At 72.5% G+C, this 57,117-nt stretch carries 46 protein-coding genes and 1 pseudogene (1 of these 47 only partly in view); 10 read left to right on the forward strand and 37 right to left on the reverse strand.

Features of this window, described 5'->3' with window-relative positions; genetic code table 11:
* From ABZ354_RS21930 to ABZ354_RS21940, 3 genes and pseudogenes are all read right to left on the reverse strand, one after another.
* A pseudogene (locus ABZ354_RS21930) lies at positions 1 to 188 on the reverse strand (methylmalonyl-CoA carboxyltransferase); the annotation flags it as partial.
* A 356-nt stretch (positions 189 to 544) separates the two neighbouring features.
* Positions 545 to 1,867: a hypothetical protein gene (locus ABZ354_RS21935; RefSeq protein ID WP_358659189.1), complete on the reverse strand. Its 1,323-nt coding sequence runs from the start codon at positions 1,865 to 1,867 to the stop codon at positions 545 to 547.
* Between the two features lie 93 nt (positions 1,868 to 1,960).
* On the reverse strand, positions 1,961 to 4,984 hold the full coding sequence (locus tag ABZ354_RS21940) for a glycoside hydrolase family 3 N-terminal domain-containing protein (protein WP_358659191.1): 3,024 nt from the start codon (positions 4,982 to 4,984) through the stop codon (positions 1,961 to 1,963).
* A gap of 247 nt (positions 4,985 to 5,231) precedes the next feature.
* Here ABZ354_RS21940 and ABZ354_RS21945 point away from each other — a divergent pair, with 247 nt between their 5' ends.
* Positions 5,232 to 7,121 (forward strand): ricin-type beta-trefoil lectin domain protein, encoded by a 1,890-nt coding sequence (locus tag ABZ354_RS21945; RefSeq protein WP_358659193.1) that lies wholly within the window; start codon positions 5,232 to 5,234, stop codon positions 7,119 to 7,121.
* 59 nt (positions 7,122 to 7,180) lie between these two features.
* Here ABZ354_RS21945 and cimA read toward each other — a convergent pair whose 3' ends face one another.
* From cimA to ABZ354_RS21965, 4 genes are all read right to left on the reverse strand, one after another.
* On the reverse strand, positions 7,181 to 8,785 hold the full coding sequence (cimA, locus tag ABZ354_RS21950) for a citramalate synthase (RefSeq protein WP_358659195.1): 1,605 nt from the start codon (positions 8,783 to 8,785) through the stop codon (positions 7,181 to 7,183).
* A gap of 308 nt (positions 8,786 to 9,093) precedes the next feature.
* Complete coding sequence (locus ABZ354_RS21955) at positions 9,094 to 9,234, reverse strand: hypothetical protein (RefSeq protein WP_358659196.1); 141 nt, start codon at positions 9,232 to 9,234, stop codon at positions 9,094 to 9,096.
* A gap of 179 nt (positions 9,235 to 9,413) precedes the next feature.
* Complete coding sequence (locus ABZ354_RS21960) at positions 9,414 to 10,502, reverse strand: branched-chain amino acid aminotransferase (RefSeq protein ID WP_358659198.1); 1,089 nt, start codon at positions 10,500 to 10,502, stop codon at positions 9,414 to 9,416.
* Between the two features lie 410 nt (positions 10,503 to 10,912).
* Positions 10,913 to 11,956 (reverse strand): 3-isopropylmalate dehydrogenase, encoded by a 1,044-nt coding sequence (locus tag ABZ354_RS21965; RefSeq protein WP_358659200.1) that lies wholly within the window; start codon positions 11,954 to 11,956, stop codon positions 10,913 to 10,915.
* A gap of 144 nt (positions 11,957 to 12,100) precedes the next feature.
* Between ABZ354_RS21965 and ABZ354_RS21970 the strand changes: the two genes are divergently transcribed.
* Positions 12,101 to 13,669 (forward strand): metallophosphoesterase family protein, encoded by a 1,569-nt coding sequence (locus ABZ354_RS21970; RefSeq protein WP_358659202.1) that lies wholly within the window; start codon positions 12,101 to 12,103, stop codon positions 13,667 to 13,669.
* Between the two features lie 58 nt (positions 13,670 to 13,727).
* Here ABZ354_RS21970 and ABZ354_RS21975 read toward each other — a convergent pair whose 3' ends face one another.
* The 3 genes from ABZ354_RS21975 to ABZ354_RS21985 form a co-directional block, all read right to left on the reverse strand.
* Positions 13,728 to 13,859, reverse strand: a complete 132-nt coding sequence (locus tag ABZ354_RS21975; RefSeq protein WP_010048656.1) for a hypothetical protein — start codon at positions 13,857 to 13,859, stop codon at positions 13,728 to 13,730.
* 400 nt (positions 13,860 to 14,259) lie between these two features.
* Positions 14,260 to 15,891 carry an L-glutamate gamma-semialdehyde dehydrogenase gene (gene pruA / locus ABZ354_RS21980; RefSeq protein ID WP_358659204.1) on the reverse strand — a complete coding sequence of 544 codons (1,632 nt, stop codon included), beginning with the start codon at positions 15,889 to 15,891 and terminating at the stop codon, positions 14,260 to 14,262.
* A 47-nt stretch (positions 15,892 to 15,938) separates the two neighbouring features.
* On the reverse strand, positions 15,939 to 16,865 hold the full coding sequence (locus ABZ354_RS21985) for a proline dehydrogenase family protein (RefSeq protein WP_358659206.1): 927 nt from the start codon (positions 16,863 to 16,865) through the stop codon (positions 15,939 to 15,941).
* Between the two features lie 160 nt (positions 16,866 to 17,025).
* Between ABZ354_RS21985 and ABZ354_RS21990 the strand changes: the two genes are divergently transcribed.
* The gene (locus ABZ354_RS21990) at positions 17,026 to 18,240 is read left to right on the forward strand and encodes a helix-turn-helix domain-containing protein (protein ID WP_358659208.1); all 1,215 of its coding nucleotides are present in this window, start codon (positions 17,026 to 17,028) and stop codon (positions 18,238 to 18,240) included.
* Positions 18,241 to 18,297: 57 nt separating this feature from the next.
* Here the strand turns inward: ABZ354_RS21990 and ABZ354_RS21995 are convergent, their stop codons facing one another.
* Entirely contained in the window at positions 18,298 to 18,879 is a 582-nt protein-coding gene (locus ABZ354_RS21995; RefSeq protein ID WP_358659210.1) for a TetR/AcrR family transcriptional regulator, read from the reverse strand.
* Positions 18,880 to 18,974: 95 nt separating this feature from the next.
* Here ABZ354_RS21995 and ABZ354_RS22000 point away from each other — a divergent pair, with 95 nt between their 5' ends.
* Positions 18,975 to 20,480, forward strand: coding sequence for an MFS transporter (locus ABZ354_RS22000; protein WP_358659211.1), 1,506 nt, complete (start codon positions 18,975 to 18,977; stop codon positions 20,478 to 20,480).
* Between the two features lie 91 nt (positions 20,481 to 20,571).
* On the opposite strand, the gene serA is transcribed toward ABZ354_RS22000, so the two are convergent.
* The 6 genes from serA to ABZ354_RS22030 form a co-directional block, all read right to left on the reverse strand.
* Positions 20,572 to 22,161, reverse strand: a complete 1,590-nt coding sequence (gene serA, locus ABZ354_RS22005) for a phosphoglycerate dehydrogenase (protein WP_358659213.1) — start codon at positions 22,159 to 22,161, stop codon at positions 20,572 to 20,574.
* 262 nt (positions 22,162 to 22,423) lie between these two features.
* Positions 22,424 to 23,422: a ketol-acid reductoisomerase gene (gene ilvC, locus ABZ354_RS22010; RefSeq protein ID WP_358659215.1), complete on the reverse strand. Its 999-nt coding sequence runs from the start codon at positions 23,420 to 23,422 to the stop codon at positions 22,424 to 22,426.
* A 116-nt stretch (positions 23,423 to 23,538) separates the two neighbouring features.
* A complete protein-coding gene (gene ilvN, locus ABZ354_RS22015; RefSeq protein WP_358659217.1) occupies positions 23,539 to 24,066 on the reverse strand; it encodes an acetolactate synthase small subunit in 528 nt (175 codons plus the stop codon).
* 20 nt (positions 24,067 to 24,086) lie between these two features.
* Positions 24,087 to 25,943, reverse strand: coding sequence for an acetolactate synthase large subunit (locus tag ABZ354_RS22020; RefSeq protein ID WP_358659219.1), 1,857 nt, complete (start codon positions 25,941 to 25,943; stop codon positions 24,087 to 24,089).
* A gap of 237 nt (positions 25,944 to 26,180) precedes the next feature.
* On the reverse strand, positions 26,181 to 29,117 hold the full coding sequence (locus tag ABZ354_RS22025; protein ID WP_358659314.1) for an EAL domain-containing protein: 2,937 nt from the start codon (positions 29,115 to 29,117) through the stop codon (positions 26,181 to 26,183).
* 452 nt (positions 29,118 to 29,569) lie between these two features.
* Entirely contained in the window at positions 29,570 to 30,520 is a 951-nt protein-coding gene (locus ABZ354_RS22030) for a 2-hydroxyacid dehydrogenase (protein ID WP_358659220.1), read from the reverse strand.
* 76 nt (positions 30,521 to 30,596) lie between these two features.
* Here ABZ354_RS22030 and ABZ354_RS22035 point away from each other — a divergent pair, with 76 nt between their 5' ends.
* Complete coding sequence (locus tag ABZ354_RS22035; protein ID WP_358659316.1) at positions 30,597 to 31,595, forward strand: aldo/keto reductase; 999 nt, start codon at positions 30,597 to 30,599, stop codon at positions 31,593 to 31,595.
* 67 nt (positions 31,596 to 31,662) lie between these two features.
* A complete protein-coding gene (locus tag ABZ354_RS22040; RefSeq protein ID WP_358659222.1) occupies positions 31,663 to 32,871 on the forward strand; it encodes a PQQ-dependent sugar dehydrogenase in 1,209 nt (402 codons plus the stop codon).
* Here ABZ354_RS22040 and ABZ354_RS22045 read toward each other — a convergent pair.
* From ABZ354_RS22045 to ABZ354_RS22110, 14 genes are all read right to left on the reverse strand, one after another.
* Positions 32,864 to 35,923 (reverse strand): AAA family ATPase, encoded by a 3,060-nt coding sequence (locus ABZ354_RS22045; protein ID WP_358659224.1) that lies wholly within the window; start codon positions 35,921 to 35,923, stop codon positions 32,864 to 32,866. The genes ABZ354_RS22040 and ABZ354_RS22045 overlap by 8 nt on opposite strands.
* A 122-nt stretch (positions 35,924 to 36,045) precedes the next feature.
* The gene (locus ABZ354_RS22050; protein ID WP_358659226.1) at positions 36,046 to 36,255 is read right to left on the reverse strand and encodes a hypothetical protein; all 210 of its coding nucleotides are present in this window, start codon (positions 36,253 to 36,255) and stop codon (positions 36,046 to 36,048) included.
* Between the two features lie 199 nt (positions 36,256 to 36,454).
* Positions 36,455 to 37,066 carry a hypothetical protein gene (locus tag ABZ354_RS22055; protein ID WP_358659228.1) on the reverse strand — a complete coding sequence of 204 codons (612 nt, stop codon included), beginning with the start codon at positions 37,064 to 37,066 and terminating at the stop codon, positions 36,455 to 36,457.
* Positions 37,067 to 37,101: 35 nt separating this feature from the next.
* The gene (locus ABZ354_RS22060) at positions 37,102 to 37,716 is read right to left on the reverse strand and encodes a GNAT family protein (protein WP_358659230.1); all 615 of its coding nucleotides are present in this window, start codon (positions 37,714 to 37,716) and stop codon (positions 37,102 to 37,104) included.
* Between the two features lie 187 nt (positions 37,717 to 37,903).
* Entirely contained in the window at positions 37,904 to 39,415 is a 1,512-nt protein-coding gene (gene gatB, locus ABZ354_RS22065; RefSeq protein ID WP_358659232.1) for an Asp-tRNA(Asn)/Glu-tRNA(Gln) amidotransferase subunit GatB, read from the reverse strand.
* A 15-nt stretch (positions 39,416 to 39,430) separates the two neighbouring features.
* On the reverse strand, positions 39,431 to 39,610 hold the full coding sequence (locus ABZ354_RS22070) for a hypothetical protein (protein WP_358659318.1): 180 nt from the start codon (positions 39,608 to 39,610) through the stop codon (positions 39,431 to 39,433).
* A 56-nt stretch (positions 39,611 to 39,666) separates the two neighbouring features.
* A complete protein-coding gene (gene gatA / locus ABZ354_RS22075) occupies positions 39,667 to 41,169 on the reverse strand; it encodes an Asp-tRNA(Asn)/Glu-tRNA(Gln) amidotransferase subunit GatA (RefSeq protein WP_358659234.1) in 1,503 nt (500 codons plus the stop codon).
* A 6-nt stretch (positions 41,170 to 41,175) separates the two neighbouring features.
* Positions 41,176 to 41,472: an Asp-tRNA(Asn)/Glu-tRNA(Gln) amidotransferase subunit GatC gene (gatC, locus tag ABZ354_RS22080; protein ID WP_031117542.1), complete on the reverse strand. Its 297-nt coding sequence runs from the start codon at positions 41,470 to 41,472 to the stop codon at positions 41,176 to 41,178.
* Between the two features lie 456 nt (positions 41,473 to 41,928).
* Positions 41,929 to 44,433, reverse strand: coding sequence for a bifunctional diguanylate cyclase/phosphodiesterase (locus ABZ354_RS22085; RefSeq protein WP_358659236.1), 2,505 nt, complete (start codon positions 44,431 to 44,433; stop codon positions 41,929 to 41,931).
* Positions 44,434 to 44,691: 258 nt separating this feature from the next.
* Positions 44,692 to 46,887, reverse strand: coding sequence for an NAD-dependent DNA ligase LigA (gene ligA, locus ABZ354_RS22090; RefSeq protein ID WP_358659238.1), 2,196 nt, complete (start codon positions 46,885 to 46,887; stop codon positions 44,692 to 44,694).
* 14 nt (positions 46,888 to 46,901) lie between these two features.
* On the reverse strand, positions 46,902 to 47,903 hold the full coding sequence (locus ABZ354_RS22095) for a methionine synthase (RefSeq protein WP_358659320.1): 1,002 nt from the start codon (positions 47,901 to 47,903) through the stop codon (positions 46,902 to 46,904).
* Between the two features lie 192 nt (positions 47,904 to 48,095).
* Positions 48,096 to 48,785, reverse strand: a complete 690-nt coding sequence (locus ABZ354_RS22100; protein ID WP_358659240.1) for an SDR family oxidoreductase — start codon at positions 48,783 to 48,785, stop codon at positions 48,096 to 48,098.
* Positions 48,786 to 48,811: 26 nt separating this feature from the next.
* Positions 48,812 to 49,351, reverse strand: coding sequence for a TIGR00730 family Rossman fold protein (locus ABZ354_RS22105; RefSeq protein ID WP_358659242.1), 540 nt, complete (start codon positions 49,349 to 49,351; stop codon positions 48,812 to 48,814).
* Positions 49,348 to 50,157, reverse strand: a complete 810-nt coding sequence (locus ABZ354_RS22110) for a class I SAM-dependent methyltransferase (protein WP_358659243.1) — start codon at positions 50,155 to 50,157, stop codon at positions 49,348 to 49,350. The genes ABZ354_RS22105 and ABZ354_RS22110 overlap by 4 nt, the downstream gene beginning before the upstream one ends.
* Positions 50,158 to 50,243: 86 nt before the next feature.
* On the opposite strand from ABZ354_RS22110, the gene ABZ354_RS22115 reads away from it, so the two are divergent.
* Together ABZ354_RS22115 and ABZ354_RS22120 are read left to right on the forward strand one after the other, a co-directional pair.
* Positions 50,244 to 50,567 carry a DUF427 domain-containing protein gene (locus ABZ354_RS22115; RefSeq protein WP_358659245.1) on the forward strand — a complete coding sequence of 108 codons (324 nt, stop codon included), beginning with the start codon at positions 50,244 to 50,246 and terminating at the stop codon, positions 50,565 to 50,567.
* A 54-nt stretch (positions 50,568 to 50,621) separates the two neighbouring features.
* Entirely contained in the window at positions 50,622 to 51,401 is a 780-nt protein-coding gene (locus tag ABZ354_RS22120) for an alpha/beta hydrolase (protein WP_358659247.1), read from the forward strand.
* 109 nt (positions 51,402 to 51,510) lie between these two features.
* On the opposite strand, the gene mnmA is transcribed toward ABZ354_RS22120, so the two are convergent.
* On the reverse strand, positions 51,511 to 52,656 hold the full coding sequence (gene mnmA, locus ABZ354_RS22125) for a tRNA 2-thiouridine(34) synthase MnmA (RefSeq protein ID WP_358659249.1): 1,146 nt from the start codon (positions 52,654 to 52,656) through the stop codon (positions 51,511 to 51,513).
* A 60-nt stretch (positions 52,657 to 52,716) separates the two neighbouring features.
* Here mnmA and ABZ354_RS22130 point away from each other — a divergent pair, with 60 nt between their 5' ends.
* Positions 52,717 to 53,382: an N-acetylmuramoyl-L-alanine amidase gene (locus ABZ354_RS22130; RefSeq protein ID WP_358659251.1), complete on the forward strand. Its 666-nt coding sequence runs from the start codon at positions 52,717 to 52,719 to the stop codon at positions 53,380 to 53,382.
* A gap of 52 nt (positions 53,383 to 53,434) precedes the next feature.
* Here the strand turns inward: ABZ354_RS22130 and ABZ354_RS22135 are convergent, their stop codons facing one another.
* The 3 genes from ABZ354_RS22135 to ABZ354_RS22145 form a co-directional block, all read right to left on the reverse strand.
* Positions 53,435 to 54,598, reverse strand: coding sequence for a cysteine desulfurase family protein (locus ABZ354_RS22135; protein ID WP_358659253.1), 1,164 nt, complete (start codon positions 54,596 to 54,598; stop codon positions 53,435 to 53,437).
* Between the two features lie 119 nt (positions 54,599 to 54,717).
* Positions 54,718 to 54,984: a DUF4190 domain-containing protein gene (locus ABZ354_RS22140; RefSeq protein WP_358659255.1), complete on the reverse strand. Its 267-nt coding sequence runs from the start codon at positions 54,982 to 54,984 to the stop codon at positions 54,718 to 54,720.
* A gap of 134 nt (positions 54,985 to 55,118) precedes the next feature.
* Entirely contained in the window at positions 55,119 to 55,286 is a 168-nt protein-coding gene (locus ABZ354_RS22145) for a hypothetical protein (protein WP_358659257.1), read from the reverse strand.
* Positions 55,287 to 55,400: 114 nt separating this feature from the next.
* On the opposite strand from ABZ354_RS22145, the gene ABZ354_RS22150 reads away from it, so the two are divergent.
* Complete coding sequence (locus ABZ354_RS22150) at positions 55,401 to 56,021, forward strand: TetR family transcriptional regulator (protein ID WP_358659259.1); 621 nt, start codon at positions 55,401 to 55,403, stop codon at positions 56,019 to 56,021.
* Between the two features lie 114 nt (positions 56,022 to 56,135).
* Here the strand turns inward: ABZ354_RS22150 and ABZ354_RS22155 are convergent, their stop codons facing one another.
* Together ABZ354_RS22155 and ABZ354_RS22160 are read right to left on the reverse strand one after the other, a co-directional pair.
* Positions 56,136 to 56,981, reverse strand: a complete 846-nt coding sequence (locus tag ABZ354_RS22155; RefSeq protein WP_358659261.1) for a thioesterase family protein — start codon at positions 56,979 to 56,981, stop codon at positions 56,136 to 56,138.
* Between the two features lie 69 nt (positions 56,982 to 57,050).
* Positions 57,051 to 57,117 carry the final stretch of a trimeric intracellular cation channel family protein gene (locus tag ABZ354_RS22160; RefSeq protein WP_358659263.1) on the reverse strand. It continues 614 nt past the right edge of the window, so 67 of the gene's 681 nt are visible here — the last part of the coding sequence; its start codon lies beyond the right edge, outside the window; its stop codon occupies positions 57,051 to 57,053.

A 57,117-nucleotide genomic window follows, 5' to 3' on the forward strand; every position in this document is an offset into this window, starting at 1 on the left:
TCACGGAACGAACCCGGATCAAGAAGAAGCTCCACACGCTCCCGAGCCGTCAGCTTCCCCTTGGCACGCTGCGCCTCGGTCGCCTTCTCACTCGGCCCGGCCAGTGCCGCCGCACGGATGGTGTGCAGTTCGGCGACCCGCCCGCGCGCGTCCGTCGGCTCACCCGACGCCTCTTCCAAAACGGTCATGTAGTGACCATACGAAGCCGGGCAAGAAAAGCGAGCCGTCGACTCCGTACAGTCTCGGGACCGTTTTCCTGGTAGCCCTGAACAGAACCGCAGCCCTATGCAGCCGTTCTGACTGCTCAGAGGGTGTGGCGGTTGTAGGTCTCGCACAAACGAGGCGGCCTGGGAGACGTCTCACATCGTGAGCCCCGGATGGCCCCCTCGGGTGACGCGGGGCGTCGGCCGCGCCTCTCCCCAGCGTAACGGTGAGGGCCCATCGGCCATGGATGTCAAGCATGGAACGGAATACGTCTACCGCCCGACGGAGGGTCGGCTGCGAGGGCAAGGCCGGGATTCTGCGCCCGGAGAGGAGCCCGACCTCAGAAGCCTCCGCCGAAGTCCCCGCCGCCGTCACCACCGCCGAAGCCGCCGCCGAAGCCACCGCCGAAGTCGCCCGGGTCGAAGTCGGCGCCGGACACGTCACCGCCCTCGGAGCCGTCGAAGTCGCCGTATCCGGCGCCGTAGGCAGGGCCGGTCATCATGCTGCCGAGCATGGTGCCGACGAGCAGGCCGGGGAGAATGCCGCCGCCGAAGTAGCCGCCCGCCCAGGGGCCGTACGCCGGGCCCGCGTCCCAGTACGGGCGGCGGCCGTCGGCGGTGTCGACCTCCCGGACCATCGGGTCGCGGCCGTCGGCCAGTCGGGCCCGGTCCGCCGCGCAGACCGGCACCTCGCGGGTCGCCCCGCCCGGCGGTGTCCAGGTCGCGTCGGCCACCGACGGGCCGTGCCGCGGGTCGAAGAAGCACGGCGGGCGGCGTTCCGGCAGGGGGCGGCCCTCGCGGCGTGCCGTAAGCCGGGCCAGCGCGAAGCGGCCGTCCTCCAGCGACTGGGTCACGCCGCGCACCTCGTCGGGGTGCCGTGCGGCGGCCATCAGGGACTTGGCCCGGTCGTAGGCGTCCAGGGCGTGTGCGTAGTCGGCGCGCATCGCGTCGTCCGCGCCGGGCTCGGAGGGGTGGAAGTCCAGCCGGTCGAGTTCCTCGCCGAAGGCGGTGATGTCCTCGTCCACGACCACGCGCAGCTTCTCCAGCGCGGCCCGCCGCTCCTCCTCGCGCCGGCGCCGGTTGCGCCGGGCGAGGGCGTACGCGCCGACGCCGCCTGCCGCCAGGACCGCGCCCGCGGTGACCAGCGCACCCGTCGGCACACCGCCGCCGCCCTCGTTCCACGAGTTCGGCGCGGAGCCGTCCACGCCGCGCAGCGCGTCGTCGACGAAGTCGTTCAGCTGGGCCTTGGCGTCGTCCGTGCCCCGCACGGCGGTGACGAGGTTGCGCACGCCGTCGTTGCTGAGCACGCTGCTGTCGGCGCGTGCGTCGAAGCGGTCGCCGAGGCGGATGCCGTACAGGCCGGTCACGCCCGTCTCGGTGCGCAGGTTCTGGAAGAGGTCGGCCGTGGGGTAGCCGTCCGGGAGGACCGCGACGAAGACGGGCTTGTCCGCGTCCTGGATCTTGTCGGCCAGTGCCTCGGCGTCCGACTCGGACAGCAGGTCGGTGGCGGCGGGGTCCACGTAGACGGGGTTTTCGCGCAGCGCGGCAGCGATCCGGGAGACGTCGGTGGCCGCGTGCGCCCCGGGGGCACCGGCCGTCAGCAGCGCCAGGACTGCGGCGATCGGCACGATCAGCAGGCGTACGAGGGTCCTTGCACCCTTCATACTGTCGAAAGTACCTGAATTAGGCCAAAAGCGGGCGCCGAGTCCGGTGGGTTCTTCCCTGCCGGACCCGGCGCCTGCCACCACCCCACCGGCTCACGCGGCCCGGTAGGCCTCGGTCAGTTTCCCGACGGCCGCGCCGTACCGGCCCGTGAGCAGCAGGTGGTCGGCCTCGGCGAAGGGCTTGGCCACCCTCGCCGTCAGGTGCCCGTCGGCCCTGGCCTGGACGATCAGCCGTGCCTTGGTGACCAGTGCGCGGGCCGCGGACTCGGCGCCCGTACGCTCCAGCGCCGTCGCCGCCACTCGAAGCGCCTGCAGCGTCGCCGCCCCGCCGTGCGGGGTCTTGCTGCCCGTGGTCAGGCCCCAGCCGTACGGGAACTGCGGGTCGTACGCCGTGTCGCCGACGTTGATCGGGAGCTGCGCCTGCGACTTCGGCCAGGTGACGGGGAGCTGCCCGGTGAAGGGGCGGCGGCCGTAGAGGACGTCGGCGACGCCGTCGCCCTCGGTGCCCGGCAGCCAGGACGCGACCAGGGCGTCGATGTCGCCGAGCCGGTCCCCGATCAGCTGGGGGCGGCCGGAGACGACCAGCACCACACACTTCATGGCGCCGCACACCGTGTCGACGGCGGCCTTGTCGGCATCCGACAGCTCCAGGTCGTGGCCGTTGCCGACGTCACCGACGCCCTCCGCGTACGGGGTCTCGCCGACGACGACCACGCCGACGTCGTGGCCGGTGAGCGGGGCGGAGGCGTCCTTGGACCAGGTCAGGTCCGGGGTGCTCTCGCGCATCGCTTCCAGGACGGTCGTGCCGGGCGTGATGTCGCCGGACCGGCCCTGCCAGGTGATGGTCCAGCCGCCGGACTGGTTGCCGATGTCGTCGGCGTTGGACCCGGCGACGTACACCTTCTGGTTCTTCCTCAGCGGCAGCAGGCCGCCCGCGTTCTTCAGCAGCACCTGGGACGCGGCGGCGGCCTCGCGGGCGACGGCCCGGTGTGCGGCGGAGCCGATGCGGTCGGCGCCGCTCGTGTCGGCGTACGGCTGCTCGAAGAGGCCGAGGCGGAACTTCTGCGTGAGGATGCGCGACACGGCGTCGTCCACGCGCCGCTCGCCGACGCGGCCGGCCTTCACCTCGTCGACGAGCGTGGTGCGGAAGTCCCGGTAGGCGTACGGGACCATGATCATGTCGAGGCCCGCGTTGACCGAGGTCCGCACGTCGGAGGCGTAGTCGCCGGGGAGCTGGTCGATGGCCTGCCAGTCGCTGATGACGAAGCCCTCGAAGCCCATGCGGTCCTTCAGGACGCCGTTCAGCATGTCGGCGCGGGCGTGCATCTTGACCGGGCCCCTGCCGTCGCCGATCAGGTCGAGGGAGGAGTACGACGGCATGACCGTGCCCACGCCGCGCCTCACCGCGTCGTCGTACGGCGCGAGGTGGACGGCCTCCAGCTCCTGGCGGGTGACCTTGGTGACGCCCTGGTCGACGGTGTAGGTGCCGGTGGTGGAGGAGCCGTACGCGGTGCCGCCGTCGCCCACGAAGTGCTTGGCCGTGGCGAGCACCTTGTCGGCGCGGTCCAGGTCGCGTCCGTCGGCATGGCCCTGGAGACCCTGGACGACGGTCTCCATCGCCTCGACCAGCGCCGGGTCCTCGCCGAAGGCCTCGTAGGAGCGGCCCCAGCGTTCGTCGCGGGTGACGCACAGGCAGGGCGCGAAGTCCCATGGGACGCCGGTGGCGCGGACCTCGGCGGCGGTCACCGCGCCGGTGCGCCCGGCGAGCTCCGGGTCGCGGGTGGCGCCGATGCCGATGTTGTGCGGCATGATCGTCGCGCCGACCAGGTTGTTGTGGCCGTGCACCGCGTCCACGCCGTAGATCAGCGGGATCTGATACCGGGTGGCCCGGGCCCGCAACTGGAAGCCGTCGATCATCTTCGCCCAGGCTTCGGCCGTGTTGGGCGTGGGCGTGGAACCGCCGCCGGACAGCAGTGAGCCGAGGTCGTACGCCGCGATGTCGCCGGGGGCGGTGAGCGCGCCGCGCTCGGCCTGCGTCATCTGCCCGGCCTTCTCCTCCAGGGACAGGCGGGAGACGAGGTCCGCGACGCGCTTCCGCACCGGCAGCCGGGTGTCGAGGTACGGCAGTCCGTGCGCGTCCACGACGACCTGCGGCGTCTCGGCCGGGGCCCTGGCGCCCGTCACGGTCAGCTTCAGCGGGATCGTCTCGGCGGACTCGGCCGACCGGTCCTTCAGGGTCGGTACCTCGACCGTGCGGGCCGTGCCGGAGGGGGTGCCCGCCGGGAAGGTGAGCGTGCCGGTGACCGGGGTGTAGTCCTTGCCGGGCTCCGCGCCGCCGGTCGCGGCGGTCTCGTAGGTGACGGTGACCGGCTCGTCGAGCGCGGCCGCGCCGGTCGTGGCCACCGTGATGTCCACGTCGGCGGTGCCGCCCTCGGCGACCGGGTACACGGCCGCGCCCGTGGTGACGGAGGCTCGCCGCGCCTGGTCGGCCGTGCCGTACAGCTCGACGGCGTCCATCGCGAAGTCGCTCTTGAGGCCCGTCGGGAGGGTGAGCGCGTAGCCCCACATCTCGGTCAGGCCGAGGACCTGGTCGATGCCGCCGACCGGCTGGTAGTCCGTGCGATAGGTGAAGTCGGAGAAGGGGAACTCCAGCTGTTTCCAGCCGGTGAAGTCGTCGGTGAAGGAGGTCGTCCACAGCTCGGAGGCCTCGCCGTGCGCGCCGCCGTCCTTCAGCTCGAAGGCGATCTTCTCGCCGGTGCCCCGGCCTTCCCACCACAGGCGGACGCCGCGGTGCGCGGACCAGTCGTGGGCGGGCCCGTCCGCGGCGTAGTCGTGGGTGAAGCCGCCGTAGCCGCTGATGTCGTAGGTGCCGGTGAGCACCTTGCCGCCCTCGGGTGCGTCGTCGCGGGCGGTCAGCCGCAGCGCGGGCGGGTCGTCGGTGTCGCCGCCCCAGGTGAACAGGCCCTCCGCCGGCTGGCTCGCGAAGGGCACCTCGCCCTCGAAGCGGTCGACCGGGACGGGGTCCGGGTCGGCGGCGCCGACGGCCGGGGCCGCGGCGGTGAGCGGGAGCAGCGTGGTGAGCAGCGCCGCGGAGGCGAGCAGGGCGGTTCTTCGCATGGACCTTCCTCGGCTTTCGGGGTCGTGCCCCCAGTCATCTCATGACTTAGATCAGGGCGTGAGTTAACTGGCGCGGCGTGTTGCCGTCAAGACGTCACGCCGTAACCGGTACAACCGCAAGGCGCGGCGCAATCGGGTGGGTTGCCCCTTCAGAAGATGAACGCGCGCCCTCTTGACGGCCGGTCAAAGCCGTCATTTACTCACGGCTCGCACGCCCCCACTCCCCCACCCAGAAGGGCGGCGCTCCATGCGGAGATCCACCAGACCACTCCCCCGGACGCTCGGACTGCTCCTGGCCGGGCTGCTCACCACGGCCGGTGTCAGCGCGGCCGGCGTCACGAACGCGACACCCGCCCGCGCGGCCGGCGAGCAGGTCACCCCCTGGCTCACCACGACGGACGACAGCGGCGGGCGGCACGTGGTGCGGGGCCTTCAGGCGCAGGCCCCGGTCGCGTTCCAGTCCGGTTCGGGCAGCGGTGGCGAGAACATCACCGTCGACGAGAACACCCGCTATCAGAGCTTCACCGGGGGCGGCGCGTCCTTCACGGACACCGCGGCCTGGCTGATGGACGGCAGCGGCGCGCTGTCGCAGGCCACCCGTGACGCGACGATGCGCAAGCTGTTCTCGCCGACGGACGGCATCGGCCTGTCGTTCCTGCGCAACCCGATGGGCGGCTCGGACCTCGCGCGGTTCGGCTACACGTACGACGACATGCCGGCCGGGCAGACCGACGCGGACCTCTCCGAATTCACGATCGCACACGATCTGGAAGACGTCGTGCCGCTGACGAAGCAGGCACGGCAGCTGAACCCGGGCCTGACCGTGATGGCCTCGCCGTGGACCGCCCCGGCCTGGATGAAGGACAACGGGCAGCTCAACGGCGGCTGGCTGAAGGCCGAGCACTACGGCACGTACGCGCAGTACTTCGTGAAGTACCTCCAGGCCTACCGGGACCAGGGCGTCCCGGTCGCGTACGTCACGGCGCAGAACGAGCCGACGTGCTGCTCGGGCTATCCCTCGATGAGCTGGAACGGCTCCGGGCTCGCCTACTTCACCAAGAACGAGCTGCTGCCGAAACTCCAGGCGGCCGGCCTGTCCACGAAGGTGCTGGCGCACGACTGGAACTGGGACACCTACGACGCGTACGCGGCGCAGACCGTGGACGACGCGGCGGTGCGCTCGCACCCGAACTTCGGCGGGATCGCCTGGCACGGCTACGGCGGCGACATCGCCAAGCAGACGACCGTGCACAACCAGTACCCGCAGCTGGACGCGTTCGGCACCGAGCACTCGGGCGGCACGTGGATCGCGAACCAGCAGCGCGAGGACATGATGAACATCATCGACTACACCCGCAACTGGGCGAAGTCGGTGACCAAGTGGTCCCTCGCGGTGGACCAGAACCGCGGTCCGCACAACGGCGGCTGCGGCACCTGCGACGGTCTGATCACCGTGCACAACGGCGACAGCCGGCACGGCCAGGTCGACTTCACCGTCGAGTACTACACGATGGGCCACCTGACGAAGTTCGTGAAGCCGGGCGCGCAGCGCATCGCCTCCACGGCCTCGTCGTCGGTGCCGAACGTGGCGTGGCGCAACCCGGACGGCTCCAAGGCGCTGATCGCGTACAACGACGCCTCCGGCGCCAAGACCGTCACGATCAACTGGGGCGGCCAGCACGCCACGTACTCCCTGCCGGGCAAGACGTCGGCGACGTTCACCTGGTCGGGCACGCAGTCCGGCGGCGGGGCCCGCACGGGCGCCTTCGTCGGCCTGGCCGGCAAGTGCCTGGACGTGGCCGGGGGTTCGTCCGCGAACAACACGGCCGTGCAGCTCTACGACTGCAACAGCTCGGCGGCCCAGCAGTGGACCGTCCAGGCGGACGGCTCGGTCCAGTCCCTCGGCAAGTGCCTGGACGTGACGGACGGCTCCACGGCGGACGGCGCGAAGGTACAGCTCTACGACTGCAACGGCTCGGGCGCCCAGCGGTGGTCGTACAACTCGGCGACCGGTGACGTGGTGAACCTCGCCGCGGACAAGTGCCTGGACGTCACCGACAACTCGTCGGCGAACGGCGCCCGCGCGCAGATCTGGAGCTGCACGGGAGCCGCCAACCAGAAGTGGCACCTGCAGTAGAACCCCCGCGGTGAGGGACGTGGAGCCGGTCGCGTCACGCGGCCGGCTCCGCACGTGCCCTACGCGGCGGGCTCCACGCCCGCCCGCAGCAGGCCGTACGTGTAGGCGTCCTCCAGGGCCTGCCAGCTCGCGGCGATGACGTTCTCCGCGACGCCCACCGTGGACCACTCTCCCGTGCCGTCGGTCGTGGAGATCAGCACGCGGGTGGTGGAGTGGGTGCCGTGCTTGCCCTCCAGGATGCGGACCTTGTAGTCGACCAGCTCCAGCCTGGCGAGCTGCGGGTAGATCTTCTCCAGGGCGACGCGCAGCGCCCGGTCCAGGGCGTTGACCGGGCCGTTGCCCTCGGCGGTGGCGACGATCCGCTCGCCCTTGGCGAAGAGCTTCACGGTGGCCTCGTTGGCGTGGCTGCCGTCGGGCCGGTCCTCGGCGATCGCGCGCCAGGACTCGACCTGGAAGTACGTCAGCGGCCTGCCCTCGGCCTCGGTGCGCAGCAGCAGCTCGAAACTCGCGTCGGCGGCCTCGTAGGTGTAGCCCTTCAGCTCGCGTTCCTTGACGCGCTCCACGACCCGGCCGACGAGTTCGCGGTCGTCGCCGAGGTCGACGCCGAGTTCCTTGCCCTTGAGCTCGATGGAGGCTCGGCCCGCCATGTCGGAGACCAGCATCCGCATGGTGTTGCCGACCTGCTCGGGGTCGATGTGCTGGTACAGGTCCGGGTCGACCTTGATGGCGGAGGCGTGCAGTCCGGCCTTGTGCGCGAAGGCCGAGAGGCCGACGTAGGGCTGGTGGGTGGAGGGGGTGAGGTTCACGACCTCGGCGATCGCGTGCGAGATGCGGGTCGTCTCGCGCAGCCGGCCCTCGGGCAGGACCCGCTTGCCGTACTTGAGCTCCAGGGCCGCGACGACGGGGAAGAGGTTGGCGTTGCCGACGCGCTCACCGTAGCCGTTGGCCGTGCACTGCACATGGGTGGCGCCCGCGTCCACGGCGGCCAGGGTGTTGGCGACGGCGCAGCCGGTGTCGTCCTGGGCGTGGATGCCGAGCCGTGCGCCGGTGTCGGCGAGGACGGTGGAGACGACGGCCTGGATCTGGGCGGGGAGCATGCCGCCGTTGGTGTCGCACAGGACGGCGACGTCGGCGCCGGCCTCGGAGGCGGCGCGGACGACGGCCTTGGCGTACTCGGGGTTGGCGCGGTAGCCGTCGAAGAAGTGCTCGCAGTCGACGAACACGCGGCGGCCCTGTTCGCGCAGGTGGGAGACGGTGTCCCGGACCATGGCGAGGTTCTCGTCCAGGGTGGTGCGCAGCGCGAGCTCGACGTGCCGGTCGTGCGACTTGGCGACCAGCGTGATCACCTCGGCGCCGGACTCCAGGAGCGCCCTGACCTGCGGGTCTGCGCTCGCCCTGCCGCCGGGGCGGCGGGTGGCTCCGAACGCGACCAGCTTGGCGTGCCGGAACTCGATCTCCTGCCGGGCGCGGGCGAAGAACTCGGTGTCGCGCGGGTTGGCGCCGGGCCAGCCGCCCTCGATGAAGCCCACGCCGAAGTCGTCCAGGTGCCGGGCGATGGCCAGCTTGTCCGCGACGGTGAGGTGGATGCCCTCACGCTGCGCGCCGTCGCGCAGCGTGGTGTCGAAGACGTGGAAGGAATCGTCGAGCTCGCTGGGTGCGGTCATGATCGTCAAGGCTCCTGAGGATGGGATCTCGGTCGTACCGGAATGACCGGCTCCACCGCCCTCACATGGTCCCTCACGCTCTCGCCTCCGGGTGCGGGTGGGCCGGAAAAGCGAAAAACCCCTCGCGGGTGCGAGAGGTCTGCGCGCGGGTCGAGGACGACGGTGTCCGCCCGTACCTGGTCGTACGTGGCGGTCACTGCGGACCGGCGCGCCTGCTGCCAATAATCATGGCGAACGAGAGCACGGGGGCAGTCTGGCACAGAAGGGACTGTGGCCCTCCGCTGTCTCAGGATGCGGGCCGCGCAGGCTCACGGGTGCGTGTCCGGGTTCTCCGCCGGGAACCCGCGGACATGCCCGAGGACCTGCTCCCGGCCGGTGCCGCCGAGCTCGATGGCGCCGTGGACGGAGGGCGCGGAGGTGTACGTCCGTGCGCCGGCAACGACGTCCACGCCGTCGAGAATGCCGGGGCTCCCCGCCCGCCCGATCGCGCAGATCCGGCCCTTTCCCGGTGCCGCTCCCGCTGTCGCCCCGGGTCGTCGTCGCCCTCGGGCTCGGGGACCCGGAACCCGAGGGCGACGCCGGCCGGCCGGTCCGGGGTGTGAGACGCGGCGTTGTGGCGGGTGCCGGCTCAGCCCAGCCTGTGCATCCAGCCGTGGGTGTCCTCGGCCGTGCCGCGCTGGATGTCGAGCAGGGTCCGGCGCAGGCGCTGCGTGACCGGGCCGGACTCGCCGCCGCTCTGCTGCCACTCGGCGCCGGCCCGCTTGACCGTGCCGATCGGGGTGATGACGGCGGCCGTGCCGCAGGCGAAGACCTCGGTGAGGGTGCCGTTCTCCGTGTCGCGCTGCCACTGCTCGACGCAGACGCGCTCCTCCACGGCCTCGTAGCCGAGGTCGCGGGCGACGGTGAGCAGGGAGTCGCGGGTGACGCCCTCCAGGATGGAGCCGCTGAGGGTCGGGGTGACGATCTTGTCGCCGTACACGAAGTACAGGTTCATCCCGCCCAGCTCCTCGACCCACTGGTGCTCCACGGCGTCGAGGTAGCAGACCTGGTCGCAGCCCTTGCGGGCCGCCTCGGCCTGGGCGAGCAGGGACGCCGCGTAGTTGCCGCCGGTCTTGGCGTCGCCCATGCCTCCCGGGACGGCCCGGACGCGGTCCTCGGAAACCCAGATGGAGACCGGCTTGAGTCCGCCGGGGAAGTAGGCGCCGGCCGGCGAGGCGATCACGAGGAACAGGTACTCGCTCGCGGGCTTCACCCCGAGGCCGACCTCGGTGGCGATCATGAACGGACGCAGGTAGAGGGACTCCTCGCCGCCGTGCGCCGGGACCCACGCCTTGTCCTGCTGGACGAGGGCGTCGCACGCGGCGAGGAACGTCTCCACCGGCAGCTCGGGCATGGCCAGACGCCGCGCGGAACGCTGGAAACGCTCGGCGTTCTTCTCGGGGCGGAAGGTGGCGACCGACCCGTCGGGCCGGCGGTAGGCCTTCAGGCCTTCGAAGATCTCCTGCGCGTAGTGCAGCACCGTGGTGGCGGGATCGAGGGAGATCGGCGCGTACGGGACGAGCTGCGCGTCGTGCCAGCCACGGCCCTCGGTCCACTTGATCGTCACCATGTGGTCGGTGAAGTGGCGGCCGAAGCCGGGGCTGGCGAGGATCGCCTCGCGCTCGGCGTCGGCCAGTGGGCTGGCGGAGGGCTTGAGCTCGATCGTGGGCGTCGTCATGGGTTGATGTCCTTCACCGGTTGTAGTGACGGGCCGCGCTCACGCCTGCACTGCCAGTGGCCCGTGCCAGGGTGTCGGTGACACATGCCCGCGGGGTCACGGTGCGGGGCGCGCACGCTCGCGGCGCTGCCGGAACACCCGAGTGGCTCTGCCACCAGGGCGCTTCGGCACCTTGCGATCGCACGCACCAGACACCGCTCCTTCTCCCACGCTCATGTGCCGGACACCCCCTGGAGCGTCCGAGCTTTCCCTCATTCCGCGGCTCCGCGTCCGATTATCGCAAGCGGATACCGAGGAAGAAATTGGCGTGAATGCGGCCCAGGGGTCGATGTTCCCACCCGGCGGCGAACATGCGAAAGCCGCCGGGTACGGGTGACCCGGCGGCTTCGAGGTGATCGAGTGCGGCGGGGTCAGCCGGCTACTCGTACGGCGAGCGCGTCGCCGATCTCCGAAGTGCTGCGGGCGGGCTGCCCGACACGTGCGGAGAGGTCGGTGGCGACGGCGTCCTCGATGCGGGTCGCCTCGGCGTCCAGGCCGAGGTGGCGCAGCAGCAGGGCGACCGAGAGCACCGTGGCGGTGGGGTCGGCCTTGCCCTGGCCCGCGATGTCCGGGGCCGAGCCGTGGACGGGCTCGAACATGGACGGGAAGTCGCGGCTCGGGTTGATGTTCCCGCTGGCCGCGACGCCGATGCCGCCGGAGACGGCCGCGGCGAGGTCGGTGACGATGTCGCCGAAGAGGTTGTCGGTGACGATCACGTCGAACCGCTCGGGCTGGGTGACCAGGAAGATCGTCGCCGCGTCCACGTGCATGTACTCGGTGGTGACGTCGGGGAACTCCTCGGCCACCGTGTTGAAGATGTTCGTCCACAGGTGGCCCGCGAAGGTCAGCACGTTGTTCTTGTGGATCAGCGCCAGCTTCTTGCGCGGGCGGGCCTGGGCTCGTGCGAAGGCGTCGCGGACGACGCGCTCGACACCGTAGGCCGTGTTGACGGAGACCTCGGTGGCGACCTCGTGCTCGGTGCCCTTGCGGATGGTGCCGCCGTTGCCGGTGTAGGGGCCCTCGGTTCCCTCGCGCACGACGACGAAGTCGATGGCGGGCTCGCCCTTGAGGGGGGTGTCCACGCCGGGCAGCAGCTTCGACGGCCGCAGGTTGACGTGGTGGTCGAAGGCGAATCGGAGCCTGAGGAGGAAACCGCGCTCCAGGACGCCGGACGGCACGGACGGGTCGCCGATCGCGCCGAGCAGGATGGCGTCGTGCTGCTTCAGGGCGTCGAGGTCGGCGTCGGTGAGGGTCTCACCGGTGGCGTGGTAGCGCCGGGCGCCGAAGTCGTACTCCTTGGTCTCCAGCTTCACTTCCTGCGGAAGGACGGCCGAAAGGACCTTCAGGCCTTCGGTCACGACCTCCTGGCCGATGCCGTCACCGGGAATCACTGCGAGATTGATGCTGCGAGACATGCGGGCACCCTACGCCTCGTCCCATGGAATGACATGGGGCGTCCGCGATGCGGACACGTCCGTTCGGGTGACATCTCCGGGAGGTCGCGCGCCGTTCACCCCGGCGCGGGGCCGGGGCCGGGCAGGGCTGCGAAGCTCACGGCCATGGACATTCCGGATTTCGGCATCCCGCCCACGCTCGCCGCCCGCATGAGCATGGCGGAGCAGCACGAGTATCTGCGCCTGCGCCTGTCCCGGCGCCGCACGCTGGTGACGGCGGGCGCGGTGGCGGGCGGGCTGCTGACGGGCGGCTGCGCCGGCGGACGATCGACGAAGGACGACGCGAGCCCCTCGCACTCCGCGATGTCGGGGGTGTCCGGATCGGCGGTCGCGCCCTTCGGCCGGCACCTCGCCTTCGGCGCCGACCCGACGTCGCAGATGCGGATCTCCTGGCAGGTGCCGTTCGCGGTGCGCCGGCCGTACGTCCGGGTGGGCCTGCGCCCCGACGATCTGGACCGGCGGATTCCGGCGGAGGTCCGCGACCTGCGCACCCCGGAGCTGGCGGGGGTGCGCCCGCCGGCCGAGCAGTACTACCCGCACGCGGCCCTGGACGGGCTGCGACCCGGCACGACGTACTACTACGGCGTCGGCCACGACGGCTTCGACCCGGCCGCGCACGGCCTCCGCCCGACGGTCGCGTCCTTCCGCACCGCTCCCGCGACCCCGCCGGAGAGCTTCGTGTTCACCGCGTTCGGGGACCAGGGCGTCGGCGACGGGGCCGCGGCCAACGACCGGCTGCTGCTGCGCCAGAACCCCGCCTTCCATCTGCACGCGGGCGACATCTGCTACGCCGACGACACGGGCAGGGGACGGAAGTCCGACCTGTTCGACGCCTCCGAGTGGGACCGGTACCTGCGGCAGACCGAGCCGGTCGCGCGGTCCGTGCCGTGGATGGTGACGACCGGCAACCACGACATGGAGGCGTGGTACTCGCCGGACGGCTACGGCGGCCAGCTCGCCCGGTTCTCCCTGCCCGACAGCGGCTTCGACCCGCGCGGCACACCGGGGGCGTACACGTTCCGGTACGGCGGTGTCGGCGTCGTGGCACTGGACGCGAACGACGTGTCGTACGAGCTGCCGGCCAACCTCGGGCACTCGGACGGCCGGCAGACGGCCTGGCTGGAGCGCACGCTCAAGGAACTGCGGGCGGCGCGGGACATCGACTTCGTGGTCGTCTTCTTCCACCACTGCGCCCACTCGACGTCGACACACGCCTCCGACGGCGGGGTACGCGCCGCATGGCTGCCGCTGTTCGCCACGCACCAGGTGGACCTGGTGATCAACGGCCACAACCACGTGTACGAGCGGACCGACGCGATCCGGGACGGCGAGGCCGTCAGGGCGGTGCCCGTCGGCGGGTCGACCGATCCGGCGCGGGACGGGACCGTGTACGTCACGGCGGGCGGCGGCGGCCGGGACCTGTACGGCTTCCCGGACGGCGTGAAGGAGAGCTACGAGGGCAACGTCGCCCCGCACGAGCCGGTCGACACCTTCCGCTGGACGACGTCGGGCGGAAGGAAGCCGGAGACCGTCGGGTGGTCGCGGGTGCGCTACCGCGGCTTCTCCCTGCTCCGGGTGGAGGTGCGGGCCGGGGCGAGGCCGCGGCTGCTGGTGTCGGCGCTGACGCCGGGCGGCGAGCGCGTCGACCACTTCGAGGTGCGGCGCGGCGGCTGAGACCGCGCCCGCGCCGCACCCCCCGGGGACCCTGCCCGGGCGCGAGGCCCGGCCGGGCTCAGTGCCCGGTGGAGCCGCCGTTGTCCCTGCGGTCGAGGGCGCGCTGGAGGGCGGCGGCGGCGTTCTTGCGGTCGGACTCACTCGTGCGGGACACGTGGCGGACTCGGCGGCGGACGGTCGTCTCGGCCATGCGGAATCGACTCCTTCGAGATCAACGGAGCGCTCAGAGGCGCTGAAGGGATGACGAGACGCCGGGTGGGGCGGGGAGCCGTGCCGCAGGGGTGGCCTGCACGGGGCGCGCTCACGACCGCCATTCGCTTGATCGAGCGAGACGTTCGGCTCCTACAAAAGTAGGTGAGGACCGCGCCGCTGTCTCCACAACTAGTGGGACTTCCTACTATCTGAGACGGCCACCCTCCGAAATCACTCAATCCGGTGAATATCGCCGCCACCGTGCCACCGCGCCGCCACCGCGCCGCAGCATCACCGCGCCCCGGCGGCGCAGGGGGCGCAGAGAAACGCCCCCGGCCCCTGGCTGCGGCCAGGAACCGGGGGCTGGGAAGGGCGACCCGGAAGGTCGAGCGGGGGTGTCAGCCCATGTGCGGGTACGGGTAGTCGGTCGGCGGGACCAGCGTCTCCTTGATGGCGCGGGTCAGGGTCCAGCGCATCAGGTTCTGCGGGGCCCCGGCCTTGTCGTTGGTGCCGGAGGCCCGGCCGCCGCCGAAGGGCTGCTGGCCGACGACGGCGCCGGTCGACTTGTCGTTGATGTAGAAGTTGCCGGCCGCGTAGCGCAGCTTCTCCATCGTGTACGCGGCGGCGGCGCGGTCGTTCGCGATGACCGAGCCGGTCAGCGCGTAGTCCGACACCGACTCCATCTGGGTCAGCATCTCGTCGTACTTCTCGTCGTCGTAGACGTGCACGGCGAGGATCGGGCCGAAGTACTCGGTGCGGAACACCTCGTTCTCCGGGTCGCTGCACTCGATGACGGTCGGGCGGACGAACCAGCCCACCGAGTCGTCGTAGGAGCCGCCCGCGACGATCGTGCAGGCCGGGTCCTCCTCGGCGCGGTCGATGGCGGCCTTGTTCTTGGCGAAGGAGCGGTCGTCGATGACGGCGCCCATGAAGTTCGACAGGTCGGTGACGTCGCCGATCGTGATGCCGTCGACCTCGGCGGCGAACTCCTCCTTGAACCCGGAGTTCCAGAGGGAGGCGGGCACGTAGGCGCGGGAGGTCGCGCTGCACTTCTGGCCCTGGTACTCGAAGGCACCGCGGGTCAGCGCCGTCTTCAGCACCGCGCGGTCGGCGGACGGGTGCGCGACGAGGAAGTCCTTGCCGCCGGTCTCCCCCACCATGCGCGGATAGGTGCGGTACTTCTCGATGTTGCTGCCGACGGTCTTCCACAGGTACTGGAAGGTCTTGGTCGATCCCGTGAAGTGGATGCCCGCGAGGTCGCGGTGCTCGAGCGCGACCTTGGAGACCTCGATGCCGTCACCGGTGACGAGGTTGATGACGCCCTTCGGCAGACCGGCCTCCTCCAGCAGCTGCATGAGCAGCACGGCGGCGAGGGTCTGCGTCGGGGACGGCTTCCACACCACGACGTTGCCCATCAGCGCGGGCGCGGTCGGCAGGTTGGCCGCGATCGCCGAGAAGTTGAACGGCGTGATCGCGTAGACGAAGCCCTCCAGCGGGCGGTGGTCGAGACGGTTCCACACACCCGGGGAGTTGGCCGGGGGCTGCTCGGCGAGGATCCCGCGCGCGTAGTGGACGTTGAAGCGCCAGAAGTCGACCAGCTCGCAGGGCGAGTCGATCTCGGCCTGCTGGACGGTCTTGGACTGGCCGAGCATGGTGGCGGCGGCGATGGTCTCGCGCCACGGGCCGGCGAGCAGCTCGGCGGCGCGCAGGATGATCGCCGCACGGTCGTCGAAGGCCATCGCGCGCCAGGCGGGAGCGGCGGCCAGGGCGGCGTCGATCGCGTCCTGGGCGTCCGCCTGCGTGGCGTGGCGGAAGGTGCCGAGGACGGCCTCGTGGTGGTGCGGCTGGACGACCTGGAAGGCCTCGCCGCCGCCCATCCGCCGCTCGCCGCCGATGGTGCAGGGCAGGTCGACCGGGTTCTCGGCCAGTTCCTTGAGCCTGGCCTCCAGCCGGGCCCGCTCGGGCGAGCCGGGGGCGTAGCCGTGCACCGGCTCGTTGACGGGGGTGGGGACCTGGGTCACAGCGTCCATAAGTTCCGTAACTCCTTGTTGAGCGGGTGGGAGCGGGTGGATGAGGCTCAGCCCTTGCTGACCATCGAACGGAGGAAGAACCGCAGGTTCGCGGGCTTCTCCGCAAGCCTTCGCATGAAATAGCCGTACCAGTCGGTGCCGTAGGCGGTGTAGACGCGCATGCGGTGGCCCTCGGCGGCCAGCCGCAGGTGCTCGTCGCTGCGGATGCCGTAGAGCATCTGGAACTCGTACTCGTCCAGTGTGCGCCCTGCGGACCGGGCGAGGTCCTGGGCGACGGCGATGAGGCGCGGGTCGTGCGATCCGATCATCGGATACCCGTCGCCCGTCATCAGCGTCCGGAGGATACGGACGTACGCCTTGTCGATCTCGTGCCTGTCCTGGTACGCGACCTCGGCGGGCTCCTTGTACGCGCCCTTCACGAGCCGGACCCGGCTGCCGCTCGCGGCGAGTCGGCGGGCGTCGGCCTCGGTGCGGAAGAGGTACGCCTGGATGACGCAGCCGGTCTGCGGGAAGTCCTTCCGCAGCTCCTCGTGGATCGCGAACATCGAGTCGAGGGTGGTGTGGTCCTCGGCGTCCAGGGTGACCGTGGTGCCGATGTCCGCGGCGGCCTCGACGACCGGGCGGACGTTCTCGAGGGCCAGTTCGTGCCCGCCGTCCAGCGCCTGCCCGAACATCGACAGCTTCACGGACATCTCCGCGCGCGGGCCGAGCTCCAGCGGCTTCAGCCGGTCGATCAGCTCCAGGTAGGCCTCGCGGGCCGCGCCTGCCTGCGCGGGGGTGGTGATGTCCTCGCCGACGACGTCCATCGTCAGCTCCAGGCCGTTGCCCGCGAGGTCCTCGATCACCGGCAGGATCGCGCCGACGGTCTCGCCGGGGATGAAACGGTTCACGACCTGTTTGGTCACGGGGGCCGCCGAGACCAGGCGTCGCATCCGGTCACTGCGCGACGCGGCGAGAATCACGGGACCCAGCACGGGGCACCTCCACAGACATCGGGACGGCCGCGGCCCGACGATCCGGGAACGGCACGGAGAACCACCGTGAAACCTAAGGATCCCTCCGATCGTGGGCCATCGACAGCTGTCACGCATCCGTCCCACAGATCTCAGACAGATGTCTGAATACCGGGGGGCGATGCGGCACAATGCCCGGGTGACGTCCGAACACAGGAGTGACTACCAGGAGCTGGTGGACGAGATCTCCGAGCTGCTCGGCGCCCCGGCGACGCTGGAGAACCGCGACTTCGAGCTCATCGCCTTCGGCACGTACGACGACGAGGGGGACCTCGATCCGTCCGCCCTGGACCCGGTCCGCACCCGCTCGATCCTGACCCGCCGCTCCACGGCCGCGGTCCGCGCCTGGTTCGAGGGCTTCGGCATCACGCGGGCGACGGGCCCGGTCCGCATCCCGCCGGGCACCGAAGCCGGCGTCTACCGGGGCCGCATCTGCCTGCCGGTACGCCACCGGGGCGTCGTCCTCGGCTACGTCTGGCTGCTGGACGGCGATCCCGGCCCCGGCGAGCCGCAGCTCACGGCGGCCATGCGGGTGGCGGCCCGGATCGGGGCACTGCTCGCGGACGAGGCCCAGCACGGCGCCGACCTGACCCGCGAACTGCGCGCGGTGCTGACCGCCGAGCGCGACTGGCAGCGCGACATGGCGGTCGCCGAGCTGCGCGCCGTGCTCGGCGCCCGCGCCGACGCCCTGCACACGGTGGTCTGCGTGGCCCCCTGGCCGTCGGCCGACCCCGACGACGCCCCCTCGGTCCGTACGGTCCAGGGCGCGACGGCGCTGTGCACGGTGCCGTGGGGCGCGACGGAGGTCTGCCTCGCGCTGCTGGTCCGGCTGCGCTCGGCGGACGTCACCGCCCCGGCGACCGCGGCGGCCGTACGGCTGCTGGAGCGGGCGCGCGCGGCCACCGGGACCGGGGGCGCCGCACGCGTCGCGGCCGCCGGCACCGGTGCGGCCCGCTCGGGGCTCGGGGACCTGAACGCGGCCTGGCGGGAGGCGTCGGCCGCGGCCCGCGCCGCGCTCGCCGAACCCCGGCTCGGCCCGGTCGCCGACTGGGCGTCGATCGGCCCGTTCCGCCTGCTCACGGCCCTTCCCCGGGGCTCCGCCCAGGACCCCTCGGTGCGCCCGCTCCTCGCCCCCGCCCACCGCGAGCTGGCCCGCACCGCCGAGGTCTACCTCGACCGGGCGGGCCAGGCCGGGCGCACCGCCGCCGAACTGGGCATCCACCGGCAGACCCTGTACTACCGCCTGTCCCGCGTCGAGAAGCTCACGGGCCTGGACCTGGACGACGGCGAGGACCGCCTGCTGCTGCACATGGCGCTGAAGTCGCGGCGGCTGTGAGGACGACGGCGCGGGCGGGCTCCGGCCGCCGGCGCGCCGCCCGGAGCGGGACGACCTTCAGCCCCGGCCCGCCGCCTCGATCACGCGGCGCAGGCCCTCGGTGAGCTGCGGCCCGCCGGGCGCGCTGTCCGGGTCGAAGGTCCACTGCGCGATGAGCCCGGTCATCAGGGTCACGTAGAACATGCCGAGGGTGTCCGCGCTCTCGTCGGACACGTCCTCCTCGCGCCCGCCCATGAGCAGGGGGACCAGCCCGCGCCCGGCCTCCCGCTGCGCCACGGCCAGATGGGCGCGCACCTCGGGCAGCCGGTCGCCGACGGCGAGGACTTCCATGCTCAGGCGCCAGACCGAGCCGGGCCCCTGCATGGTGGCGACGATGTTCGACCACACCTGCTCGAACCTCTCCAGCGACCCGGGCTCGGTGCCCTCCACGTTCCCGCCGCCCTCGAACGCGTCGCCCACCTCCGCGATCAGCGCCACATAGGCCTGCGCGAGCAGCGCGTCCTTGGACCCGTAGTGGTATCCGATGGACGCCAGGTTGGTGCCCGACTCCTTGACGACGTCGCGGGCGGTCGTGCCCAGGAAGCCCTTGGCCAGCAGGCAGCGCTTCGCGCCCTCGAGCAGATCCTCACGGTGTCCCATGAGGTCACCCTACCCAGGCTTGTACAGGCGTCCCAGACAAGCGACTTACACAACTGTCCTAGACATGCGTTTTATACGCGCGTACATTCGCGGTCATGACGAACTCGACGACACACCCGCCGGGCCCCACCGCCCGCGCGGGCCGCCGCGAATGGACGGCTCTGGCCGTGCTGATGCTGCCGCTGCTGCTGGTCTCCATGGACGTCTCCGTCCTCTACTTCGCGATCCCGGCGATCAGCGCCGACCTGGCCCCGACCGGCACCCAGCAACTGTGGATCTTCGACGTCTACGGCTTCGTCCTGGCCGGTCTGCTGATGACGATGGGCTCGCTCGGCGACCGCTTCGGCCGCCGCCGGCTGCTGCTGACCGGCGCCGCCGCCTTCGGCGCGGCCTCCGTCCTCGCGGCGTACGCGCAGAGCGCCGAGACACTGATCGCGGCCCGCGCCGTACTGGGCCTCGGCGGCGCGACCCTGATGCCGACGACGATGGCGCTGGTCCGCACCATGTTCACCGACCCCGCGCAGCGCGCGAAGGCCATCGGCCTGTGGTCCGGGGTGATGACGGCGGGCATCGCGCTCGGCTCGGTGATGAGCGGCGTCCTCGTCGAGCGCTTCTGGTGGGGCTCGGTGTTCCTGGTCAACCTGCCCGCGATGATGCTGCTCCTGCTGCTCGGGCCGGTGTTGCTGCCGGAGTCCCGCGACCCCGCGCCGGGCCGCTTCGACGTGCTCAGCGTGCCCCTCTCGCTGGCCGCCGTCCTGCCCGTCGTCTACGGCCTCAAGGAGATCCCGTCCGAGGGCTGGAACGTGCGGTACGTGCTGGCCGTGACCCTCGGCCTGCTGTTCGCCGCGCTGTTCGTGCACCGGCAGCGCACGGCCGCGCACCCGCTGATCCCGCCGGACCTGTTCCGCGCCCCCGGCTTCACCCCGGCGGTCGTCCTCAACACGGTCGCCGCGTTCGGGATGATGGGCTCGGCGTACTTCACGACCCAGTACATCCAGTCGGTGCTGGGCAAGGGCCCGCTGGAGGCCGCGCTGTGGAGTCTGCTGCCGTCGGTGTTCATCGGCTTCGCCGGCCCGTTCACGGCATGGCTCGTGCAGCGGGGCGCGGCCCGGGCCCATGTCGTCGCGGGCGGCTTCGCGACCACGGCGAGCGGCTACGCCCTGCTGTCGCTGACCGGCACGGACTCCCTGTGGCTGCTGCTGACCGCGTGCGGCGTGCTGGCCTCCGGGGTCGTGGCCGTCATGTCGCAGCTGGCCGACCTGGCCCTGAGCGCGGCCCCGGTGGAGAAGGCGGGCGCGGCCTCGTCACTGCTGGAGACCGGCACGGAGTTCGGCGGCGCGCTGAGCATGGCGTTCCTCGGTTCCGTCGGTACGGCCGTCTACCGCCACGAGATGCCGGCGGCAGCACCGCGGACGGCCCGCGAGACGCTGGGCGGCGCACTGGCCACGGCCGGCGACCTGCCGGGGCGCGCGGGAGACGCCCTGGCGACGGCGGCCCGGGAGGCGTTCACCTCCGGCATGCACGCGGCGGCCGTCGCGGGGGTGGTGGTACTGGTGGGCGCGGCGTCGCTGGGGGCGAACGCACTGCGCCGGACGGGCTGAGACCAGGGATCCCAGCCCGTCCGGCATGCGAGGACGAGACCGCCGGCGAGCGGTCCCCGGGGGGCCGGGGCGCCCCGGGGACCGCGCTGTCTCAGACCAGGTTGACCGAGCGGGCCGACCTCGCGCCGATCTCCGCCGCGACCTCGGCCAGCACCGGCGCGTCCACCGTGTCGTCCACCGTCAGCACCGCCAGCGCCTCGCCGCCCACCGCGGCGCGGGCGACCTGCATGCCGGCGATGTTGATGCCCGACTCGCCGAGGATGCGGCCGACCGTGCCGACGACACCGGGACGGTCCTCGTACCGCAGGACCACCATGTGGTCGGCGAGCGCGAGGTCGACGTCGTACTCCCCGATGGCGACGACCTTCTGCAGGTTCTTCGGGCCGGACAGCGTGCCGGAGACCGACACCTCCTCGCCGTCCGCGAGGGTGCCGCGCACGGTGACGACGTTGCGGTGCTCCGGGGACTCCGAGCTGGTCGTCAGCCGCACCTCGACGCCCCGCTCCTGAGCGAACAGCGGGGCGTTGACGTACGACACCGTCTCGGCGACGACGTCCTCGAAGACACCCTTGAGGGCGGACAGCTCCAGCACCTTCACATCGTGCTGGGTGATCTCGCCGTACACCTCGACGTCGAGGCGGACCGCGACCTCGCCGGCGAGCGCGGTGAAGATGCGGCCGAGGCGCTCGGCGAGCGGCAGGCCCGGCTTGACGTCCTCGGCGATGACGCCGCCCTGGACGTTCACCGCGTCCGGGACCAGCTCACCGGCGAGCGCGAGGCGCACCGACCTGGCGACGGCGATGCCGGCCTTCTCCTGCGCCTCGTCGGTGGAGGCGCCGAGGTGCGGGGTGGCGACGACCTGGTCGAACTCGAACAGCGGCGAGTCCGTGCACGGCTCCTTGGCGTAGACGTCGAGACCGGCGCCGGCGACGCGGCCCTCCTTGAGCGCCGAGTACAGCGCCTCCTCGTCGACGATGCCGCCGCGGGCGGCGTTCACGATGCGGACGCTCGGCTTGACCTTGCGCAGCGCCTCGTCGCCGATCAGGCCGAGGGTCTCGGGAGTCTTGGGCAGGTGGACGGTGATGAAGTCGGAGACCTCGAGCAGCTCGTCGAGGGAGACCACCTTGACGCCCATCTGCGCGGCCCGCGCGGGCTGCACGTAGGGGTCGTAGGCGACGACCTTCATGCCGAAGGCGGACATGCGCTGCGCGACGAGCGCGCCGATGCGGCCCAGGCCGACGACGCCGAGCGTCTTCTCCGCCAGCTCCACGCCCGTGTACTTGCTGCGCTTCCACTCGCCGTTCTTCAGCGCGGCATTGGCCTGCGGGATGTTGCGGGCGGTGGCGACGAGCAGGCCGCAGGCCAGCTCGGCCGCGGTGACGATGTTGGAGGTGGGGGCGTTGACGACCATCACACCGGCCTTGGTGGCGGCGGAGACGTCGACGTTGTCGAGGCCGACGCCGGCCCGTGCGACGACCTTCAGCTTGCGCGCCGCGGTGATCGCCTCGGCGTCGACCTTGGTGGCCGAGCGGACCAGGATCGCGTCCACGTCGGCGATGGCCGGGAGCAGCTCGCCCCGGTCGGCGCCGTTGCAGTGGCGGATCTCGAAGTCCGGCCCGAGCGCGTCCACGGTGGCGGGCGACAGCTCTTCGGCGATGAGTACGACGGGTTTCGAGCTCACGTGTGTCCTCACAAGTCCAGTGCGGACGGCCGTCCCGACGGCCGCAGGCGGTGAAGAAGTGCTAGCCGCGTGGAAGACGCACGACGCTGTGGGCCTAACGCGTATGGAGCAGCAGTGTAGTGGCGCCGAGGGCGTCCCACGCCGCTTCGGAAGATCACCCGCCCATGCTCCGGGCGGGTGGGACAACGCCTTTTCGCCGACGTTACCCGAGGTTCGCCGTGCGGGCCGGAACGCTCGGTTCCGGCCCGCACGGGCAGGCGGCCTACGCCTCCTCGTCGACCCAGCTCATGAGCTTGCGCAGCTCCTTGCCGGTGGTCTCCAGCAGGTGCTCGGAGTCCTGCGTCTTGTACTCGTTGTACTTCTTCAGACCGCCGTGGTACTCGTCCATCCAGGCCTGGGCGAACGTGCCGTCCTGGATCTCGGCGAGGACCTTCTTCATCTCGGCCTTGGTGGCGTCCGTGATGATGCGCGGGCCGGTGACGTAGTCGCCCCACTCGGCGGTCTCGGAGATCGACCAGCGCATCTTCTCCAGGCCGCCCTCGTACATGAGGTCCACGATCAGCTTCAGCTCGTGCAGGCACTCGAAGTAGGCGATCTCCGGCTGGTAGCCCGCCTCGGTCAGCGTCTCGAAGCCCGCCTTGACCAGCGCGGCGGTGCCGCCGCACAGCACGGCCTGCTCACCGAAGAGGTCGGTCTCGGTCTCCTCGGTGAAGGTCGTCTTGATGACGCCGGCGCGGGTGCCGCCGATGCCCTTCGCGTACGACAGGGCCAGCGCGAAGGCGCTGCCCGTGGAGTCCTGCTCGACGGCGGCGATGCAGGGCACGCCGCGGCCCTCCTCGTACTGGCGGCGGACCAGGTGGCCCGGGCCCTTCGGGGCGACCATGCAGACGTCCACGCCGGCCGGGGGCTTGATGAAGCCGAAGCGGATGTTCAGGCCGTGGCCGAAGAACAGGGCGTCGCCGTCGGACAGGTTCGGGGCGATGTGCTCCTCGTAGACCTGGGCCTGGATGGGGTCCGGGACGAGGATCATGATGACGTCGGCCTCGGCGGCGGCCTCGGACGGGCTCACCACGCGCAGCCCCTGCTCCTCGGCCTTCGCCTTCGACTTGGAGCCCTCGTGCAGACCGACGCGCACGTCGACGCCCGAGTCACGGAGCGACAGCGCGTGGGCGTGGCCCTGACTGCCGTAACCGATGACCGCGACCTTGCGGCCCTGGATGATGGACAGGTCGGCGTCGGCGTCGTAGAACAGCTCGGCCACTGTGGGTTCTCTCCTTGTGTGCAGGTGTTGCGGCCCACCGTATGACGGTGGGGGGAGGGGAGGTTTCGGAGTCTCGGAATACGGGCGGGCGTGTCGCCGGCCGCCCGTATCCTTCGTTATGCCGACCGGTCGAGAGCGCGCAGCGAGCGGTCCGTGATCGAACGGGCACCGCGGCCGATCGCGATCGTGCCGGACTGGACCAGTTCCTTGATGCCGTACGGCTCCAGCATCTTGAGCATGGCCTCCAGCTTGTCGCTGGATCCGGTGGCCTCGATGGTCACGGCCTCCGGGGAGACGTCCACGGTCTTGGCGCGGAACAGCTGGACGATCTCCACGATCTGGGAGCGCGTCTCGTTGTCGGCGCGCACCTTCACCAGCACGAGTTCGCGCTGCACGGCGTGGGCCGGCTCGAGTTCCACGATCTTCAGGACGTTGACGAGCTTGTTGAGCTGCTTGGTGACCTGTTCGAGCGGCAGGGCCTCGATCACGTTCACCACGATGGTGATGCGGGAGATGTCGGCGTGCTCGGTGACACCCACCGCGAGGGAGTCGATGTTGAAGCCGCGCCGGGAGAACAGGGCGGCGATGCGGGCGAGGATGCCCGGAGTGTTCTCCACCAGGACGGAGAGCGTGTGCTTGGACATGTTCGTGTGCTCTTCCTCGCTCAGTCGTCTTCGTTGTCGCCGAAGTCGGGGCGGACGTCCCGGGCGGCCATGATCTCGTCGTTGGAGGTGCCGGCGGCGACCATCGGCCACACCATCGCGTCCTCGTGGACGATGAAGTCGACGACGACCGGGCGGTCGTTGATCGCGTTCGCCTCCTCGATGACCTTGTCGAGGTCGGCCGGGTCCTCACAGCGGATCGCGTGGCAGCCCATGGCCTCCGACAGCTTCACGAAGTCCGGCACGCGGGTGCCGGAACCCGTCTGCCGGCCGTCCGCGCCGGGGCCGGAGTGCAGCACCGTGTTGGAGTAGCGCTGGTTGTAGAACAGGGTCTGCCACTGTCTGACCATCCCGAGGGCGCCGTTGTTGATGACGGCGACCTTGATCGGGATGTTGTTCAGGGCGCAGGTGGTGAGTTCCTGGTTGGTCATCTGGAAGCAGCCGTCGCCGTCGATCGCCCAGACGGCCCTGTCGGGTGCGCCGGCCTTGGCGCCCATCGCGGCGGGGACGGCGTAGCCCATGGTTCCGGCGCCACCGGAGTTGAGCCAGGTGGCGGGCCGGTCGTACTGGATGAAGTGCGCGGCCCACATCTGGTGCTGGCCGACACCCGCGGCGAAGATCGTGCCCTCCGGGGCGAGTCGGCCGATCCGCTCGATGACCTGCTGCGGGGACAGGGAGCCGTCCTCGGGCTGGTCGTAGCCGAGGGGGTAGGTCTCGCGCCAGCGGTTGAGGTCGTTCCACCAGGCGGTGTAGTCGCCCCGGTGGCCCTCGTTGTGCTCCTTCTGCACCGCCTGCACGAGGTCGGCGATGACCTCGCGGGCGTCCCCGACGATCGGCACGTCGGCGGCGCGGTTCTTGCCGATCTCGGCGGGGTCGATGTCGGCGTGGACGATCCGGGCGTGCGGGGCGAAACTGTCGAGCTTGCCGGTGACGCGGTCGTCGAAGCGGGCTCCGAGGGCGACGATCAGGTCGGCCTTCTGCAGCGCGGTGACGGCGGTGACCGCACCGTGCATGCCCGGCATTCCCACGTGCTGCGGGTGGCTGTCGGGGAACGCGCCCAGCGCCATCAGGGTGGTGGTGACCGGCGCTCCGGTGAGTTCGGCGAGGACCTTCAGCTCGGCGGTGGCGCCGGCCTTGAGGACACCGCCACCGACGTAGAGGACGGGGCGCCGGGCCGCGGTGATCAGCTTGGCCGCCTCGCGGATCTGCTTGGCGTGCGGCTTGGTGACGGGCCGGTAGCCGGGCAGGTCCATGGTGGGCGGCCAGGAGAAGGTGGTCTTCGCCTGGAGGGCGTCCTTGGCGATGTCGACCAGGACCGGGCCGGGCCGGCCGGTGGAGGCGATGTGGAAGGCCTGCGCGATGACCCGCGGGATGTCCTCGGCCCTGGTGACCAGGAAGTTGTGCTTGGTGATCGGCATGGTGATGCCGACGATGTCCGCCTCCTGGAAGGCGTCGGTACCGATGGCCTTGGAGGCGACCTGACCGGTGATCGCGACCAGCGGCACGGAGTCCATGTGGGCGTCGGCGATGGGCGTGACCAGGTTGGTGGCGCCCGGCCCCGAGGTCGCCATGCAGACGCCGACCCGGCCGGTGGCCTGCGCGTAGCCGGTGGCGGCGTGGCCGGCGCCCTGCTCGTGCCGGACCAGGACGTGGCGGACCCGGGAGGAGTCCATCAGCGGGTCGTACGCCGGGAGGATGGCACCGCCGGGAATGCCGAACACGGTGTCGGCGCCGACCTCCTCGAGAGAGCGGACGAGGGACTGCGCGCCCGTGACGTACTCGGGGGCGGAGTGCTGTCCTGAGGATCGGGGCCGCGGCTGCGGGTGATGGGCCCCGGTGGCCTGCTCGGTCATCGGCATTCTCTTCTCGATGCTGAGGGTTTTTGCGAAGTTCGGGCGGTGTAGGCGTGCGGTGCGGCAGGTGCCTGTGCAACAAAAAACCCCTCGTGCCGTAAGGCAAGCGAGGGGAGCGCGCCGGGTGGAGGTCGCTGGGAGTTCCGGGTGTGTCCGAACGTCACCAGCTCAGCCGACGCGCTTTCCAAGTACGAGAATTCGGGTGCGCATGGCACAGACCCTCCCCCCGGCGCGCACCCACTGTCAAGTGGGTGGGACGGGCGTCTCATCATGTGAGCGCAACGTCGTGCCGCCTCGGAGAACGGTCGTCACCCCGTTCGTGTACGCGGCCGTGGCGCCGCCCGCGTACGCCGGTTCAGCGGGTCCGTGCGGCACCGGGTAGTGGCCCGTGGCGAGGGCCCGGCGCAGCCGGTATTCGTCCAGCGGTCCGGAGAAGGCCATGCCCTGCCCGTGGGTGCAGCCCATCGCGCGCAGGGCGACGACCTGCTCGGGCACGTCCACCCCGTCGGCCACGGACTGCAGTCCGAGGTCCGTGGCGATGCGCAGCAGCCCGCTGGTGATCTTGTGCAGCCGGGCGGACTCCACGACGCCCTCGACCAGGGTGCGGTCGAGTTTCAACAGGTCGACGGGGAGTCTCCGGAGGGCCGTGATCGTGCCGTAACCGCTGCCGAAGCCGTCGAGCGCGATCCGGACGCCGACGCGTTTGAGGGTGTTCAGGCGGCGCTCCAGCTCGTCCAGGCCGACGCGCGGGTCGGCGTCGGCGACTTCGACGACCAGTGAGCCGGGCGACAGGCCGTACCGGGTGAGGAGCGCCTCGATGGAGCCGAGCGGCAGGGAGCGGTCCAGCAGCAGGCGGGCGCCGATCCGGACGGCCACGGGGACGGACCGGCCCGTCCCGGCGCGCTCGGCGGCCTGCTCGACGGCCTCCTCCAGCATCCGGCGGCCCAGTGCGGCGGTCTTGTCGCTGTCCTCGGCGACCCGCAGGAACTCGGCCGGCGTGAACAGCACGCCCTGGGAGGAGCGCCAGCGGGCCTGGGCGCACACGGAGGTGATCCGGCCGTCCTGGAGGGACACCACCGGCTGGTGCAGCAGGGCGAGCTCACCGTCGTGCAGCGCGGCGCGCAGGCGCGTGGCCAGCTCCGCCTTGCGGACGACGTCCTGCTGCATCTGCGGTTTGTACAGCTCGACGCGGCCCTTGCCGCCCGCCTTGGCGCGGTACATGGCGAGGTCGGCGTTGCGGAGCAGCTCGCCCGCGCCTGTGCCCGGCTCCGCGAGGGCGACGCCGATGGAGGCGTTGACGCAGACGTCGTTGCCGTCGATGACGTACGGCTGGGACAGCGTCAGCCGGAGGCGGTCGGCGAGCTCCAGCAGGTGCCGTTCCCGGTCGTCCCGCTCGCTCGCTCCGTCGCCGACGATCAGTGCGGCGAACTCGTCGCCGCCGAGCCGGGAGGCGGTGTCGCCCTGCCGGACGGCCTCCTGGAGCCTGCGGGCGGCCTGGACGAGGAGCTCGTCGCCGGCCTGGTGGCCGATGGTGTCGTTGACGGCCTTGAAGCCGTCCAGGTCGATGAAGAGGACGGCCGTGCCGCGCAGGGCGGCGCCCCGGTCGGTGGTCCGGCGGCCGGTCAGCGCCTGCTGGACCCGCTTGGTGAACAGTGTGCGGTTGGGCAGGTCGGTCAGCGGGTCGTGCTCGGCGTTGTGCTGCAACTGCGCCTGCAGCCGCACGCGTTCGGTGACGTCGCGGCTGTTGAAGATCAGGCCGCCGTGGTGGCGGTTGACGGTCGACTCGACGTTCAGCCAGCCGCCGTCGCCGGACCGGAAGCGGCACTCGATGCGTGTGGTGGGTTCGTCCGCCGGGCCGGCGGCGAGGAATCTGCGCACCTCGTGCACGACGCGGCCCAGGTCCTCCGGGTGGATGAGGCTCGACAGCTCCAGGCCGACCAGTTCCTCCGCGGGCCGCCCGTAGACCCCGGCGGCGGCCGGGGAGACGTACCGCAGGACGCCGCTGGGGGCGGCGATCATGATGACGTCGCTGGAGCCCTGCACCAGGGAGCGGAAGTGGTTCTCCTTGTGCGCCAGTTCCTGGGTGAGGGTGATGTTGTCGAGCAGCATGATCCCCTGCCGCACGACGAGTGCGAGGACCACGGTGCCACAGGTGATGAGCACGACGCGGTCGACGCTGCGGCCGTTGAGGACGTTGTAGAGGATGCCCAGGGTGCAGACGGCCGCCGCGAGGTAGGGCGTGAGGGCCGCCAGGGAACCGGCGATGGGCCGGGTGGCGGCGTAGGGCGTGGGGTCGGGGCCGGGCTGCGGGTAACGCGCGGCGGCGGGACGGCCGGGCAGGTGCTCGTGCACCACGCGGGTGTGCCCGTCGGCGTGCGGGGCCCGGTCGGCCGGGGGCGCGGCCCACGGGGCGTACGCGAGGAGCACGGAGCCGGCGAACCAGCCCGCGTCGAGCAACTGGCCCGAGTGGTAGCAGTCCTGCAGCAGCGGCGTGGTGAACAGGGCGTCGCTCAGCACGGTCAGGCCGAGGCCGCCGATCGCCGTGTTGAGCACCGCGCGGTTCACCCAGGAGCGCCGGAAGTGCAGCGCGAGCACCAGGCTGACCAGCGCGATGTCCAGCAGCGGGTACGTCAGCGACAGCGCGATGTGCGCGACGCCGGGGCCCCCGGACTTGGCCGCCTGGGCGAGCGCGAGACTCCACGCCAGCGTCAACAGCGAGCCGCCGATCAGCCAGGCGTCGAGGGCGAGACAGACCCAGCCCGCCTTGGTCACCGGCCGTTTGGCGAGCACCAGCAGTCCGACGATCGCGGGCGGCGCGAAGCACATGAAGAACATGTCGGCGTACGAGTGGCTGGGCACGGCGACGCCGAGAACGACCTCGTACCACCCCCAGACCAGGTTGCCCAGGGACGCCATCGCCGAGGAGAGGCCGAACAGCAGCCAGGCCGTGCGGTACCTGACCCCTGTGCCGCGGGCGAAGACCAGGCAGGAGACGGCGGCAGCCGCGGCGGCGAGACTCAGCCCGAAGTCGCCCATGAACAGCGCGAGTCGGCGGGAGCCCCAGCCCAGCGCGGCGCCCAGGGCGTAGGCCCCGCAGACCAGGGCGAGAGCGAGGCGGTGGACCAGCCGGCCCTGGGCGGCGCCCGAGGGGCGGGACGGCGCGGCGGGCGGGGGGCTCAGCGCGCTGTCGAGGATGGGCGCGGAGTACGGCTGCCGGCTCACGGGTACCTCCCGGTCCGCATCGGCCCCGGGTCTCGTCGGGCGGGGCGCGCCGGTGGGGCATGCCTTCTGCGGCTGTCGTGCCCGCGGCACCGGCTGTGACCGTCGGGAGGGCTGTGAGGGCCGTCCTGTGGGGCGGGACGCCCGCGCCTGCTTGCCGCTGTCCGCCACGGTCGCCGTCGGCGGCCCCCTCGCATCGGATCGCTCGTCCCTCGGCCGTGCATCGCCCGTCGCCCCCCTCACCGTCCAGAATGTCCGTCCCCGGCGCCGAGTGGTGCGCGGCGCAACCCCTGTCGGGACGATACACCAGTATCGTCACTCAGGGACATAAGTTCTCTACTCTCCGTGACGACCAGCGGGTATGCGCATAACTCACCGCCTTCACAGGATCGCGGACAGTACTCGAACCGGGCCTACGCGCCTGCCGTGCCCGTCGTCAGAACCACGTTCCGCAGGGGCTCCAGGTTCACGAACCGGGTCAACTGGTCCACCAGCAGACGCCTGGCGCGCGGCAGGAACGCGGACGAGGGCCCGCCCGCGTGCGGGCTGATCAGCACACCGGGCGACTGCCACAGCGGGTGGTCTCGGGGCAGCGGTTCGGGGTCCGTGACGTCGAGGGCGGCGGTGATCCGGCCGCTCTCCACCTCCGCGAGCAGGGCCTTGGTGTCCACGACGGGGCCGCGCGCGACGTTCACGAGGAGCGCGCCGTCCTTCATGCGCGCGAGGAAGCCGGCCCCTGCGAGGCCCCTGGTGTCCTGCGTGAGAGGCGTGGTGAGGACGACGACGTCGGCCTCCGGGAGCAGGGCGGGCAGGTCGGTGAGCCCGTGCACCGGGCCGCGCGGCGTGGCGCGTGCGGAGCGCGCGACCCGCGACACGCGGGCCACTTCGAACGGTACGAGCCGGTCCTCGATCGCCGCGCCGATCGACCCGTACCCGACGATCAGGACGGTCCGGTCGGCCAGCGCGGGCCGGAACCCCTCGAGCCACTCGCCGCGGTCCTGCGCACGCACGTAGTCGGGGATGCCGCGCAGCGACGCCAGGATGAGAGCGAGGGCGAGCTCGGAGGTGCTCGCTTCGTGCACCCCGCGCGCGTTGCACAGCCGCACTCCCGGCCGCAGGTGCCGCAGGCCCGGCTCGACGTGGTCGATGCCGGCCGTGAGCGTCTGGACGACCTCGACGGAGCGCATCGCGGTCAGGGGGCGCTGCCCGAGGCCCGGCGGCTTCATGTACGGCACGACGTAGAAGGCGCAGTCGGCGGGGTCGGCCGGGTACGCGTCGGCGCCGTCCCAGAAGCGGTAGGCGGGCCCCTCGGGAAGGCCCTCGATCTCATCCGGCGGAAGGGGAAGCCACACGTCAGCAGTCATGTCCGGAGGCTATGTCAGGAGCCGGGACGCGCAGAGGTTAGGTTGGGGGCGCCAGGAGAGGGAGGGTCACGAGCAGGTGGAGCGCAGGACGATCGGCGCGGCGGCGCTCGCGGTGGGCGCCGTGGGACTCGGGTGCATGCCGATGAGCTGGGCGTACAGCCGCTCGCGGCAGCGGGGCGACGAGTCGCTCAGGGCGGTGCACCGGGCGCTGGACCTGGGTTCGACACTGCTCGACACGGCGGACATGTACGGCCCGTTCACCAACGAGCTGCTGCTGGGGCGGGTGCTGCGGGAGCGGCGGGCGGACGTCTTCGTGTCGACGAAGGTGGGGCTGCTGGCCGGCGACCAGCACATCGTGGCCAACGGCCGCCCGGGCTATGTGCGGCGGGCGTGCGACGCGTCGCTGCGGCGGCTGCAGACGGACGTGATCGACCTCTACCAGTTGCACCGGGCCGACCCGGAGGTGCCCGTCGAGGAGACCTGGGGCGCCATGGCGGAGCTCGTACGGGCCGGGAAGGTACGGGCGTTGGGGCTGTGCGCGGTGGGTGCGCGGTCGGCGCGGCGGCCGGGGGCCCGGCTCCACGACGGCACGCTGCGGCAGCTGGAGCGGGTGCAGCAGGTGTTCCCGGTGAGCGCGGTGCAGGCCGAGCTGTCGGTGTGGTCACCGGAGGCGCTTGGGACGCTGCTGCCGTGGTGCGAGGCGCGCGGGGTCGGCTTCCTCGCCGCGATGCCGCTGGGCAACGGCTTCCTGACCGGCACGCTGACGCCCGGCGAGGGCTTCGAGCCGGACGACCCGCGGGCCCGGCACCCGCGCTTCACGGCCGAGATGATGGCCGCGAACCAGCCGATCGTGGCGGGGCTGCGCCGCGTCGCGGCCCGGCACGGCGACGACGTGACCCCGGCGCAGGTGGCGCTGGCGTGGGCCCTGGCGCAGGGCCCGCACGTGGTGCCGGTGCCGGGCACCAAGCAGGAACGTTGGGTCACGCAGAACGCGCGAGCCGCGGCCCTGCGGCTGACCGCCCGGGACCTGGCGGAGGTGGCGGGGCTGCCGCGGGCGCAGGGGTCCTGGGACTAGCGGGACCCCCGGGCCCGGTGAGGGCCGAGGAGCCCGGGATCGGGAACCTCGGGGGCCCGGGCGGTGTATGACAGGACAGAGCTCACCGCGTTCTCACCGCGTCGAAGGGACCCTGATCGTGCAACGTCGAGCCGCGACGGCCGCGCTGGCCGCCGCTCTCCTGCTGACGGCCGGCTGCTCCTCCGGCGACGGAGGACCACCCGGCGGCGACAGGAGCGGCGCTCCGTCGACGACGGCCCCGTCGTCCTCGCCCACGCCGGCCGGTGAACAGCCCCCGCCCGCGAAGGGCACGGTGAAGGTGGTCCGCACCGTCGCCACCGGCCTGAAGAGCCCCTGGGGCCTCGCACCCGTCCCCGGTGGCGGCCTGCTGGTGTCGTCCCGGGACGACGCGACGATCACGCGGATCGACGAGAAGACGGGCAGGAAGACCGAGCTGGGCGAAGTACCGGGCGTCGCCCCGGAGGGCGAGGGCGGCCTGCTCGGCATCGCCCTCTCCCCCGGCTTCGCCGCCGACCACATGATCTACGCGTACTTCACCTCCGCCTCCGACAACCGCATCGTGCGCGTGCTGTACGACGCGAAGAAGCCCGCCGGTGAGCAACTGGGCGCCCCCGACACGGTGTTCCGGGGCATCCCGAAGGGCTTCGTCCACAACGGCGGCCGGATCGCCTTCGGCCCGGACCGGATGCTGTACGCCGGCACGGGCGAGAGCGGCGACACGGGCCTGTCCCAGGACAAGGACTCCCTGGGCGGCAAGATCCTGCGGCTGACGCCGGAGGGCGAGCCCGCCCCGGGCAACCCGTTCCCGGACTCGCCCGTGTACTCCTACGGGCACCGCAATGTGCAGGGGCTCGCCTGGGACGCCAGGCAGCGGCTGTTCGCGGCCGAGTTCGGCCAGGACACCTGGGACGAGCTGAACGCGATCAGGCCCGGCGACAACTACGGCTGGCCGGAGGCGGAGGGCCGCTCGGACGACTCCGGTCTCCACGACCCGCTCGCCCAGTGGGGCACCGACGAGGCCTCCCCCAGCGGCATCGCCCTCGTCGGGGGGTCGGTGTGGATGGCGGGTCTGCGGGGCGAGCGGCTGTGGCGCGTACCGCTGAAGGGCACCGAGGCCGCGGCCGACCCGCAGGCCTTCCTGAAGGGCAGGTACGGCCGGCTGCGCACGGTGGTGGCGGCGGGGTCCGACCGGCTGTGGCTGACCACCAGCAACACGGACGGGCGGGGCGACGCCAAGGACGGCGACGACCGGATTCTGGAGCTGCGGGTCAGCTAGACACCGCCGCTTCGGGGAACAGGTCCTCGCGGTGGGCCAGCGCCGCCGCTTCTCCGCGTCCGGTGACGCCCAGCTTGGCCAGGATGTTCGACACGTGGACGCTGGCGGTCTTCGGGGAGATGAAGAGTTCCTCCGCTATCTGGCGGTTGGTGCGGCCGAGGGCGACCAGGCGCAGGACGTCCCGTTCCCGGCCGGTCAGGCCGAGGGCCTCGGCGGGGTCGGCCGGGGCGGCCCGTCCGGTGTGACCCAGGGTGAGCCGGGCGCGCCGGGCGAGCCGGGTCGTGGCGTCGGCGAGCGGGCGGGCGCCCAGGTGGGCGGCGACGGCGTGGGAGAGGCGGAGCAGTTCGGTGGCGCGGGCGCGCTCGTCGTCCCCGCCGGTGCTCAGCACGGACGCGGCGAGCCGGTACCGGACGCGGGCGAGGTCGTAGGGCCGGCCCAGGGGTTCGAAAGCGGCGACCGCCTCGGACCAGTGCCGGGGGGTGTCGCGGTCCTCGGCGCGGAGCAATTCGGCACGCACCCACGTCTCGTGGGCGAGCCAGAGCGGGACGCCCGTGGTGAGGTTCCTGACGGTGCGGAACAGCCGGTCGAGGTGTGCGGAGCGGCCCGGCCCGGCCGCCGTCTGTCCGCGTGCGTCGGCCTCGGCGGTGGCGGCGGCCAGCAGCAGGGGCCAGGCGTGGCGCTGGGTGCCGGGCGGGAAACCGGCGTCCAGGGCGCGGCCCGCCTCGGCGCGGGCGTCCGCGAAGCGGCCCTCGGCGGCGGCGATGCCGAGGCGGACGCGGGCCTGCGGGATGCTGTGCTGCGGCATCGGGTCGTGGGTGCCGTACGCGGCGCGGGCGGCGGCGAGCAGCCGGGTGGCCTCGGCGGTCTCACCGCGGGCGAGGGCGATGCCGGCGTGCTGGAGGAAGCCGCCGCCGCGGGGCTCGGCCGCCCGGCCGGTGTTCTGGGCGCGGGTGGCGGCGTCGACTGCCTCGTCCCAGTGGCCGAGGGAGAACAGCGACTCGGCGAGGTTCATCCACACCCAGGTCTCGGACTCCCGCAGGCCCAGGCGGTGGGTGAGCCGGGTGGCCTCGCGCAGGAGGGCGGCGGCCTCGGCGGAGCGGCCGACGCCTTCGAGGGCGGAGGGCAGGCCGATGTGGCTGCGGCCGACGACCGCGGGCAGGTTCCGGGCGAGGGCCAGGTCACGGACCTGGTACATCTCGGCGAGCCCGGCCTCGGTGTCGCCGGCGTCGACCAGGAGGCCGCCGAGGGTGAGCCGCGCGTTGAGCTCGATGCCGGCGGCGCCGACCATGCGGGCGTACTCGACGGCGCGTTCGGCGGCGGTGACGGCCTCGGGGCCGGGGTCGCGGAGCATGGCCCAGCCCGCCGCCACGGCGAGCACCTCGGCGTGCACCTCGGAGGGCGGCAGGCCGCGCACCAGGTCCTGGGCCGTGCCGATCTCCTGCCGGCCGTCGCCGCGGGCCAGGGCCTGCTCGAGACGGGAGCGCTGGATCCAGAACCAGGCGGCGCGCAGCGGGTCGGGGTCGTCGGCGAGGAGGCGCAGCGCCCGCTTGGTGGTCTTCAGGGCGATGTCGCGTTCCCCGCACAGCCGTCCGGCGACGGCGGCCTCGGCCATCAGGTCGAGGCGGCGCAGGGGCGGTGCGGTGTCCGGTTCCCGGTCGCCGGGGGCGCCCGCGCTCCTGCCGGGCATCGCGGGAGGGTAGGCCTCGGTGTGGTCGACGGGGCGCAGGGTGGCGCGTACGTCGTCGGGTACGGCGTCCCAGAGGTCCATCGCGCGTTCCAGCAGCCGCAGTTGTTCCGCGTACGCGTGCCTGCGGCGGGCCTCCACCGAGGCGTCGAGGACGGCGGGGAGGGCCTTGGCGGCGTCGTGCGCGTGGTACCAGTGACTCGCCAGGCGCATCACGCGCTGGTCGGCGGGGACGAGCGTCGGGTCGGCCTCCAGGGCCTCGGCGTAGCGGCGGTTGAGGCGGGAGCGCTCGCCGGGCAGGAGGTCGTCGCGGACGGCCTCGCGGACCAGGGAGTGCCGGAAGCGGTAGCCGTCGACGGCGGGCGCGGCGGACAGCAGGCCGGCGTCGACCCCGGAGCGCAGCGCCTCGATGAGGTCGTCCTCAGCGAGCCGGGTGACGGCGGCGAGCAGCGCGTACTCGACGGTGGAGCCGCCCTCGGCGACGGTCCGGGCGACGGTCCGCGCGCGTTCGGGCAGCGCCTCCACGCGGACGAGGAGCAGGTCGCGCAGGGAGTCGGGGAGGCCGGTGCGGCGGCCCTCGCGGGCGGCGACGGTGAGTTCCTCGACGAAGAAGGCGTTGCCGTCGGAGCGTGCGAAGATCTCGTCGGCCTGGTCCGGGTCGGGGTCGCGGTCGAGGATTCCGGCGATCTGACGGCCGGCTTCGGCGCGGTCGAAGCGGGCGAGTTCGACGCGGCGTACGGTGCGCAGCCGGTCCAGTTCGGCGAGGAGGGGCCTGAGGGGGTGGCGGCGGTGGATGTCGTCGGCGCGGTACGTGGCGAGGACGACGAGGCGGCCGGTGCGCAGGGTGCGGAAGAGGTAGGCGAGCAGATGCCGGGTGGAGGCGTCGGCCCAGTGCAGGTCCTCCAGGACGACGACGACCGTGCGGTCGGCGGCGAGGTGCTCCAGGAGACGGGCGGTCAGGCCGAAGAGGCGGGCGGTGCCGTCCTCGTCGTGGCGGCCCGCCGCGGCCGTGCCGAGTTCGGGAAGCAGCCGGGCGAGTCCGTCCTCCTGGCCGGCCGCGGCGGCGGCCACCTGGCCGGGCAGGGCACGGAGCAGGGCGCGCAGGGCGGTGGAGAACGGGGCGAAGGGCAGCCCGTCGGCGCCGGCCCCGACGCAGCCGCCCACGGCGACGACGGCGCCGCGCCGGGCGGCGGCTGCGGTGAACTCCTCGACCAGGCGGGTCTTGCCGACGCCTGCCTCTCCGCCGATCAGGAGGGCCTGCGGCTCGCCCCCTTCGGCGCGGGCGAGCGCGTCACGCAGGGTGTCCAGCTCGGCTGCGCGGCCGACGAACACGGGACTGACGGACCTGGTCTCCACGGACTCGAGCATCGCACGGGGCTCTGACAGCGGGGCAGCAGTTTTCGCGGCGGCGCTGCCCTTCGCGGGAACGGCGAGGACACCCGTCCGCAGGGGGGCGCCCTCCGGCGGGCGGGTGGCCCCCCGTCCCGTGTTCACGCCGCCGAGCCGGGTCGGTACCGGTTCCGGCACCGGCGGAACCGGTGGCGGCCGTGTTCCTCCGGTCCGGCGGGGCCGGGCGGCTGCCCTGCCGCGCGGCGGGCGGCGCGGCGGGCCCGCAGGGCTGCGGTGACGCGCCGCTGGTGTTCGGCGCGGCACATCAGATCGGCGAGGCGGTAGCGGTGCTGGATCTCGTACGCGTACACGGCGGGTCCCCGGGTGAGAGGTAGCCCTCCCGGCCGGTGCCGGGCGGCACCTTCACCTTCGCCGTACGGCCCGCACCGCCGCATCGGGCGACTTCCGCATCTTCCGGGGTCACCGTGACCTCAGAAATCGGGTGAGGGACCTCAGCGGCTCCCTGAGGTGCTGGTGGAGCCGCTGAGGTCCCTCGGAACGTGCGCGGTGTCAGCTCGCCGACGGCAGTCCGAGCAGGACGCCGGTGTACTTGAGGACGGCCAGCAGCAGGCCGATGCCGCCGAGCGCGACGCCACCCCAGGCGACCGACTTGATCCAGCCGGCCTGGGGCCTGCCGGGCGCGCCGAACGCGGGCCGGGCGAGCACCGCGGCCCCGGTGAGCGCCGCGAGCAGGGCGAACAGTCCGCTCCACAGGGCGGTGGCCTGCCAGGCGTCGCCGTACATGGCCTGGATCTGCTTGGCCACGCCCGCCGACTGCGACGTCTCCAGCTGGCCGAGGAGGTTCTCGCGCGCGGCGGCCACGGTGCCGACCCAGCTTCCGGTGAGCGAGACGACGCCCAGCGCGGCGGAGACGACGGCTCCGGCGCCCTGCCCGACACCGGTGGGCCCGGCCACCGCGTCCTTCGCCTCGGCCTCGGCCTCAGCTTCGGCCCCGGTCTCGGTCTCGGCCTCGGCTTCCTCGGACTCGGTGACGTCCACCGCCTCCTCGTCGGTCACGGCCCCGGGGGCCGGGTCGGGCTGGTCGGCCTGCGCGGCCCCGTCGGCCCGGGGGGCTTCGTCGGCCTCGGTGGCCTGGGTTCCGTCCACTGTCTTCGTTGCCATGTCCCGCACCGTACGGACGGAGTCTGAGAGTCGCCTTAATGATCGTCGTGGGTACCGTCGTGGATGCCCTCGGGCGTGGTACGCGCGCGTGCCTCCCGCCATTCGGGGGCGAGCACGGACCACACCTCCAGGTCGTGCCGTACGTCGTGGTGGAGGTGGGCGCCGCGGCGGACACCGTCCCGGGTCATACCGAGTCGCCGGGCGACGTTGAGGCTGGCCTCGTTGCCGGCGGCGGCCACCCATTCCACGCGGTGGATGCCGCGGCTCTCGATCGCCCAGTCGATGAGCACGCGCGCCGCGCGCGTGACGAGGCCGCGCCCGGTGGCGGCGGGCTCCAGCCAGCAGCCCGCCTCGCAGGTGCCGTTCGCGGCGTCGAAGTTCAGCAGCAGCACTCCCCCGACGAGCCGGCCGTCCAGCCACAGGCCGTGCAGGGACCCGGTGTCGGCGGCGCGCCGGTCGGCGTACCGCTGGAGTACGTCCCGGGCGCCGTCGAGGTCCATGGCCGTGGCCCCGAAGGGGATGAACCGGTTGATGAACTCCCGGCCCCGGTTCAGGTGGGCGAGGAACTCCTCGCCGTGCCACGGCTCCAGGGGCCGTAGTTCCACGCGTTTGCCGTCGTCACCCGGTGCTCCCAGTGGTATCGCGTACATCCCGCTGCCGATCCTCCCGCGCCAGGACGTCCGCCACCTCGGCGTCCGTCGGGCCGCCAGCCTCTCACGGGCGGCGCGGCACTCCGGCGGTTCGACGCCGATGCGCGGCAGGCGGGTCGGGCCCCCAAGGACGCCGCAGGGGGCGGCACCGGACCGGTGCCGCCCCCTGCGCCTGTGACCGTGGCCGTCAGCCCTCGACGCCCAGCTTCTGCAGGATGAGTTCCTTCACGCGGGCCGCGTCCGCCTGGCCGCGCGTGGCCTTCATGACCGCGCCGACCAGGGCACCGGCCGCGGCGACCTTGCCGCCGCGGATCTTGTCCGCGACGCCCGGATTGCCGGCGATGGCCTCGTCCACGGCGGCGGTGAGCGCACCCTCGTCCGAGACGACCTTCAGGCCGCGCTTGTCCACGACCTCGTCGGGCGTGCCCTCACCCGCGAGGACGCCCTCGATGACCTGGCGGGCGAGCTTGTCGTTGAGGTCGCCCTTCGTGACCAGCTCGGTGACCCGGGCGACCTGCTCCGGCGTGATCGCCAGCTCGTCCAGGGACTTCTGGGACTCGTTGGCGCTGCGGGCCAGCTCACCCATCCACCACTTGCGGGCGGACGTCGCGTCGGCGCCGGCGTCGATCGTCGCGACGATCAGGTCCAGCGCACCGGCGTTGAGAATGGCCTGCATGTCGGTGCCCGACACGCCCCACTCCTCGCGCAGCCGGTTGCGGCGCACCAGCGGCAGCTCGGGCAGGGAGGCGCGGATCTCCTCGACCCACTCCCGGGGCGGGGCGACGGGCACCAGGTCGGGCTCCGGGAAGTACCGGTAGTCCTCGGCCTCCTCCTTCACGCGGCCCGAGGTCGTGGACCCGGTGTCCTCGTGGAAGTGGCGGGTCTCCTGGATGATCGTGCCGCCGCCGTCGAGCACGGCCGCGTGACGCTGGATCTCGAAGCGCGCCGCGCGCTCCACGGAACGCAGCGAGTTCACGTTCTTCGTCTCGGAGCGCGTGCCGAACTTCTCGCGGCCGTGCGGGCGCAGCGACAGGTTGACGTCGCAGCGCATCTGGCCCATCTCCATACGGGCCTCGGAGACGCCGAGCGCCCGGATGAGCTCGCGCAGCTCACGGACGTACGCCCGCGCCACCTCGGGAGCACGCTCCCCTGCGCCCTCGATCGGCTTGGTGACGATCTCGATGAGCGGGATGCCGGCGCGGTTGTAGTCGAGCAGGGAGTGCGACGCGCCGTGGATACGGCCCGTCGCGCCGCCGACGTGGGTCGACTTGCCGGTGTCCTCCTCCATGTGGGCGCGCTCGATCTCCACGCGGAAGGTCTCGCCGTCCTCCAGCTGCACGTCGAGGTAGCCGTTGAACGCGATCGGCTCGTCGTACTGGGAGGTCTGGAAGTTCTTCGGCATGTCCGGATAGAAGTAGTTCTTCCGGGCGAAGCGGCACCACTCGGCGATCTCGCAGTGCAGCGCGAGGCCGATGCGGATGGCGGACTCGACGCCGGTCGCGTTGACGACCGGGAGCGCGCCCGGCATACCGAGGCAGACCGGGCAGGTCTGGGTGTTCGGGTCGGCGCCGAGCGAGGTCGAACAGCCGCAGAACATCTTGGTCTTGGTGCCGAGTTCGACATGGACCTCGAGGCCCATGACGGGGTCGTACGACGCGAGCGCGTCCTCGTACGACACCAGGTCGGTCGTGGTGGTCACGGTGAAACTTCCCTCTCAGCCCAGCAGGACGTCGTCGTCGCCCAGCCGCTTCAGCTCGCGGTAGAGGATGGCGAGGCCGGTGACGATGGCGGCGGCGGACACGGCGGCGTCCACGAGGCGGAGCGTGTCGCCGTCGGTGCGGGCGAGCTTCGCCTGCTTGGCGACGCTCATCGCGCCGAACGCGGTGGTGGCCATGGACAGGTACAGGCCGTTCTTGGACTTCTTGAAGCCCTTGGCCTTCGACAGCTTGCTCACAGCGACGGAGCCTCCTCAAGCAGCGGGTGGCCCCACTTTTCCACGAACGCGGCCTCGACGGCCGCGCCCACCTTGTAGAGCCTGTCGTCCTTCATGGCCGGGGCGATGATCTGCAGGCCGACCGGGAGGTTGTCCTCCGGGGCGAGACCGCAGGGCAGCGACATGGCCGCGTTGCCCGCCAGGTTGGTGGGGATGGTGCACAGGTCGGCCAGGTACATCGCCATCGGGTCGTCGGCGCGCTCGCCGATCGCGAAGGCGGTGGTCGGGGTCGCCGGGGAGACGATCACGTCGACCTGTTCGAAGGCCTTGTCGAAATCCTGCTTGATCAGTGTGCGGACCTTCTGGGCGCTGCCGTAGTAGGCGTCGTAGTAGCCGGAGCTCAGCGCATACGTGCCCAGCATGATGCGGCGCTTGACCTCGGGGCCGAAGCCGGCCTCGCGGGTCAGGGAGGTGACCTCCTCCGCGGAGTGCGTGCCGTCGTCGCCGGTCCTACGGCCGTAGCGCAGGCCGTCGAAGCGGGCGAGGTTGGAGGAGCACTCGGACGGGGCGATCAGGTAGTACGCCGACAGCGCCAGGTCGAAGGACGGGCAGTCCAGCTCGACGATGTCGGCGCCGAGCTCCTTGAGCAGCGCGACGGACTCCGCGAAGCGCTGCATGACGCCGGCCTGGTAGCCCTCGCCGCGGAACTGCTTGACGACGCCGACGCGCATGCCCTCGACGGAGCCGTTGCGCGCGGCCTCCACGACCGGGGGCACGGGCTCGTCGATGGAGGTGGAGTCCATCGGGTCGTGCCCGGCGATGACCTCGTGCAGCAGCGCCGCGTCCAGGACCGTACGGGCGCAGGGCCCGCCCTGGTCGAGGGAGGACGAGAAGGCGACCATGCCGTACCGGGAGACCGCGCCGTACGTCGGTTTCACGCCGACCGTGCCGGTGACGGCGGCGGGCTGGCGGACGGAGCCGCCGGTGTCGGTGCCGATGGCGAGTGGCGCCATGTGCGCGGCGAGCGCGGCCGACGAGCCGCCGCCGGAGCCGCCCGGGACGCGGGTCAGGTCCCAGGGGTTGCGGGTCGGGCCGTAGGCGCTGTTCTCGGTGGAGGACCCCATGGCGAACTCGTCCATGTTGGTCTTGCCGAGGATGACGACGTCGGCGGCCTTCAGCCGCTTGGTGAGCGTCGCGTCGTACGGCGGGATCCAGCCCTCGAGCATCTTCGAGCCGACGGTCGTCGGGATGCCTTCGGTGGTGAACAGGTCCTTCAGTGCGAGGGGGACGCCGGCGAGGGGGCCGAGCTTCTCGCCCCTCTCCCGCTTCTCGTCCACGGCGCGGGCCTGGGCGAGAGCGCCCTCGCGGTCGACGTGCAGGAAGGCGTGCACTTTCTCGTCGACGGCCTCGATCCGGGCCAGGTGCGCCTCGGTGACCTCGACGGCCGTGAGCTCGCCGGACGCGATCCTCGCGGCGGTCTCGGCGGCGGTGAGCTTGATGATGTTGACGTTGTCCGACATGACTTCTTAGTCCTCCCCCAGGATCTGCGGCACCTTGAAACGCTGCTGCTCCTGGGCCGGGGCGCCGGAGAGCGCCTGCTCGGGGGTGAGCGAGGGACGGACCTCGTCCGGGCGCATGACATTCGTCAGCGGGAGCGGGTGCGAGGTCGGCGGTACGTCTTGGTCGGCGACCTCGCTGACGCGTGCGACCGCGCCGATGATGTCGTCGAGCTGGCCCGCGAAGTGGTCGAGCTCTTCGGGCTTCAGCTCCAGACGCGCCAGCCGGGCGAGGTGGGCGACCTCCTCGCGCGTGATGCCAGGCATGCAGCGATCCTCTGGGGTGGAGTGCGTGTGGTTTGGCCCAATCCTATGGGTCCGGGACCGGTGCTCGTGAAACGGTTCCGCCTCGGGCGGGGCCGGAGGTCCCGCAGGCGGCAGGGCCGGGGGTTTCGGCACGCGGGGACCGCGCGACGAACCACGCCGAACCCGCACCCGCCCGACGGCCCGCCCCGGCACTCCTCGGCGCACCCGGCGACCCGCTCGGCGGTGCACGCCGCGAGCTCCCCGCGGAGGGCTCGTCGGCCGACGCGAGGCTTAGGGTCTGTCGTTCGGATCAGGCCGGCTGTAGGACGCGGTGCTTCGCAGCCGACCCGAGCGGGGTCTGGTGCGTGCGGCTGCAAGGCGGAGGAGGGCGTCAACGCGGAGCGTCGGCAACCGACGACAACGCGGCAGACGTGCGTGCCGGACCCCGCGACGCCGGGGTGACCCGAACGACAGACCCTAGCCGACGCGCCCGGGGTCGTCCCCCGCAGCCGCCGGCAACGCGGCCGCGGGCCGCTGCCAGCCCCGGGTGCCCCGGGCCCGCAGCCACGCCGTGGTCTCCTCGGGCGGCATCGCCGCCGCGACGAGCCAGCCCTGTACGGCGTCGCAGCCGAGGTCGCGCAGACGCTCCCAGGTCTCGTCGTCCTCGACGCCCTCGGCGACGACGAGCAGACCGAGTGAGTGCGCGAGGTCGACCGTGCAGCGCACGATCTCCGCGTCCTCGGTGTCGACGGCCAGCCGGGCCACGAAGGAGCGGTCGATCTTGAGCTCGCTGACGGGCAGCCGCCGCAGGTGCACCAGCGAGGAGTAGCCGGTGCCGAAGTCGTCCAGTGACATCTTCACGCCGTGCCCGGTCAGGGCGTTGAGGGTGTCGGCGGCGCGCTGCGGGTCCTCCAGCATGACGTGCTCGGTGATCTCCAGCTGGAGCGCGCCCGCCGGGACACCGTGCCGGGCCAGCCGGGCGGCGACCGAGCCGGCGAAGCCCGGGGTGTGGACGTCGCGCGGGGAGACGTTGACCGCGACCGGGACGAACAGGCCGCGCGCGCGCCACCGGGCCACCTGGGCGAGGGCGGTCTCCAGCACGTACTCGGTGAGGTGGGGCATCAGCCCGGACGACTCGGCGATCGCGATGAACTCGTCCGGCGGCACCTTGCCGCGCTCCGGGTGCACCCACCGCACCAGGGCCTCGAGCCCGGCGACGTGGCCGTCGAAGCGGACCTTGGGCTGGTAGTGCAGCTCGACCTCGTGCGCGTCGAGGGCGCGGCGCAGGTCGCCGAGCAGGCCGAGCCGGTCGGGGGTGTTGGAGTCGCGCTTGGACTCGTAGGCCTCGACGCCCGTGCGGTCCCGCTTCGCCTGATACATCGCCACGTCTGCGCGGCGCAGCAGCCCTTCGGCGTCGAGGGCGTGGTCGGGGAACACGGCGACCCCGGCGCTTGCCTCCAGCACGAGCGTGAGGCCGTCGAGGTCGAGGGGTGAGCTGAGGGCCGCCACGAGGCTGCGGGCGGCGCGGGTCGCGGACGTGGTGGAGTCGGCGACGGGAAGTAAGACGGCGAACTCGTCGCCCCCGAGCCGCGCCGCCTCCGCTCCGCGCGGCAGGGCGAGCCGCAGCCGGTCGGCGATCTGCAACAGCAGCCGGTCACCGGCGAGATGGCCCAGGGTGTCGTTGACCGAGCGGAACCGGTCGAGGTCGATCAGTATGAGGGCGGCGCGGGCGTCGATGCGCTCGGCGTCGTCCAGCGCGGTCCAGATGCGCTCCAGCAGCCACTGCCGGTTGGGCAGCCCGGTCAGCGGGTCGCGCAGCTGCTCCTCGGCCCGGGCGCGGGCTATCCACAGGGTGGAGTCGAGGGCGATCAGCGGGATGGCGAACAGCGGCAGCAGCACCGGCCGCGCGACGGCGACGACGCAGACGAGGGGGGCGATGCCGAGCAGTGCGACGGCGACCAGTCCGTGTCTGACCAGGGCCGTGCGCACGGCGGTGGGCAGTCCGCGGCGGGGGGCGTGCAGGTACCACAGCAGCAGCCGGGTGACCGCGAGGTAGGCGACCGCGATCAGGATCACCCGGGGCACCGCGGAGAGGGTCCAGCTGTCCGGGACCCAGGGGTCCTCGACGGACGGCACGGAACCGTAGGCGGCCGGCACGAGGGCGCCCGCGCCGATGCCGAGGATGTCCACCGAGCCGTGCAGCACGCCCTGCCGCCAGCGGCCCCGGCGGGCGATGCCGACCAGGACGACGACGGTGAAACTGACCATGCCGGCCGACACCCAGCCGTACAGCAGCAGTACGGCGAGGGTCAGGGCGGCGCCGGAGCCGGTGCCGCCCCACCAGCGGGAGCGGCCGAGCATGACGAGGTGGCCGACGACGATGCCGGTCAGCAGGGCCAGGGACCAGCCGGCCGTGCCGGACGGGAAGAGGGCGTGCCCGCCGGCGAGCGCGCGGTAGAAGCCGGCGCCCAGCAGGAGCCCGGCCGCCGCGACGACCGCCGCGGGCAACGCGGGCCAGGACCAGCGCCGTTCCCGCTCGGCGCCGAGCAGGCCGGAGGTGTGCCCGGTGGCGGGGTAGGCGGTCGGGTGGGCGACTCCGCGCACGTCCGTCCCTTGCTCGTTACCGGAGTGCCCGGCGGTGTGGCCCTGGCGCCGGGCGGCACGGTGGCGGAGCTTCGCGGCGCGGACGCGGAACCGGGCGGCGAACCCGGGGTGTCCGCCCGCGGGGTCGGCAGCGCCGGGATGTCCGGCGGCGGGGTCGGCGTGCCCGGCGGCATGGCCCAGGTGTCCGGCAGCCCGCGTCTCCGCGTCGTCGCGGGTCTCGCCGTGGGCCTCGGCAACGCCCTGTGCCTTCGTGCCGGCAGGGCCCTCCGCGTCGCCGCGTTCCGGGGGCCGCGCTGCCCGGCGGCGCGTCCGCCACGCGTCCGCCACGCGGCGCAGACGCAGCCGTGAGTCCGGGGGGGCGCTCTCGCTCGGTTCCATTCCCGTCCCTCTCACAGCCGGCGGTGCCCACGCCACGCGGCCCTGCGCCCGACAACCGTCAACGGCTCCGCGCTGGAATTCCTGCCCCCGGCGCTTCGGCAGCACGGGGATGCCCCGACCGCAACTGGGCACGGCGGGCGCACATCTCAACAGTAGGCCGCGAAAGGCTTTCAGGGGCAGCGGTCGTCGACGGTTGCCCGAATGCACCCCCGCCACCCTTATGCATCTGATATGCGCTCAACGGGAGTTCCCCAACCGCTACTCCTCGGCCGAAAGCGCGACGCCGGCGGCGGCCTCCGGCCCGTGTTCCAGCAGGACTTCGAAGCCGTCCTCGTTCAGAACCGGAACCTTGAGCTGCATCGCCTTGTCGTATTTCGATCCAGGGCTGTCACCCACCACGACGAATGACGTCTTCTTCGACACCGATCCGGTCACTTTGGCACCTCTGGCCTGCAGGGCGTCCTTGGCGCCGTCGCGCGTGAAGCGTTCGAGAGTGCCGGTGACGACAACGGTGAGCCCCTCCAGGGGGCGAGGGCCCTCGTCCTCCCCGGAGTGCTCCTCCTGCATGCGGACGCCGGCGGCCTTCCACTTGCGGATGATCTCCTGGTGCCAGTCCTCGGCGAACCACTCCTTGAGGGCTTTCGCCACGATTTCGCCCACCCCGTCCACCGCGACGAGCTCTTCTTCGCTGGCCTGTTCGATACGGTCGATGGACCGGAACTCCCGCGCCAGCGCCTCCGCGGCGACCGGTCCGACGTGCCGGACGGACAGTCCGGTGAGGATCCGGGCGAGCGGGCGTTCCTTCGCGGCTGCAATGTTCTCCAGCATCGCGAGCGCGTTCTTCTTCGGCTCGCCCTGCTGGTTGGCGAAGACCGTGGCGACCTTCTCCTCGCCGGTCTTCGGGTCGCGCTTGGGCAGTCCGCTGTCCTGGTCGAGGACGTACGCCCTGATGGGCAGCAACTGCTCGACGGTGAGGTCGAACAGGTCGCCCTCGTCCTTCAGCGGCGGTTCGGCCGGCTCCAGCGGCCGGGTGAGCGCGGCGGCGGCCACGTAGCCGAAGTGCTCGATGTCGAACGACCTGCGGCCGGCGAGGTAGAACAGTCGCTCCCGCAACTGCGCCGGGCAGGTGCGGGCGTTGGGGCAGCGCAGGTCGACGTCGCCCTCCTTCATCGCCTTCAGCGGCGTACCGCACTCGGGGCACTCGGACGGCATCACGAACTCGCGCTCGCTGCCGTCGCGCAGGTCGGCCACCGGGCCGAGGATCTCCGGGATGACGTCACCGGCCTTGCGCAGCACCACCGTGTCACCGATGAGCACGCCCTTGGCCTTCACCACGTCCTGGTTGTGCAGGGTGGCGAACTCGACCTCGGAGCCGGCCACCGTGACCGGCTCGACCTGCGCGTACGGCGTGACGCGGCCCGTGCGCCCCACGCCCACCCGGATGTTGATGAGCTTGGTGTTGACCTCTTCCGGCGCGTACTTGTACGCGATGGCCCAGCGCGGCGCGCGGGACGTGGAGCCCAGGCGGCCCTGGAGCGGGATCTGGTCGAGTTTGACGACGACGCCGTCGATCTCGTGCTCCACCGAGTGGCGGTTCTCGCCGTAGTGGGCGATGAACTCCCGGACGCCGTCGAGGCCGTCGACCACCTTGTTGTGCCGGGAGGTGGGCAGGCCCCAGGTCTTGAGCAGGTCGTAGGCCCCGGACAGGCGGGTCATGCCGGTGAAGCCCTCCAGGGCCCCGATGCCGTGCACGACCATGTGCAGCGGGCGGGTGGCGGTGACGCGCGGGTCCTTCTGGCGCAGCGAACCGGCCGCCGCGTTGCGCGGGTTGGCGAAGGGCTTGTCGCCGGCCTCGACCAGGCGGCGGTTGAGCTCCTCGAACTTCTCCATCGGGAAGAAGACCTCGCCGCGGATCTCCACGAGGTCGGGGACGTGGTCGCCCCGCAGGCGGTCCGGGATCTCCGCGATGGTGCGGACGTTGGGCGTGATGTCCTCGCCGGTGCGGCCGTCGCCGCGGGTGGCCGCGCGCGTGAGGCGGCCGTGCTCGTAGGTGAGGTTGACGGCGAGCCCGTCGACCTTCAGCTCGCACAGGAAGTGATATTCCTGCTCGCCCAGTTCGCGGGCGATGCGGTCGGCCCAGGCGGCGAGCTCCTCGTCGTTGTACGTGTTGTCCAGCGACAGCATCCGCTGCCGGTGCTCGACGGCAGTGAACTCCGTCTCGTAGGACCCGGCGACCTTCTGCGTCGGCGAGTCCGGTGTGCGCAGCTCCGGATACTGCTCCTCCAGCGCCTCCAGGGACTTCAGGAGCTGGTCGAACTCCGCGTCGCTGACGACCGGAGCGTCCTTCACGTAGTACCGGAAGCGGTGCTCTTCGATCTGCTCGGCGAGCTGGGCGTGCCGCTCCCGCGCCTCGGCGGGCACCGCCGTGGTTTCCGCTTGCTTGTCGCCGGCCACCGTGTTGTCCTCCGTTACTCCGGGTTGTCCGCGAGGGATCTCGCCGCCCGGGCGCAGTGGGCGAGCACCCGGCGCGCGTACTCGGGGGACGCGCCCGCGAGTCCGCACGACGGCGTGACCGTGACGGCGTCCGCGAGAAGCCCCGGATGCAGCCCCAGCCTGCGCCACAGCGTCCTGACACCCATGACGCTACCGGCAGGGTCTGACAACGGGCCGTCCGTGCCCGGCACGACACCGGCGAACAGCCGGATGCCGCCCTCGACGGCCTCACCGATCGCGTCGTCGTCACGCTCGGTGAGCAGCGCGAAGTCGAAGGAGACCGCCGCCACGCCCGCCCGGCGCAGCAGCGCGAACGGAACGTCGGGCGCGCACGAGTGCACCGCGACCGGGCCGCCCTCGTGCACCGCGACGATGTCCCGCAGCGCGGCCTCCACCACCTGCCGGTCCACGGCCCGGTGGGTGCGGTAGCCACTGGCCGACCTGACCCGGCCGAGCAGGACAGCGGTGAGGGACGGCTCGTCCAGCTGGAGCACCACCTGCGCGCCGGGTACGCGGCGGCGCAGCTCGGCGAGGTGCAGGCGCAGGCCCTCGGCGAGGGACGCGGTGAGGTCGCGGGTGGCGCCGGGGTCGGAGAGGGCGGCCTCGCCGTTCCTCAGCTCCAGGCCGGCGGCGAGTGTCCACGGCCCGGCGGCCTGTACCTTCAGCGGGCCCTCGTAGCCCTGGGTGAACTCCTCCAGCGCGTCGAGGTCCTCCACCAGCCAGCCCCTGGCCCGCTTGGTGTCGCGGCCGGGCCGGTCCCCCAGCCGCCAGCCGCTGGGCTCGACGCGCGCGTACAGCTCCACGAGCATCCCGGCGGTCCGCCCGAGCATGTCGGCGCCGGGGCCCCGGCCGGGCAGTTCGGGCAGGAACGGGAAGTCCTCGAAGGTCCCGGTCACGGTTTTGACGGCCTCGCGGACGTCACCTCCGGGCAGGGAGCCGATACCGGTGGCCCCGCCGAAGTGCTGGTTGTCGCTCACGTCGTTCACGGGGAAAGCCTACGGTTCGCCGCACCGCGCGGCCGGAGCCGCCCGGCCGCCCGCCCTTCTGCCGACGCGCCGTGGTCCTCGTGCGGCGGCGCACCCCCTCGACGACTCGCCGCCCTCCCCGTGCGGCTCGCGGGGCCGGCGCCCGCACGGGGCGGCGCGCCGCTCCCCGGGGCCGGCGTCCCGTCAGCGTCCCGGCCGTACCGTCAGGTCGTTGACCTCCGCGTCCCGGGGCAGGTCGACCGCCATGACCACGGCCGTCGCGACCGACTCGGGGTCGATCCACTTCGACGCGTCGTACTCCTTGCCCTCCTGCTGGTGCACCTTGGCCTGCATGGGGCTGGCGGTCCGGCCCGGGTACACCGACGTGACGCGGACGCCGTTGCCGTGCTCCTCGTGCCGCAGGGAGTCGGCCAGCGCCTTCAGGCCGTGCTTGGAGGCCGCGTACGCCGCCCAGTCCGCGTGGGCGTTGAGCCCCGCGCCCGAGTTCACGAACACCACGTGCCCGCGCGACGTCCGCAGCTGCGGCAGGAACAGCCGGGTCAGTTCGGCGGGCGCGACGAGGTTGACGTTGAGCTGGTGCCGCCAGGTCTTGGGGGTCAGCTCGCCGACCGGTCCGAGGTCGACCACGCCCGCGATGTGCAGCAGCGTGTCCACCTGCCCGGGCAGCGTCTGGTGGGAGAACGCCCAGCTCAGCCGGTCGGGGTCGGACAGGTCGCCGACCAGGGTCCGCGCCCCGGGAAACTCCGCTGCCAGTTCCTTCGCGCGGCCCGCGTCGCGCGCGTGCAGCACGAGGTCGTCCCCGCGCGCGTGCAGCCGGCGGGCGACGGCCGCGCCGATGCCGGAACCGGCCCCGGTGATCACATGTGTAGCCATGCCCGCCATGCTCGCACCCTCGCCGTTCAGGCGATTCCCCGGCTCTCCTCCAGGTGGGCCAGCGCCCCGGCCGGCTCCTCGGCGAAGAACACCAGCTCGGCCAGGGGACGGGGCAGGAAGCCCTCGTCCTCCATGCGCCGGAACTGCTCCTTGAGGCCGTCGTAGAAGCCCGCCGTGTTGAGCAGCACGACCGGCTTGTCGGTGTGGCCGTGCTTCTTCAGTTCCAGGATTTCGGTGGCCTCGTCGAGCGTGCCCGTGCCGCCCACCATGATCACCACGGCGTCGGCCTTCTCCAGCAGCAGCTTCTTGCGTTCGGCGAGGTCCTTGGCGACGACCATCGCGTCGACGCCCGGCCGTGCCCTGGCCGCCAGGAACTCCACGGAGACGCCCGTCAGCCGCCCGCCGGCCTCCTGCACGCCGTCCGCGACGACCTTCATCAGGCCCGTGTCGGAACCGCCCCACACCAGCGTGTGCCCGCCCTTGCCGAGCAGCTTCGCGAACTCCCGCGCGGGGCGGGTGTACCGGTCGTCGAGGTCGGCGGCGGAGAGGAAGACGCAGATGTTCATGGCGTCACGGTACGCGCCGCCTCCGGCACGGCCGTCGCCGTCACCCGGAGTTTGGACTGCCCGTGCGGCAGTTCCTCCCAGTCGGCCATGAGGCGGGCGCTCAGGCCGTACCGGGCGGCCAGCTCCACCAGCGTCTCCGTGCGGTAGTAGAAGTCCTCGTGCAGCACCTGGTGCTCCCGGCCCTCCGTGCGGTCGAAGGTGAGGTCGAAGAAGCCTCCGGGCGCCAGGATGCGGCCGACGTGCGCGAAGCACTCCTCGACGACGTGCCGGGGCGAGTGCGAGAAGACGCTGTGCGCGTGCACGACGTCGAAGTGCCCGTCGGGCAGGAACGCGAAGGTGAGGTCGTCCGCGAGCATCAGGTGCGGCAGCCCGGCCTGGAGTCCCTCCCGTACGAGGGTGTCCTGGGCGGCGAGCAGGATGGCCGGGGATATGTCGATGCCGTAGTAGTTGCCGGTGTCCAGGTGGCCGATGAACAGCCGCCCGGCCCGCAGGTTGCCGCAGCCGATGTCGAGCATCCGGTGGTGGGGCCGGAGCCCGTGACGCAGCAGGTAGTCGAACTGCATACGGCCGATGCGCTCCCAGGACTCGGCGGACGGATGGTGGCCGACGGCGGCCCGGGGGTCGCGGGCGGTGTCCGAGGCCATGACCGCGCGGTAGTACGCGATGTGGTCGCGGTGCCTGAGCCGCAGCCACGTGTCGCGCGCCACGCGCCGGAGGTGTGCGGGAACCCTGTCCGGGTGGGACAGTGCGTAGCGCGCCTGGTGGGCGAGGCTGCTGCGGTTCCTGGCCGGCCGGGTGGTCGCCATGGTGCCCTCCTGCGGGACGAACCGGGAAGAACTCCGCTTCAGGGTGCGCTGTATCGAAGGACTCGGCTACCCAAGGAGGGTCGATCGTGACCGAAGGCCACCGGATCACCGTGGACAAGAGCGACCGGCACGTGCGCGTGGTGCGCGACGGTCAGGTCCTCGCGGACAGCGACAGCGCACTGCTCCTGCGCGAGACGGGCTGCCCGGACCGCTACTACCTGCCGCCCGCCGACGTACGCCTGGACCTGCTGACGCCGTCCGGCACACGCACGTACTGCCCCTTCAAGGGCACCGCGTCCTACTGGTCCCTGCCGGACGCTCCGGACCTCGTGTGGGCGTACCCGGAGCCGAAACCGGCCGTGTCCGGCATCAAGGACCACTTGTGCTTCTACGAGGTGGAGGTCGGCTGACGGCCGCGGTGTCGCGCGCGATGAATCCCGAGCCGTAGGGCAGTCTGCACAGGCATGGACAAGAAGATCCTTTCCCAGGACGGCACGCCCCTCGCGTACGAGAGCACCGGCCGGGGTCCCGTGGTGATCCTCGTCAGCGGTGCGATGTCGACGGGCGCCACAGTGGCGCCGCTGGCCGGGCCGCTCTCGCGGGACTTCACCGTCGTCGTGCACGACCGCCGGGGTCGCGGCGAGAGCGGCGACACGCAGCCGTACGAGGTGCGCCGCGAGGTGGAGGACCTGGCGGCGCTGATCGACGCGGTGGGCGGGGAGGCGTCGCTGTACGGCGTCTCGTCGGGCGGCGCGCTCGTCCTGCGGGCGGTGGCGGGCGGCCTGCCGGTGCGACGGGCCGCCGTGTACGAGGTGCCGTACGCGACGGACGAGGACGGTGTGCGGCAGCGGCGGGAGTACACCGCTCGTCTGACCGGGGCACTGGCACTGGGCCGCCGCGGGGACGCGGTGGAGCACTTTCTGCGGCTCACCGGCCTCGCCGAGGAGATGATCCGGGGCGCGCGGCAGTCCCCGATGTGGGCCGCGATGGAGGCGATCGCGCCGACCCTCGCCTACGACGACGCGTGCATGGGCGACGGCGGCGTCCCGCGCGAGACGCTGGCCGCGCTCACCGTGCCGGTGCTGTCGCTGGCAGGCGGGGCGAGCCCGGCGTGGATGCGGGAGGCCGCCGCGGCGGTCGCGGACGCGGCGGCGGGGGGCACGTACCGCACGCTGGAGGGCCAGACCCACATGGTCGACCCGAACGTCCTGGCGCCGGTGCTGGCGGAGTTCTTCGCGCCGTGACCGGCCCCTTCGCCGCATGGCCCGCCCACACCGTGCCGGAAGGCCGGCCGCCCGGACCCCTACCGCAAGGCCTGCCGCCCGGACGGTGCCGCACGCGGGTCGCGCCCGCTCAGGCCACGCCGGGCGCCGCCGGGGCCGCCGTCGCCCGTACCGTCGAGGCGATCGTCGCGGAGCCCACCACGCGCGTGCCGTCGTACAGGACGATCGCCTGGCCGGGGGCGACGCCGCGCACGGGCTCGGTGAAGCGGACCCTGAGCTCGCCGTCGACCGGCTCGGCGGTCACCGGCGTCTCGTCGCCGTGGGCGCGCAGCTGGGCCGTGTAGGTGCCGGGGCCGCTCGGGGCGGCGCCGCACCAGCGGGGCCTGATGGCGGTCAGCGCGGTGACGTCCAGCGCGGCCGCCGGGCCGACCGTCACGGTGTTGTCGACGGGCGAGATGTCCAGCACGTAGCGCGGCTTGCCGTCGGGGGCGGGCGTGCCGATCCGGAGCCCCTTGCGCTGGCCGATGGTGAAACCGTACGCGCCCTCGTGCGTGCCCAGTCTCGCGCCGGACTCGTCGACGATGTGGCCCTCGGCCTTTCCGAGGCGGTTCGCGAGGAAGCCCTGGGTGTCGCCGTCGGCGATGAAGCAGATGTCGTGCGAGTCGGGCTTCCTGGCGACGGCCAGGCCGCGCCGCTCGGCCTCCGCGCGGATCTCGTCCTTGGTGGTGACCGTGTCGCCGAGCGGGAACATCGCGTGGGCGAGCTGCCGGTCGTCCAGCACACCGAGCACGTACGACTGGTCCTTGGCCATGTCGGAGGCGCGGTGCAGCTCGCGCGTGCCGTCCCCGGTCACGACGACCCGGGCGTAGTGGCCGGTGCAGACGGCGTCGAAGCCCAGCGCCAGCGCCTTGTCCAGCAGCGCGGCGAACTTGATCTTCTCGTTGCAGCGCAGGCACGGGTTCGGCGTGCGACCGGCCTCGTACTCGGCGACGAAGTCCTCGACCACGTCCTCGCGGAAGCGGTCGGCGAGGTCCCACACGTAGAACGGGATGCCGATGACGTCCGCGGCGCGGCGGGCGTCGCGCGAGTCCTCGATGGTGCAACACCCGCGTGCGCCCGTGCGGAACGACTGCGGGTTCGCCGAGAGGGCGAGGTGGACGCCGGTCACGTCGTGGCCCGCCTCGGCCGCGCGGGCCGCGGCGACGGCTGAGTCGACACCGCCGGACATGGCGGCGAGGACACGGAGGGGTCGGGTGCGCTGCGGGGTGTCAGTCATAGCCCCTCCAGGGTACGGGGGCGCGGGAACCAGGGCCCCCGGGTATCCGTTCACGAGCACATGGGGGCGAATCGAACACCGAGGGACACCGACCGGCGCATCGGGCGGCGCGCGCTGATCGTCGGCGGCGCGGCGGCGGCCGTCGGTACGGCGGTGCTGGCGCGGGACGAGCTGTCCCGGCTGTGGTGGCGGACGCCGGGCGTGGAGAAGCCCCGCAAGGCGGGCGAGGTGGACTTCCGGGGTGCGCGCTGGCTGGCGGCGTCGGAGGCGAACTGGCGGCGCGCGGACCGGCCCGACGACTACCGCGTCGACATGGTGGTCGTCCATGTCACGCAGGGCAGCCTGGACAGCGCGGTGCAGGCGTTCCGGGACCCGGGGCACCAGGCCGCCACGCACTACATCGTCGGGAAGGACGGCGGTGTCACGCAGATGATCCGCGAGCTGGACGTGGCGTTCCACGCGGGCGCCCGCGACTACAACGAGCGCAGTGTCGGCATCGAGCACGAGGGCTTCGTGGACCGCCCGCAGGACTTCACGGACGCGATGTACGAGGCGTCGGCCCGCCTCACGGCCCGGATCTGCGCCCGGTACGGCATACCCGTGGACCGGGAGCACATCATCGGCCACGTGGAGGTCCCGGGCACGGACCACACGGACCCGGGCCCGCACTGGGACTGGAACCGCTACATGAAGCTGGTGCGACGGGCGGGCACCGCCGTGAAGTGACCCGCGCGGTCCCCCGTACGGAGGCGGTCTCCCGCGTCGGCCCGCGGCGGGGCTACGTCAGCCCCGCCGCCCTCGCCCGCTCCACCGCAGGTCCGATGGCCTTGGCGAGCGCCTCGACATCGGCCTGCGTGGAGGTGTGGCCGAGGGAGAAGCGCAGGGTGCCACGGGCCAGGTCCGGGTCGGTGCCGGTGGCGAGCAGGACGTGGCTGGGCTGGGCGACCCCCGCGGTGCAGGCCGAGCCGGTGGAGCAGGCGATGCCCTGGGCGTCGAGCAGGAGCAGCAGTGAGTCGCCCTCGCAGCCGGGGAACGTGAAGTGCGCGTTGGCCGGGAGGCGGTCCTCCGGGTCGCCGCCGAGGATCGCGCCGGGCACGGCGGCCCGGACGGCGGTGACGAGGGCGTCGCGCAGGGCGCCGATCTCGCGGGCGAACCACGGGCGCTGCTCGGCGGCCAGCCGCCCGGCGACCGCGAAGGACGCGATCGCGGGCACGTCGAGAGTGCCGGAGCGCACGTGCCGCTCCTGCCCGCCGCCGTGCAGCACGGGGACGGGCGTGTACGCGCGGCCGAGGAGCAGCGCGCCGATGCCGTACGGTCCGCCGATCTTGTGCCCGGACACGGTCATCGCGGCGAGGCCGGAGGCCGCGAAGTCGACGGGCAGCTGCCCGACGGCCTGCACGGCGTCGGAGTGCAGCGGGACACCGAACTCGGCGGCCACGTCGGCGAGTTCACGGACCGGCATGATCGTGCCGATCTCGTTGTTGGCCCACATGACGGTGGCGAGGGCGACGTCGTCGGGGTCCCGGGCGATGGCCTTGCGCAGCGCGTCGGGGTGGACGCGGCCGTGGGGGTCGACGGGCAGGTACTCGACGGTGGCGCCCTCGTGTTCGCCGAGCCAGTGCACGGCGTCGAGGACGGCGTGGTGCTCGACGGGGCTGGCGAGGACGCGGGTGCGGGCCGGGTCGGCGTCGCGGCGGGCCCAGTACAGGCCCTTGACCGCGAGGTTGTCGGCCTCGGTGCCGCCGGAGGTGAAGACGATTTCGCTGGGGCGGGCGCCGAGGGCGTCGGCGAGGGTTTCCCTGGCCTCCTCGACGGTGCGCCGCGCGCGGCGGCCGGCCGCGTGGAGGGAGGAGGCGTTGCCGGTGACGCTGAGGTGCGCGGTGAGCGCCTCGGCTGCCTCGGGAAGCATCGGGGTGGTCGCGGCGTGGTCGAGGTAAGCCATGGTGAGCCCGATTCTACGGGGCTGCTCCGCGCGGCCCGAGGTGCGTGCCCCTTCCCCTCACACCCGCCCCCGGACCGCCTTCTGACCGCCCGCGAACCGCCCTCGGGGGACCCGTTGTCCTAGAAGCTCCACGAGATGGTGTTGTCGGCCTGCATGGCCACCGCCAGGACGACGAGGTCGGCGACGCCGAGACCGAGGCCGAGCAGGGCCCTGCCGCGACGGGGGGTGCCGCGCCACAGGGCGACGGCGGCGAGGGCGATGGCGATCGGCCCGAGGAAGAGGTTGAGGACGAGGAGGCCGAGCAGGCCGAGCACGAAGGACGCGACGGCCATGCCGTCGGTGTCCCGGATGCCGGTCCGGTGCGAGGCCGGTGCGGTCAGATGCATGAGGGTGTCAGCTCCCGGCAGTCGATGCGGGTGGGACGTACAGGATCGGGCCGTACGGGCCGTGGGCGGCCCGACGGTGTCGCGTGTCGCGTGAGGACCGGCCGGACGTGTGAGGTCCGGGTCGGGCGGGAGGATCAGCCGGCGGTGGTGCCGCGGCGACGGGCGTGGTGCTCGCGCAGGGCGAAGACGCCCAGCCACGCGGCGATCACGACGGCGGCGACGGCGGTGAACGACAGGGGCACGTGGGCGACGGTGCCCATCACGACGCCCAGCAGCAGGAGAGCGGCGACGAGGAACAGCATGGAGGAATCCCCCTTCAGTCGGGTGAACTCGCATAGGTACAGTTGTTCACTGACTACTCAGTCTAACGCGCGGTGCGACTTTCCCCTTCCGGAGAACAGTTGTTGACTGGTGTCATGAGTCACACCCGCGGCGTGCGGCACGCCCAGAAGCAGAAAACCCGACAGGCCCTGCTGGACGCCGCGCTGGAGCTGCTGGAGGACCAGAGCCTGAGCAGCCTGGGGCTGCGCGAGGTCACGCGGGCCGTCGGCGTCGCCCCGACCGCCTTCTACCGGCACTTCCGCTCCACGGCGGACCTCGGTGTGGCGCTGGTCGACGAGGCGCTGGGCAGCCTGCACCCGATGATCCGTACGGCCGTGGCCGCCACGGGCGACAGCGACGGACGCATCGACCGCGCCCTGGGGCTCATCGCCGGCCATGTGGCCGCCCACCCGGCCCACGTCCGGTTCGTGGCGCGCGAACGGCACGGCGGGGTGCAGCCGGTACGGGAGGCCATCCGGGCCCAGCTGGCGCGGTTCGCCGACGAGGTGAGGGCCGAGCTGGCCAGGGACCCGGTGTCGCAGGACTGGAGCGAGGACGACCTGCTGATGCTCGCGCAGCTCTACGTCGACCAGATGCTCAGCACGGCGTCCCTGCTCCTGGAGGCGCGCGAGGCACTGGAACGGGAGCACGTCACGCGGCTCGCCGCCCGCCGGCTGCGCCTGATCAGCATCGGCCGCCGGCACTGGCCGGACTGACACCGACCGCCGGCCCGAAAGGCACCGAGTGGGCCGGGGAGAGTGGCACCGGCGGTGGGGCGACGGCCCCCGGAAACGGGCGAGCCGAGCCCTGGCGGGCCCGGAGGGGCGGCCTCAGCCGAGCCGCACCCGCGCCAGCTGCCGGGACTGGGCCACCAAACGGTCGGCGCTGTCCCAGACCTCGGCGTCCTCCTCCAGGAAGCCGCCTGCGAGGTTGCGCGTGGCGACCGACACCCGCAGCGGGCCCGGCGCCGGCCGGCACCGCACGTGCACGGTCAGCTCGACCGTCGGCACCCAGCCGGAGAGCCCCAGCTCGAAGGCGGTGGGCGGCAGCGCGTCCACCGCGAGGAGCAGGGAGAAGGGGTCGGCGTCCCGGCCGTCCTTGAGGCCGAACCAGGCGCGCATCTCGCCCTTGCCGGACGGCTGCCCGAGCGCCCAGCCGAGGGTGGCCGGGTCCAGCTTGATCGTCAGCCGGTCGGTGATGGCGGAACTGCCGGGCACGGGCGCCGGGCCGTCCTCGGGGCCGAAGCACTGGTCGACCGGCGGGATCGCGGGCGGCCGGGCCGACGTACGGACGTCGTCGGGGAGCGCGTCGAGGTCGCCGTACGAGGCGAGGACGCGGATCCGTTCGACCTCGTTGCCCTCGGCGTCGTACTGGAGGAGCGAGGCCTGGCCGGTGGAGAGGGTGCGGCCGGAGCGGACGGTCTCCGTGCGCACGACCGCCGGGCCCGGCTGCGAGGCGGTGAGATAGTGCGCGGAGATGGTGAACGGGTCGGCGTGCGGCAGCGCGTCCGAGAGGGCGCGGCCCAGGACGGCCAGCAGGTAACCGCCGTTGACGGCGTTGATGATCGTCCAGCCGGCGGACAGGTCGATGTCGTAGACGCCTTCCGCGCGCCGGGTGACGGCGGTGTCGCGGTCGAACTCGCTGCTGCCGATGGTCGCCTGGGATGCCTGAGCCATGCCGGTACGGTACAACAACAAACTACTAAGCGGTAGCTTTCCGCGATGACGGCCACGTGAACGGCACCGTCAGGTGTACGACGACGCCGTGCGGTCCTCCTCGCGCACCGTCGACCTGCGGTTCCAGGCCCGCGGC

It is taken from the genome of Streptomyces sp. NPDC005925 (genome assembly GCF_040638805.1).
Classification (GTDB): domain Bacteria; phylum Actinomycetota; class Actinomycetes; order Streptomycetales; family Streptomycetaceae; genus Streptomyces.

What these genes read in the sequence shown, in the direction of transcription:
- ABZ354_RS21935 (WP_358659189.1), bottom strand. Translation starts at nt 1,867, where the DNA reads ATGAAGGGTGCAAGGACCCTCGTACGCCTGCTGATCGTGCCGATCGCC.
- ABZ354_RS21940 (WP_358659191.1), bottom strand. Translation starts at nt 4,984, where the DNA reads ATGCGAAGAACCGCCCTGCTCGCCTCCGCGGCGCTGCTCACCACGCTG.
- ABZ354_RS21945 (WP_358659193.1), top strand. Translation starts at nt 5,232, where the DNA reads ATGCGGAGATCCACCAGACCACTCCCCCGGACGCTCGGACTGCTCCTG.
- cimA (WP_358659195.1), bottom strand. Translation starts at nt 8,785, where the DNA reads ATGACCGCACCCAGCGAGCTCGACGATTCCTTCCACGTCTTCGACACC.
- ABZ354_RS21960 (WP_358659198.1), bottom strand. Translation starts at nt 10,502, where the DNA reads ATGACGACGCCCACGATCGAGCTCAAGCCCTCCGCCAGCCCACTGGCC.
- ABZ354_RS21965 (WP_358659200.1), bottom strand. Translation starts at nt 11,956, where the DNA reads ATGTCTCGCAGCATCAATCTCGCAGTGATTCCCGGTGACGGCATCGGC.
- ABZ354_RS21970 (WP_358659202.1), top strand. Translation starts at nt 12,101, where the DNA reads ATGGACATTCCGGATTTCGGCATCCCGCCCACGCTCGCCGCCCGCATG.
- ABZ354_RS21975 (WP_010048656.1), bottom strand. Translation starts at nt 13,859, where the DNA reads ATGGCCGAGACGACCGTCCGCCGCCGAGTCCGCCACGTGTCCCGCACG.
- pruA (WP_358659204.1), bottom strand. Translation starts at nt 15,891, where the DNA reads ATGGACGCTGTGACCCAGGTCCCCACCCCCGTCAACGAGCCGGTGCAC.
- ABZ354_RS21990 (WP_358659208.1), top strand. Translation starts at nt 17,026, where the DNA reads ATGCGGCACAATGCCCGGGTGACGTCCGAACACAGGAGTGACTACCAG.
- ABZ354_RS21995 (WP_358659210.1), bottom strand. Translation starts at nt 18,879, where the DNA reads ATGGGACACCGTGAGGATCTGCTCGAGGGCGCGAAGCGCTGCCTGCTG.
- ABZ354_RS22000 (WP_358659211.1), top strand. Translation starts at nt 18,975, where the DNA reads ATGACGAACTCGACGACACACCCGCCGGGCCCCACCGCCCGCGCGGGC.
- ilvN (WP_358659217.1), bottom strand. Translation starts at nt 24,066, where the DNA reads ATGTCCAAGCACACGCTCTCCGTCCTGGTGGAGAACACTCCGGGCATC.
- ABZ354_RS22020 (WP_358659219.1), bottom strand. Translation starts at nt 25,943, where the DNA reads ATGCCGATGACCGAGCAGGCCACCGGGGCCCATCACCCGCAGCCGCGG.
- ABZ354_RS22030 (WP_358659220.1), bottom strand. Translation starts at nt 30,520, where the DNA reads ATGACTGCTGACGTGTGGCTTCCCCTTCCGCCGGATGAGATCGAGGGC.
- ABZ354_RS22040 (WP_358659222.1), top strand. Translation starts at nt 31,663, where the DNA reads ATGACAGGACAGAGCTCACCGCGTTCTCACCGCGTCGAAGGGACCCTG.
- ABZ354_RS22045 (WP_358659224.1), bottom strand. Translation starts at nt 35,923, where the DNA reads ATGCTCGAGTCCGTGGAGACCAGGTCCGTCAGTCCCGTGTTCGTCGGC.
- ABZ354_RS22055 (WP_358659228.1), bottom strand. Translation starts at nt 37,066, where the DNA reads ATGGCAACGAAGACAGTGGACGGAACCCAGGCCACCGAGGCCGACGAA.
- ABZ354_RS22060 (WP_358659230.1), bottom strand. Translation starts at nt 37,716, where the DNA reads ATGTACGCGATACCACTGGGAGCACCGGGTGACGACGGCAAACGCGTG.
- ABZ354_RS22070 (WP_358659318.1), bottom strand. Translation starts at nt 39,610, where the DNA reads ATGGCCACCACCGCGTTCGGCGCGATGAGCGTCGCCAAGCAGGCGAAG.
- gatA (WP_358659234.1), bottom strand. Translation starts at nt 41,169, where the DNA reads ATGTCGGACAACGTCAACATCATCAAGCTCACCGCCGCCGAGACCGCC.
- gatC (WP_031117542.1), bottom strand. Translation starts at nt 41,472, where the DNA reads ATGCCTGGCATCACGCGCGAGGAGGTCGCCCACCTCGCCCGGCTGGCG.
- ABZ354_RS22085 (WP_358659236.1), bottom strand. Translation starts at nt 44,433, where the DNA reads ATGGAACCGAGCGAGAGCGCCCCCCCGGACTCACGGCTGCGTCTGCGC.
- ABZ354_RS22100 (WP_358659240.1), bottom strand. Translation starts at nt 48,785, where the DNA reads ATGGCTACACATGTGATCACCGGGGCCGGTTCCGGCATCGGCGCGGCC.
- ABZ354_RS22105 (WP_358659242.1), bottom strand. Translation starts at nt 49,351, where the DNA reads ATGAACATCTGCGTCTTCCTCTCCGCCGCCGACCTCGACGACCGGTAC.
- ABZ354_RS22110 (WP_358659243.1), bottom strand. Translation starts at nt 50,157, where the DNA reads ATGGCGACCACCCGGCCGGCCAGGAACCGCAGCAGCCTCGCCCACCAG.
- ABZ354_RS22120 (WP_358659247.1), top strand. Translation starts at nt 50,622, where the DNA reads ATGGACAAGAAGATCCTTTCCCAGGACGGCACGCCCCTCGCGTACGAG.
- mnmA (WP_358659249.1), bottom strand. Translation starts at nt 52,656, where the DNA reads ATGACTGACACCCCGCAGCGCACCCGACCCCTCCGTGTCCTCGCCGCC.
- ABZ354_RS22130 (WP_358659251.1), top strand. Translation starts at nt 52,717, where the DNA reads ATGGGGGCGAATCGAACACCGAGGGACACCGACCGGCGCATCGGGCGG.
- ABZ354_RS22135 (WP_358659253.1), bottom strand. Translation starts at nt 54,598, where the DNA reads ATGGCTTACCTCGACCACGCCGCGACCACCCCGATGCTTCCCGAGGCA.
- ABZ354_RS22140 (WP_358659255.1), bottom strand. Translation starts at nt 54,984, where the DNA reads ATGCATCTGACCGCACCGGCCTCGCACCGGACCGGCATCCGGGACACC.
- ABZ354_RS22145 (WP_358659257.1), bottom strand. Translation starts at nt 55,286, where the DNA reads ATGCTGTTCCTCGTCGCCGCTCTCCTGCTGCTGGGCGTCGTGATGGGC.
- ABZ354_RS22150 (WP_358659259.1), top strand. Translation starts at nt 55,401, where the DNA reads ATGAGTCACACCCGCGGCGTGCGGCACGCCCAGAAGCAGAAAACCCGA.
- ABZ354_RS22155 (WP_358659261.1), bottom strand. Translation starts at nt 56,981, where the DNA reads ATGGCTCAGGCATCCCAGGCGACCATCGGCAGCAGCGAGTTCGACCGC.